The sequence below is a fragment of the Capnocytophaga sp. H2931 genome, assembly GCF_002302535.1.
Classification (GTDB): Bacteria; Bacteroidota; Bacteroidia; order Flavobacteriales; family Flavobacteriaceae; genus Capnocytophaga; species Capnocytophaga canis.
The window spans coordinates 1,274,215-1,331,885 of the sequence record NZ_CP022381.1 but is presented as its reverse complement, the minus strand read 5'-3'; the positions used below and the strand labels follow the sequence as shown (position 1 = coordinate 1,331,885).

Sequence of the window (57,671 nt, the reverse complement as noted above, 5' to 3'; positions counted from 1 at the left end):
TTATGAAACCCGATGTTCAAAATGTTTTTGGTCAAGGAGCTGACGGAAACTATGATCCACTTTCAGCTTCAAGCTGGGGGCCAAAAATTGAGGGACAAATGGTAGAAGATTGGAAAGGAGCTCGTATTCCGTTAAGAGTTCATGATAATGTAGAAGGATTTTTAAACACGGGTGTGGATGTTCAACATTCAGTGTCTTTCCAACAACAGGTTACCAATGGAACGTCTATCTATTCTTCATTAACGCACGTTGATAATCAAAGTAGTATTCCTGGGGCTACATTGGAGCGTTTAAATTTAATCAGTAGAGCGATTTCTCGTTTTGGAAAAGATGAAAAATGGACAACTGACTTCAAGGTGCAATATATCAACTCGAAAGTTAAAAACCGCCCAATCGGAGGACAACGAGATATAAATGTCTTCAATTCTATGTTAAATCTTCCTGTAACAGTTGATGTCACAGAATTTTCAAGGGCTATAGATGATTACGGCAACCACATTTGGTATAACACAAGTGGTTTGAATCCTTTTTGGTTGGCAAAATACAATACCAATGAGGATTCTCGAGATCGTTTTATGATGAACGGTTCGGTTAAATATCAGTTTACCGATTGGTTAAATGCTGAGGTAAAAGGAGGTACGGATTTATACACTACAAACGTAGAAAATAAAACCTATGGAAAAAGCTCATTAACGACAACAGGTCGTTACAGTTTAGGAAAAGATACTTTTAATGAGACAAACTTAAGTTTCTTGTTTAGTGCTCAAAAGAACGACTTGTTTGGGAAAGTAGGTATGGCTGCAACTTTTGGAGGTAATTTGATGAAACGTCATAGTTCAGGGTTATCCATTGATGCTGGAGAGCTTGAAGTGCCAAATTTGTTTGTAGTAACTAACTCTAAAGGAAATCCCGGAGTGAGCCAACATTACAGAATGCACAAAATCAATTCATTCTATGGAACATACCAAATCAATTACAATCAATATGCATTCTTAGATATCACAGGGCGTAACGATTGGTCTTCTACTTTGAGCAAAGCAAATCGTTCATTCTTCTATCCTTCGGTGAGTACTTCCTTAGTATTTTCTGAAATGCTTGAAAAAGAGTACGATATTAAACCAGAATGGTTTAACTATGGTAAGATAAGAGCATCTTACGCAGTGGTAGGGAATGATATGGGGCCTTACCAATTGTATAACTTTTACAAAATAGGTAAAGATCCTAATGGAAATACTACAGCAACTACCAACGATGTTCTATATAACTCAAACGTAAAAAATGAGTTGATCAAGTCATGGGAGATCGGTGTGGATGCTAAATTCTTTAACAATCGTTTAGGGATTGATCTTTCATTCTATAAATCAAACGCAACCAATCAGTTGTTGAATATTCCATTGAACTCCATGAGTGGTTACAAAGCCATGAAAGTAAATGCTGGAGACATTGAAAATAAAGGTTTTGAGTTAATGCTTACAGGTCAACCAATCCGTGGTGAAAAATTCTCTTGGGACATGGTTGTGAATGCTTCAAAAAATATCAATACTGTTAATTCTTTAGTAGAGGGTTCTGAACCTGTAACCCAGTATGGATTAGGTACTTTTGATAATATTCAAATTTTGGCAATGTCAGGTGAGCGTTATGGAGTAATTTACGGAACTAAATTTGTTAGAGTTGAAGACATAGCGAGCCCTCATTACGGACGTATCATTGTGGATGAACACGGTGCTCCTAAAGGAACTGGAGAAAAATATATCTTAGGAAATCAACAACCGGATTTCTTGTTAGGTTTTACAAATACTTTCACATACAAGAACCTATCATTAAGTATCCTTGTTGATGGTCGTTTTGGAGGAAAAATATTCTCAGGAACTAACCATGGTTTAAAAACAAGCGGACGTTCAGCGGCTACTGTAGTAAATGGAGAGCGTGCTGACATTGTCTATAATGGTGTTGTAGAAAGCGGAAATGGTTATCAAGAAAACACCAAAGCGATTTCGCCTCAAGATTTTTGGGTAAATCGTATGGCATCAAGAACAGGAAACTTAGGTATTACAGAAGAAAACTTGTTTGATGCAACAAATATTCGTATCCGTAATCTACAATTGAATTATCGTTTACCTGATGATTGGGTGAAAGGATTAGGAGCCCAAAGTGCAAAGGTTGGAATGTCTGTAAATAACGTAGTGATGCTAAAAAGTTACTTGAACGGTGTTGACCCAGAGTCTGTGTTTGCTACAGGAACTAATGCAGTTGGATATGAAAACTTCTCTTCTCCAACAATGCGTTCTTATTATTTCAATGTAACGGTAAGTTTTTAATATAAAAATAAGGGATAAAATGAAAAATAAATATATTTTAATTGGATTGTTGGGAGCGTTTTCCTTGTCTTCTTGTGATGATTTTGAAGAAATTAACGTGGATCCAACAGCTGTTGGGGTGGAGCAAGTACAGGTGGAGTATCTAATTAACAATTCCATCATAGGAGCTCAGCAAAATCCTCACGTATCGGAAAGGGCATTTGTTCTGTATTGGAAAGCAGCAGGTCGTATGGACAGAATTAGTGGATTGCCAACAGGTTCATACAATAATGATTGGTCAACTGATTATTATAATTCTTTGTCTGATTGGTTAAAAAATATCAATACAGCGATACAAGTAGCCGAAGAGAAGAAAGCATTAGGCAAAAATGAACCTTATTCTGAAAACTTGCTTCAAGTAGCTCGTATTTGGAGAGTTTATTTGATGAGTGAGGCTACCGATAATTTTGGTCCAATGCCCCTAAAAGGATTCCAAGGGGTAAATCCTGATTTCAATAGCGTTGAGGAAATTTATGGATTTATGCTCAAGGAATTAGAAGAGGCAACTGCGAAATTAGACATGGGTGTAACAGGGTTATCTCAAAACGTTAAAAAGCAAGATCCTGCGTACAAATATGACTTTGCAAAATGGAAAAAATACGGAAATTCAATGCGTATGCGTTTATCAATGAGATTGTCGGAAGTAGCACCATCGGTAGCAAAAGTTGAATTTGAAAAAGCTGTTAAAGAGGGTTATATCGCTGAGTTAAGCGAAGACTTTGAAGTACAAGAACAGCCTGGTTGGAATGATTTAACAGGAGTAATGACCCGTGAGTGGAATATGCAGTACATATCCACTACACTAAATAACTTGTATGTTGGTTTAGGAGGTGTAAAGTCATCTGTTCAGTTGGCTGAAAAACCAAAAGCACTTGCTAAAATCAAACCAGCAGAATGGTTGGGAGTTCGTTATCAGCACCACATCGCAACAAAAACTAATAACCCTGTGGCGGGCTATTGGTTTGATGGATTGCCTGATGCCATTGACCCACGAGCTTATGCTTTGTATCCAATTCCAGGAGATTTAGACAATCCTGAGTATAATTTATATCCCTCTTGGTCAGTGGATGCCGTAAAGACATTTGAACGTAAATTAATGCCTCAAAAAGATCATGTAACAGATACTATTACCATCAATGGGGCTTTTACATGGAATGCTCATTCATTGGGTAGTTGGGGAGATAAGGCAGGTTTAAATCAGGTGCAATCTTGGCCAGGAATGACACCTCGTTTGCGTAACAATTTGCGTAACAGCACAGCAAAACGTTTATTCTTCGGAGCTTGGGAGTCTTACTTCTTGATTGCTGAGGCTGCTGTAAGAGGATGGAACGTACCAATGTCGGCTCAAGAAGCCTATGAAAAGGGTATTAAAATGAGTTTTGATTATTGGGGAGTGTCTGGTCACTATAATGATTACATCTCTTCAGAAGAATACAATCGTGTGGGAACTTCTGTAAAATGGTCACACACAGCAGAACCCGTAGCTGTTACCATGAAGTATAAAGACGGATATACAGGAGCTGAATCAACTGTATCGTACAATTATCCTGTAAATAATTTATATCAAAACGGAACTGTGAAAAATGATGCTTTGACAAAAATTATCACCCAGAAATTTATCGCACAAGTGCCTTGGCTTCCGTTAGAAGGATGGAGTGACCATCGTCGTTTAGGGCTTCCGTTCTTCGAGAATCCAGCAATAGAAAAACCTTTAGAAAAAATGCCTGCATTAACCGATGCAAACTATATGGAAAGCAAAGTAGCATTTTTCCCACAACGTTTGCCTTATCCTGCTAACTTACAAGCAAATGTAAAAGAAGGATATAATCAGGCAATCAAGCATTTAGGGGGCGAAGATTCCGTATTTACACCGCTTTGGTGGGCTAAAAAACAATAATTTTTTGGTCGTGTTGTAAAAAGTATGATGGAAGTTCTGATTGTCAGGCTGAGCGAAGTCGAAGCCTTATCATTACAGGGCTTCGACTTCGCTCAGCCTGACAGAAATGTCCTCTTTTTTTAAGGTATCATACTTTTTACATCACTTCCAATTTTTTAAAACATAATTGCAAAAAACTGTCCGATTTTTTCGGACAGTTTTTTTGTTGGGCAATAATGACACAAACCAAATCAAAAACGTTAAAAATTGGCTTTGCAGAAAAAAATTTGGAAGAAAACGAAAAAATAACTACCTTTCGCCTGTCTATTAGTAAATTCAAAAATATGTATAAAAGAATCATTCCCTTAGGATGTGTGCTTTTGGCAGTATCTTGTTCTGAAAAGGTTAAAGAACAAGAAGTTAAGATTAACTATCCACAAACCAAAAAGGTAGATACCGTTGATGTTTATTTCGATACAAAAATTGAGGATCCTTACCGTTGGCTCGAAGATGATCGCAGTGAAGAGACTGCCAATTGGGTAAAGGCTCAGAATGAGGTTACCTTTGGTTATTTAGAGAAAATACCATATAGAAAAACGATTAAGCAACGTTTAGAAAAACTTTGGAACTATGAGAAAGTTGGAGCTCCGTTCCAAGAGGGAGATTATATCTATTACTACAAAAATGACGGACTTCAAAACCAAAGTGTTCTTTATCGCAAAGATAAAGACGGCAAAGAAGAAGTTTTCTTGAATCCTAATGAGTTTTCAAAAGATGGAACAACTTCTTTGGCAAATCTTAGTTTTACTGAAGATGGAACACTTCTAGCGTACCAAATTTCCGAAGGAGGTAGTGATTGGCGAAAACTTATCGTCATGAATGCTGTAACTCGGGAAATTATTGGTGACACCTTGGTGGATGTAAAATTCAGTGGCATTTCTTGGAATGGAAAAGAGGGATTCTATTATTCAAGTTATGACAAACCCAAGGGAAGTGAGCTCTCAGCGAAGACCGATACACATAAACTGTTTTACCATAAACTAAATACACCACAAAAGGAAGATAAACTTATTTTTGGTGGCACTGCAGACCAAAAATACCGTTATATTTCTGGCTATGTGTCTGATGATGGGAACTATTTGTTCGTGTCTGGAGCAAATTCAACTTCAGGAAACAAATTGTTTGTTAAAGATTTAAAAAATCCAAAATCGACTTTTGTAGCAATTACTGAAAATTTCGATAATGATACCCAAGTAATTAACAACAAGGGTTCAAAACTTTATTTGGTTACAAACTTAAATGCTCCTAACAAACGTTTGGTAAGTGTGGATATTTCTGATCCAAAACCTGAGAATTGGAAAGATATCATCCCAGAAATTGATAATGTACTATCAGTTTCATTAGCAGGAGATTATATCTTCGCTCGTTATATTGTAGATGCAGTTTCTAAAGTAAAACAATATGATTATGAAGGAAAACTTATCCGTGAGATAAAATTGCCAGGTGTGGGTTCAGCAGGAGGATTCAACGCTAAAAAAGATGAAAAAGAAACTTATTTTTCTTTCACAAACTACAACACACCAGGTAAAATTTATAAAATGAATTTAGATTCAGGAGATTATCAATTATACTGGGAGCCTAAAATAGACTTTAATTCTGATAATTTCGAGTCAAAGCAAGTGTTTTACACCTCAAAAGATGGCACAAAAGTTCCGATGATTATCACCTACAAGAAAGGAATCAAACTTGACGGGAAAAATCCTACCATACTGTACGGTTACGGAGGATTCAATGTAAGTTTAACACCTAATTTCAATATTTCCAATGCCGTATGGCTTGAAAATGGAGGAGTTTATGCTGTTGCCAATTTGCGTGGAGGTGGTGAATATGGAAAAAAATGGCATGATGCAGGAACCAAAATGCAGAAACAAAATGTGTTTGACGATTTTATAGCTGCAGCTAACTATTTAATTACCGAGCAGTATACATCAGCTAATCATTTAGCAATCAGTGGAGGTTCAAACGGAGGGTTGCTAGTAGGAGCAACCATGACTCAACGTCCAGATTTGTTTCGAGTAGCATTACCAGCGGTAGGTGTGTTAGATATGTTGCGTTACCATACCTTTACTGCAGGGGCAGGTTGGGCATATGATTATGGAACAGCAAATGACAGCAAAGAAATGTTTGATTATTTAAGAAGCTATTCACCAGTGCATAACGTTAAATCAGGAGTGGAATATCCAGCCACTATGGTCACTACCGGTGATCATGATGATCGCGTGGTACCAGCACACAGCTACAAGTTCGCAGCAGAGCTACAAGCTAAACAAAAAGGGACAAATCCAGTACTTATTCGCATTGAAACCAACGCAGGACATGGTGCAGGAACTCCTGTTAGTAAAATCATTGAACAAGCAGCTGATGTACAGTCCTTCATTCTGTGGAATGTTGGAGTGAAAGATATCAAATCAGTGGGGAATTAACTCTAAATATAATACTAGAGAACCATAAAACTTCCTTTTTAGGATCGTTTTTAGAAGATTTTTTTCTGAAAAGGGAGTTTTATCCTAATGGATAAATAGTTAAAAAACAATTTTTGAATCTGTAAAAATAACGTATTTTTTTCGTATAAATACAATATAAAAAAAATATATTTTTTTTGAAAATAGATATTATAATTGGTGATTTGACTAAAGAAAATATGATATTTCTTAAATGAATACTTTTTTTTGATGTAAAGTAGAAATTACTAAACATTTGTAAATATAGTGTTAAACTTCAAATTCGACATTCAATAAACTAGAAATAATGTTGTGAGTTTGAAAATTATTGTCTACGTTTGCAGTCCAAACTGTAAAGTTAATTTAAACAATGTTTATGGCAAGAAGATTATTAATAATGTTAACGATACTCACCTTAGTCTATTCCTGCAAACGTGGAGGAGGAGATCATAAAGGAGAGCTTGTTGGCGTTAAAGGAAAAAGTTGGAAACAACCGAGACCTTATGGAATGACCTTGGTTCCAAGTGGTTCTTTTATTATGGGTAGCTCTGACGATGATAAAACAGGTAGTCTAAATGCACCTGTTAAGACTGTGAGTGTTGGGTCTTTCTATATGGACGAAACTGAGATTACAAATAGTGAATATCGTCAGTTTGTCAATTGGGTTCGTGATTCTATCATTAGAACAAATCTCGCCGAATTAGCAGATCAAGTAGGTCAAACGCAAGGTAATGGGGGTGTTGGTGAGTACGCATATCTAAATACAAATACAGAAAACATGAATGCGTATCAGCAATATATGTATAACACATATGGAGACCAGCAGACAAAGAAACTTAATAGAAAAGTACAATTGATTTGGGATACAAACAAGTTTCCCGATGAGTACTATTCAGAAGTTATGGATAAAATGTACCTCCCGATAGAGGAGTCTTATAACGGAAAGCGTATCATGGATGTTGAGAAATTCGTATTCAAATATCAATGGTTGGATATGGAAAAATCAGCTCGTGCAAAAGGAAATCGTAAGGATTTTGTCAAGGAAGAGCTGGTAAAGGTATATCCTGACACAACAGTTTGGATTCGAGACTTTGCGTACTCTTATAATGAACCAATGCACAATCAATATTTTTGGCATGAAGCCTACGGAGAATATCCAGTTGTTGGGGTTACATGGATGCAAGCAAAGGCTTTCTGCGAATGGAGAACCCTTAATAAAAACTCATATTTAAAAGCTAAAGGAGATGATGAGATAAATTCATTTCGTTTACCCATTGAGTCAGAGTGGGAATACGCTGCTCGTGGAGGTCTGGAAGGAGCTACTTATCCTTGGGGAGGTCCTTATACAACGGACGATAGAGCATGTTTCTTAGCGAACTTTAAGCCATTACGAGGTGACTACGCATCGGATAACGCACTTTATACTGTCGAGGCAAGGTCATATGAGCCTAATGGATACAATCTATACAATATGGCAGGAAACGTTTCAGAGTGGACAAACACCACTTATGATCCCAATTCCTATGAGTATATGTCAACCATGAACCCCAACGTAATTGATGAGAAGAATAGACGTAAAGTTATCAGAGGAGGTTCTTGGAAAGATACTGCCTACATGTTGCAAGTAAATACACGCGATTTTGAATATCAAGATTCTGCTCGTAGTTACATAGGTTTCAGAACAGTGCAGGATTTTATGGGTGTTTCTGAAGGGCAACAAGCTAAAACAGCTCGTGGATTTAGATAGGAATCAATAAATTATCAATAAAACAAACTAATCAACATTTAAAAATTTTATCTTATGGCAAAAGGAAATTCAACTAGAAAAAAAATCTTTAATATGGTTTACAGCTTAGGTGCTGCTGTCGTGATCATCGGAGCGTTGTTTAAGTTGACACACTGGACGATAGGTCCACTTAATGGTACCATATTATTGGCACTTGGATTAGGTACAGAGGCTTTAATTTTCTTCATAGCGGCATTTGAGCCTGTTGAGGAGGAGGTAGATTGGTCTTTGGTTTATCCTGAATTGTCAGGGGGAGCTCCTCGTCAAAACTTAGCTACTGCTCAAGTAGTCACTAAAGAAGATAAGGCTTTGAAAGAATCTCTTTCTGAGAAACTAGATGGTATTTTGGCAGAGGCTAAAATTGATGCGAATTTGATGCAATCATTAGGTAAATCAATTGAAAATTTCGCGGGTGCAGCTAAAGAAATAGCTCCTGTAACTACTTCAATGACAGCTACTCATAAATATGGAGAAGAGCTTTCAATTGCTGCATCTCATTTAGAATCATTAAACAGTTTATACAAATTACAATTAGAAAGAACAGAGAATCAGGTAGCAGCTCAGGCTGGTGTTGTTGATAATCTCAATTCATTGAATCAACAAATGGTATCATTCCAAGATAATTTGAAATCCTTGAATAAAGTTTATGGAGGAATGTTATCTGCTATGGGTAAATAATTGTTAACTAACTAATTAAAAATTAATAACTTATGGCAGGAGGAAAATTAACCCCCAGACAAAGGATGATTAACCTTATGTATTTAGTTTTCATAGCTATGTTGGCATTGAACATGGGTAAGGAAGTTTTAAATGCATTTGGATTAGTTAACGAGAAATTTGAGGCATCGAATGTTAGAGCAAACGCAGCCAATATTGCAGCTATAGAGACGCTAGGAAATAGTGCAAGAGAAAATCCTGAGCAGTACGGAGAAGTGTACGAAAAAGCAAAACAAATGCGTGAATTGTCTGACGAATTGTACAGTTTTGTTCAAGAAATTAAAGACGGATTGAACAAAGAGATTGGACAAGAGGACAAGGGTGTTATGGAGAAAGATTATCAAGCAATGGATAAATCCGAGTACACGGACGATTTGTTTTTCAAAGGCGAGGGTTATAATGCTAAGGGACAGGAATTTGTTGATAAAATTGACAGTTACAGAGAAAAAGCCTTGGCTCTTTTAGGAGATGATCCTCGATACGCTGAACTTGTTGCAAAAATTAAAGCAAATTTTAATACCGAAAGCGTTAAAAAAGCAGATGGAACGATAGAAAAATGGTTGGATTACCATTATAAAGGGTTTCCTTATATCGCAACATTAGCAAAACTTTCGATGATGCAATCTGATATCAGATCTAATGGACAAGAGTTCTATGGTATGATGTTAGAAGGTAATTTGAAAGCTCAGATTTCGATGACTAACTATACCACTTTACTGGAACAAGGAAAAGGGGCGTACTATCAAGGAGAAACTTTTGATGGAGCTATTGTTTTGGGAAGAAAAGATGCTTCAACAAAGCCAAATGAAGTAGAGTTGTCATTGGATGGTAGAAAATTATCAGCAAATGAGTTTGATATTCAGGATGGAAAAGTGAAGTTGAAAGTGAATGCAGGAAATGCTGGAGAACATAGAATTACAGGTAATTTACACTTTGATCAAGATGGAAAACGTATTTCTGTTCCTGTAGATCAAACATTTTCAACAATTCCAAAACCTAATGCAGCTGTAATTTCTGCTGATAAGATGAACGTAGTGTATCGTCCGTTGGAGAATCCAATTACAATTTCAATGCCTGGGGTTGCTGATAACAAAGTTACGGCTTCGGCACCTGGATTATCTAGAAAGTCAGGTACAAGTTACGTTTTGAAACCAGGACAAGGACGGGAGGTAACAATTAATGTAGTAGGAGAAATAGATGGACAAAAATTCTCTTCATCACGTCAGTTCAGAATTAAAGACGTTCCTCGTGCGGTAACCGTACTTGCTGGACAATCAGGAACTGTTAAAATGCCTAAGGCGAACTTAGCAGCAATGCCTGTGGGAGCAACCATTGAGGATTTTGATTTTGAATTGAAGTATACGGTTACGTCATTTAAAGTTTCTGTTCCAGGACAACCTTCTGTTCAAGTGAATGGAGATAGAATGAATGAACAAGCTAGGGCTGCAATCGGTAGAGCAAGAAAAGGAGATATTATTCAAATTTTTGATGTTAAGGCAAATATTCAAGGTGCAGCTGGATATGTACCACGACCACCAGCTCCGATTTCAGTTGAAATAACAAACTAAAATAACAATTAATGAAATTTCAATCAAAAAACGTAGTTCTTTTTGTAGCGTTTGTTTTAATTGCTAATCTTTCTTCAGCTCAGGCGAATTTGCTTAATGCTAAAAAGGTGGAAGATATTGGTAAGAAAACAGAAGCTCAAATTGATGCAGACAATGATAAACCATTACCTTACGGGTATGTCGATGAGAGAGATATTCTTTGGTCTGTGGAAACTTGGGAAATTATAGACCTGAACGAACGAGTAAATTTTCCGTTACTTTTCCCAATAGATACCTTGGATGTAAGTACTTATCGCCGTCCGTTGTTTGATGTTATTATGAAAAACGTTAAGAATGGTAAGTTAGACATCTACAGAGATTCTCATTTTGCTGAGAGGATAACCTTAGAGAGTATCAAAGCCAGTTTAACTAAAGAGGATTTGATGGATGCGGGTTACGACCAATTGAACGCAGGTGAACAGGTTTCTGAGGAGTATAAAATTCGTCGTGATTTAACTGCGGGTGATATTGCTCAATACCGCGTGAGAGGTTGGTGGTACTTTGACAAACGTCAAGGAGAGCTCAAATATCGGATTTTAGCAATTGCACCAGTGGCTCCGGATGTCAACTTTATTGATTCAGAAGATGCTCAGGCTTCTTTGATTGAATTGTTTTGGATATTCTACCCACAAGCAAGAGAGATTCTGCATGAGGCTAAGACTTTCAACAGAAAGAATGATGCTAAACCAATTTCCTTTGATCATTTGCTAAATGCAAGAATGTTTAGCGGAGTTATCTATAAGGAAGCAAACGTTTATGGTGACAGACCAATCAACGAGTATTTACCGGGTAATTCGTTATTCCAGCTCTTAGAATCTGATAAAATAAAAGAGAAAATCAGAAGTAGAGAGCACGATATGTGGGCAAATTAATATTAAAAAATAAATTTTATAAAAAACTGTTTTGAGGCACTGAGTTGTTTCGGAACAGTTTTTTCTATTAAGGATAAATTCGATTATTGTATGTTTGATTTTATTATTGTTGGAGCTGGGTTGGCAGGTGTTTCTTTTGCCCATATATTAGAAAATGAGAACAAGACGTTTTGTATTATCAACAATCATTCACAATTGGCGAGTTTGGTGGCAGCAGGGGTGTATAATCCAGTTGTTTTAAAGCGTTTTACTCCTATATGGAAAGCTGATGAACAGGTAGATTTGTTACATAACTTTTATGACCAAATGGAACAAAAATTGAGCAAAAAAATACGTATTGAGCAATCTATACTTAGAAAATTTAATTCAATTGAAGAACAAAATAATTGGTTTCACGCTTCTGATAAACCAATTTTGTCAAGATATTTGAATCCAAGTATTTTACCAGAGAATAATACACATATTAAAGCTCCCTTTGGGTTTGGAAAGGTTCAATACACGGGAAGGCTTGATGTGAAAACATATTTGACTGAATCTATCAATCGATGGAGGGATGAAAATATATATCATCATAGAAATTTTTTCTATGAGGATTTACATATTGAGGACGATGTTGTTTACTATCAAACCATTTCGGCAAGGCATATTGTTTTTTGTGAGGGTTATGGAGTACTTAAAAATCCGTTTTTTCAATATTTACCTATGAAACCATGTAAAGGAGAAACTTTGACTTTTTACGCCCCTGATTTGGATTTGAATGAAATTCTAAAAGGAGATGGTGTAATTATACCAATAGGGGAGGGGGTTTACAAAATAGGAGCTACATACGAATGGGATGACCTGAGTGATACTATCACTGAAAAAGGTCGTAAGGAATTGGTTGATAAATTAGAAAAACTGATTTCGTGTAGTTATGAAATTATTGAACAGGAAGCCTCCGTACGTCCGACAGTTTCGGACAGAAGACCTTTAGTAGGAAAGCATCCAAAGCATGACAATATGTGGATCCTCAATGGACTTGGCACACGCGGGGTAATGAACGCTCCGTATGTAGCGAAAGCACTTTATCAAACTGTTTTTGAACAAACTGAATTGCTCAAAGAAATGGACGTAGTCCGTTATCAGAAGTTTTGGAAATAAATAATTAAAAATCAGATATTTATCTATATCAATACTTTTGATAAAATAAGAACTTCTTTTTTTGAGCAATTTTCTTGAGCCTATGACTTAAAAAATTGAGTAAAACATTTTGTATGTAATAAAAAAGCATTAACTTTGGAAAGTGATTTTTTAATCTTTTAAAAGAAATAGATTATGTTCAAAGAAAATAAGAAGGTTATGGCAGAGAATACAGCAGCAAGTAGTAACAGAATAGTTACGGATACAAAATTTAAAGGAGAGATAGTATCTAAAACCGATTTTAGAATTGACGGGGAGGTGGAAGGAAATTTCCAAACCAGTGGAAAATTGGTAGTAGGAAAAACGGGAATAATCAAAGGTACAGTGATTTGTGAAAATGCAGATGTTGAGGGAAGAATAGAAGGAACGCTTCGAGTGAATAGTGTTTTAACTTTAAAATCAACGGCTGTTATTGAAGGAGATGTAACCGTTGACAAACTTTCCATAGAGCCTGGAGCAGTGTTTAATGTATCATGCACCATGAAAGGAGGTAATAGACCAACTAGTTTAAATGAAAAACCGACTACCGACAAAGCAATTAAATAAGTGGATACGATTCTCCCAAACGGGGTTGCAAATGGCAGTAACTATTGTTGCTTGTTGTTTTTTAGGAGTTTGGTTGGATGAAAAGTACGTGAGTTTACAACCTCTTTTTACTGTGCTTTTCTCTCTTTTGGGAGTTTTTGTTGCTATTTATTCTGTGATTAGGCAAGTGAAGAATTTTTCTGAAGACTAACCTATGAAGAATTTTGTACGTTTTTTTCTGACAGTCTGTGTAGTAATCGCACTGACCCAGTTTCTTATGGATTTACTGATCAAGCAGTATGCTTTGAATCTTTTTTCTTCTGTTGAGAAAATTTGTTTGTTTCATTTGATATTATCATTAGGGGTATTAACCATTATTTATACTGTACACAGGCTACGTCCAAAATATACTTCTTTTGCTTTTTTGGGGACAGCTTTTCTGCGTATGGGAACCATGGTTGTTTTCGTATTACCTTTAGCTAAAGCTGTGGAGCAAACTCCAATCACAGATGTTATATTTCTTATGGTACCATATTTTATTCTAACCACCATTGAAGCTATTTTTACCGTAAAACTTATTCGAAACGCAACCTAGAATGGTTGTAATAAATTCATAAAGTAAAATAACGAAGTTGTCACTTGTTTTTATAAAACTGATAATCAGAGTATTGTATATGAAAAATATCTATATAATGAAGTTATTTGGTCTATTCTTTTTTGTATTTATGGCAGGAGCAAATGCTCAACAGATTTCAGTAATTCCCCAACCAAACGAGGTTTTTTTTCGAAAAGAGAAGTGTCGTTTGGATAGGACTGTCATTTTTGAAATCGACAAGGCTTTTGATTCATTACAAGAAGAACTATCTCTTCTTTTCCCAACAGATGATAATTCTTCTAAATCTACTCTAAAAATTTCTGTTAAGCAAGATCATTCTATCAACAATCAAGAAGGTTATATTCTTGATATTCAACCTAAAGTGATTATTATTAAGTCCAAAGAAAAGGCAGGTGCTTTCTATGCAATTCAGACTTTGAAGCAATTGGTAGCACAGTCAAAATACAATCGGTCAAATTTCATAACCTGTATGAAAATCAATGACGCACCTCGTTTTGCTTATCGAGCATTGATGGTTGATCCTGCACGACATTATTGGAAGATGGAAGATCTGAAAAAATACATTGATGCAATGGCTCAATACAAATTTAATTTTCTGCATTTACATCTTACGGATGATCAAGGGTGGCGTATTGAAATTAAAAAATATCCGAAATTGACAGAGATTGGGTCTAAAAGAACAGATTTCGAGGGAGATAAACGCAATAACGAAGGGTATTACACACAAGATCAAATGAGAGAATTAGTGCAATATGCATTGCGACGTAACGTTCAAATTATCCCAGAGTTTGACGTTCCAGGTCATAGCGACGCTGCTATTGCGGCCTATCCGGAGTTAAGCTGTAATGATACGATCATTAAAGTACGTAACGTTGCAGGGGTTTCTAAAAATCTGCTTTGTGTGTCCAAAGAAAACGTTTTTAGGTTTATTGATGATGTGATTACGGAACTTTCGGATGTATTTCCGTGTTTGTATTTCCATATTGGAGGTGATGAGGCGCCGCTTGATAAATGGATTGAAAATCCATCGGTACAAGATTTAAAGAAAAGATTACAAGTTACAGATAATCACCAATTAGTTAGCTATTTCTTTTCAAGAGTCAATGAATCATTAGTTAAAAATGGAAAACAACCTTTGGTGTGGTTAGAATTAGAAACGCCTGAATATCCAAAAAACAGCATTATGTATTTATGGCGTTATAATACAACGCCTGAAGTTTTAGAAAGAGCAAAAAAAGATGGCTTTAAAGTCATTTGCTCCCCTGGTGAATATGCATATTTTGATTATCCACAGTGGAAAAATGATTTGCCTAACGTTGGTTGGATGCCTACTTTGACTTTGCAACGCGTGTATGAGTTCAATCCGTCATTTTCTTTAAATAAAGAGGAAGAAAAGCAGTACATCTTTGGTGTGGAAGCCACCCTTTGGGGAGAAAGTGTAAAGGATTTGTTCAGAGCGTTTTATATGACATTCCCCCGAGCATTTGCTATGGCAGAAGCAGGTTGGACAGAAATGCCAAATCGTAGCTGGGAAAATTTTGTCAAAAAATTAGATTTTCAACTGGACTATCTGTTGAAGCAAGGAGTGAATTATCGTCCCCCTGTGGAATTGTATAAAGATAGGTAGTGATACAAAGAGAATAAAAACCATAATTTCATGACAGAATCTGCCCACGTATTTTTACAAGAATATTTTTGTAGTCAATGAATAAATAACTACCTTTGTAGTCTAAAGAACAATCAAACCATTTTTCAATTATGTACGGAGAAATAAAAAAGCATTTACAAGCTGAAATAGAATCAATTAAAGAAGCGGGTCTTTACAAGAAAGAACGCATTATTACATCAAAACAAGGTGCTGAAATCAAGATTTCAACGGGAGAGGAAGTGATTAACTTTTGTGCTAATAACTATTTAGGACTTTCCTCACATCCCGAAGTAATTCAAGCTGCCAAAGATGCTTTAGATTCACATGGCTTTGGTATGTCTTCCGTCCGTTTCATTTGTGGAACTCAGGATATCCACAAAGAATTAGAAAAAAAAATAGCAGACTTTTACGGAACTGAAGATACCATATTGTATGCTGCAGCTTTCGATGCTAACGGAGGGGTGTTTGAACCTTTATTCACCGAAGAAGATGCAATTATTTCCGATGCCTTAAATCACGCATCTATCATTGATGGTGTTCGCTTGTGCAAAGCAAAACGTTTCCGCTACGAAAATAGTAACATGCAAGATTTAGAAGCTAAACTTCAGGAAGCAAATGCAGCAGGAGCGAGATTTAAAATTATAGTTACCGATGGGGTTTTTTCGATGGATGGTGTGGTTGCACCTCTAAATGAGATTTGTGATTTGGCTGATAAATACGATGCTTTGGTAATGGTAGATGAATGTCATGCAGCAGGTTTTATCGGAGCTACAGGGAAAGGAACTATGGAAGCTAAAAACGCTTTAGGTAGAGTCGATATTATTACAGGTACGTTAGGAAAAGCCTTAGGCGGTGCGATGGGAGGTTACACCACAGGTAAAAAAGAAATTATTGAAATTTTACGTCAACGTTCGCGTCCGTATTTATTTTCCAACTCATTAGCACCAGCTATTGTGGGAGCTTCTATCAAGGTTTTTGATTTGATTTCTAAAGATACATCGCTTCGCGATAAGTTGGAATGGAATACTAACTATTTCAAAAAAGGGATGAAAGCAGCAGGATTCGACATTGTGGAAGGCGACAGTGCAATAGTACCAGTGATGCTTTACGATGCTCAAGTGTCTCAAATTATGGCAGATGAATTGCTAAAAAAAGGAATTTATGTGATTGGATTTTTCTATCCGGTAGTTCCAAAAGGAAAGGCTCGTATACGTGTACAACTCTCAGCAGCACACTCTAAATCACACTTAGACAAAGCAATAGAGGCCTTTACAGAGGTAGGGAAGTCTTTGGGAGTAATTTAAATATCGAAAAAAGCAAAAAAAATTCGTGAAAAGCATAAAAAATAAAAAAATATAGTTATATTTGCACCCAAAATAAAGTAGTAATCAAAATTCATTTTTAAGTATGAAGAAAATCAAAGTAACTTTAATTGCCTTAGCAGCTGTTTTTTCGGTAGGTGTTCAGGCACAAGATGAAAGCAATCCTTGGCAAATAGGATTTGGAGTTAACTCAGTAGATATCCGTACACCAAGTACTTTTGGAGAACTATTGAAAGATTGGGCAGGACCAAGCGACATCAACGTTCTTCCAGCTGTATCTCGCCTTTCAGTAGGTAGATATATCGGAAGTGGTGTTTCTGTTGAAGTTTCAGGATCTTTGAACAAAATCGAAAAAGGTTTCGGATATCACAAAGGAGGACAAAAAGTAGACAAGTCTTTCTGGGCTATCGACGCAAGAGGTAAATATCACATAAATACGTTGTGGGAAGGAGCAAGATGGTTTGATCCTTATGCACAAGTGGGGGTAGGTTACGCTAACATCGACAAAGAAGGAGAATTCAAATTTTTAGGAGGTGCTGGAGCTAACTTCTGGTTTACTCAAAATATCGGTTTGAATGCTCAGACTACTTACAACCACATGCCAAAAGGTGAAGTAGGTTTAGACTATGCTCAACACTCTTTAGGTGTTACTATCAAATTTGGTAGCAAAGACACTGACGGAGACGGAATCATTGATGAGAAAGATGAGTGTCCAGAAGTAGCTGGTCCAAAAGAATTAAACGGATGTCCTGATTCAGACGGAGACGGAATCGCTGATAAAGATGACGCTTGTCCAAACGATGCAGGTTCAAAAGATTTCAACGGATGTCCTGATTCAGACGGAGACGGAATCGCCGATAAAGATGACGCTTGTCCAAACCAAGCTGGTCCAAGATCATTGAACGGATGTCCTGATTCAGATGGAGACGGTGTAGCTGATAAAGATGACGCTTGTCCAAAAGTAGCTGGTCCAAAAGAAAACAAAGGTTGTCCTTGGCCAGACACTGATAAAGATGGTGTTTATGACAAAGATGATGAGTGTCCGCAAGTAGCTGGTCCTGCATCTAACAAAGGTTGCCCAGAGGTTACTGAAGAAGTACAAAAAACATTGAATGAGTATGCTAAAACTATCTTGTTCGAAACAGGTAAAGCTTCTATCAAACCTCAGTCAGCTGCAGTATTAGAGCAAATCGTTAGCGTATTGAACCAATATCCTAACTCTAAATTTACAATTGAAGGACATACTGACAGCACAGGTAACAAAGCTAAAAACCTTACACTTTCACAAGAAAGAGCTGATTCAGTAAAACTTTACTTGGTTCAAAGAGGTATTTCTGATACACGTTTATCTGCAAAAGGATACGGAGTTGAGAGACCAATCGCAAGCAACAAAAATGCTAAAGGAAGAGCTTTAAACCGTCGTGTTGAAATCAACTTAGTAAAATAATTTGATAAAATAGACTATAAAAAAGGTTGCCAAATGGCAGCCTTTTTTGTTTCTTTATGAGGAAGGTTGGTTATCAGGTAGAAACTTCGGAAATTAGTATTAAAACATATCTCCGTTTAATAATACGTTTGATAGAAATATTAAAAATACCATTTCCTAAGCTTTTTGGTTCAACATTTTCCGACGTTATAAAAATCGAATAAATAAACAATTGTTTTGAGCTATATTTTAATAAAACAACTCTTATTACACTGGGCAAATATTTTGATTAACTTTTGGTTTTAAAAACGATTCTGTAATTTACTTCTAAAAAGATCACCTATCACAAATTTTTAACAGAAGTATTTCTTTGTAATGTGAATTACGAATATTGGCACAAATTTTTCATTCTCCCTCGTTTCGCAATTCGTTTTTTTTGTCTAAATTTGTCACTTAAATCCATAAATCAATGATACATTTCTTTAAAAATCCGAAGCAGAATTTATATGCGGTGCAAACTACCGAAAACTTATCCGAACAAACGATTTCTAAACTAAATTGGCTTTTTGGTGGAGCTAAGAAAATTGAGCAGGAAGTTCTTAAAGGATTTTTTGTAGGTCCCCGTGCAGCAATGATTACCCCTTGGAGTACAAACGCTGTCGAAATTACCCAAAATATGGATATCCAAGGAATTATTCGTATAGAAGAATTTAACGAAGTATCCGAGGATTTTACTGATTTTGACCCAATGCTATTTCAGAAATACAATGGGCTGTGTCAAGATATTTTTACCATAAATATTACACCCGAACCTGTTTTAGAAATTGATGATATTGAGGAATATAATCAAAAAGAAGGATTATCATTAAGCATTGAGGAAGTAGAATATCTCAATAATTTATCAAAGAAGTTAGATAGAAAACTCACTGATTCTGAGGTTTTTGGATTTTCTCAAATCAACTCGGAGCATTGTCGCCATAAGATTTTTAACGGAACTTTTATCATTGATGGTGAAGAAAAACCAAGTTCTCTTTTCAAACTGATTAAGAAAACTTCTGAAATAAATCCTAACGAAATTGTTTCTGCTTACAAAGATAATGTCGCTTTTATTCAAGGTCCTGTTGTAGAGCAATTTGCTCCAAAAACGGCTGACAAACCTGACTTTTTTGAAACTAAAAATTTTGAGTCTGTTATTTCGCTTAAAGCAGAAACACATAATTTTCCAACGACTGTTGAACCCTTTAATGGAGCTGCGACAGGTTCTGGTGGGGAAATTCGCGACCGATTGGCAGGAGGGCAAGGCTCATTGCCACTTGCAGGGACGGCAGTGTATATGACTTCGTATTCTCGATTGGAAGAAAATCGCCCGTGGGAAAAGGCGATGGATGAACGCAAATGGTTGTATCAAACTCCGATGGATATTCTTATTAAAGCTTCGAACGGAGCTTCTGATTTTGGAAATAAATTTGGACAGCCACTCATTGCAGGTTCGCTCTTAACCTTTGAACACGAGGAAGATGCAAAGAAGTTGGGATTCGATAAGGTAATTATGTTAGCTGGTGGTGTAGGATATGGAAAGAAATCTCAAGCTATAAAACATCAGCCAAAAGAAGGAGATAAAATCGTAATTTTAGGTGGAGAAAACTATCGTATTGGTATGGGAGGAGCCGCTGTTTCAAGTGCTGATACAGGAGCGTTTGGTTCTGGAATTGAACTAAATGCAATTCAGCGTTCCAATCCTGAAATGCAAAAACGAGCTGCCAACGCCATCCGAGCAATGGTAGAGGCTGATGAAAATCCGATAGTCTCCATTCACGACCACGGGGCAGGTGGACATCTGAATTGCCTTTCTGAGCTTATTGAAGAAACAGGTGGAAAAATTAATTTGGACAAACTTCCTGTGGGCGACCCAACGCTTTCTGATAAGGAAATCATCGGGAATGAATCGCAGGAACGTATGGGATTGGTTATTGGAAACAAACATATTGAAAAATTAAAAACCATAGCTGAACGTGAACGAAGCCCAATGTATGAGGTAGGAGAGGTAACTTCTGATAAGCGTTTTTCAATAACTTCTAAAAAGAAAAACACGAAGCCTTTGGATTTTCATCTGTCGGATATGTTTGGAAGTTCTCCAAAAACCATAATGGAGGACACTTCTGTCAAAACAGAATATGAAGATTTAGTGTACTATCAAAGTAATATAAAATCATATTTAGAACAAGTTTTACAACTTGAAGCTGTTGCTTGTAAAGATTGGCTTACTAATAAAGTTGACCGATGCGTGGGCGGGCGTGTAGCGAAGCAGCAATGTGTAGGAGCTTTGCAGTTACCACTTAATAATGTGGGAGTTATGGCTCTTGATTATCAAGGCAAAGAGGGAATTGCGACAACCATAGGGCATTCGCCTCTTACAGCGTTGATTGACCCTGTGGCAGGAAGCCGAAATGCAGTTGCGGAGGCTTTGTCTAATATTGTGTGGGCACCGCTTAAAAACGGAATCAAAGGAGTTTCACTTTCAGCCAATTGGATGTGGGCTTGTAAAAATAAGGGAGAAGACGCTCGTCTGTACGAAGCTGTAAAGGGCTGTTCGGATTTTGCTATTGAATTGGGAATCAATATTCCAACAGGAAAAGATTCACTCTCAATGAAGCAAAAATATCCTGATGGAGACGTGATTGCCCCTGGTACGGTAATCATTTCATCTGTTGCGAATTGCACGGATATTACCAAAGTAGTAGAGCCTGTTTTAAAGCGAAACGGCGGAGCGATTTACTACATCAATCTGTCGCAAGATAAATTCAAATTGGGAGGTTCTTCATTTGCTCAAATTTTAAATAAAATTGGAAAAGAAGCTCCAACTATTAAAGATGCTGAATATTTCAAAAAGGCATTCAGTGCTATTCAATATCTTGTAAATCAAGGTAAAGTACAAGCAGGACACGATATAGGAAGCGGTGGTCTCATCACTACTCTGTTAGAAATGTGTTTTGCAGAAAATGATTTGGGAGCTGATTTTGATTTTTCAGTTTTTAAAGAAGAAGACACAGCGAAATTATTATTTAATGAAAATATTGGTCTTGTTTTTCAGGCAAATACAGAAGCAGAAAATTATCTGAAATCAGAAGGGATTGAAGTTTTCAAAATTGGAACAGTAACAAATTCTGATATCCTGAATATTAAGAATTTTGATACAGAATTGACATTTAATATTTCGGAATTACGTGATATTTGGTTTTTAACTTCTTATTTGTTAGACAAAAAACAAACTAAAAACGATAAAGCAACAGAAAGATATCAAAATTACTCGGAGCAACCGTTAAATTTTGTATTTCCGAAGCATTTTACAGGTCAAAAACCTAAACTTTCGAGTGGAAAACGACCAAAAGCGGCTGTAATTCGTGAAAAAGGAAGTAATTCCGAACGTGAAATGGCAAATGCGATGTATTTAGCAGGTTTTGATGTGAAAGATGTGCATATGACTGACCTTATTTCAGGAAGAGAAACGTTGGAAGATGTGCAATTCATCGGAGCTGTAGGTGGATTTTCAAATTCGGACGTGTTGGGAAGTGCCAAAGGTTGGGCAGGAGCTTTTCTCTATAACGAAAAAGCAAAAACGGCTTTGGAGAATTTCTTCAAGAGAGAAGATACGCTTTCGGTAGGAATTTGTAATGGTTGTCAGTTGTTTATGGAGTTAGAAGTGATTAATCCTGAGCACGAAATACACGGAAAAATGTTACACAATGATAGCGGAAAACACGAAAGTGGGTTTACTTCGGTAACTGTTCAGAAAAATAATTCGGTGATGCTTTCTTCATTGGAAGGAGCAACATTAGGCGTTTGGATTTCGCACGGGGAAGGAAAATTCCACCTGCCAATGGCTGAAAATGAATATAATATCGTTGCAAAATACGCTTATGAAGGTTATCCTGCCAATCCTAATGGCTCAGATTATAATACGGCAATGCTTTGTGATAAAACGGGTCGCCATTTGGTAATGATGCCACATATCGAACGTTCTATTTTTCAATGGAATTGGGCAAATTACCCCGAAAATCGACACGATGAAGTTTCACCTTGGTTAGAGGCTTTTGTAAATGCACGAAAGTGGATTGAGGAAAGGAGTAAATAATGTTTTAAGGTGCGTAAACACGCACCTTTTTTCATATTTTCAACTTAATAATTATTTTGTAACTTTGTGCTGATTTTCAGCAAAAACTAAAAATATTGTATTATGAAAAGTAATAATCTAATTTTTCTGGGACTTATCGGACTGGTGCTTTCCTTTGTAGGTTGTAAAGACAACTCGAAGCAACAAGCTACCCAACAGAATGTACAAAGCAATATTGCATCCGACTTTCATAAACCGGATGAAAATATCAAAAAAAATGCGGAAGGTTACAAGGAATATTTCTATGAACCCTCTATATCGGTAATTTCTGGTATTATAAAGATCAAAACATTTTTCGGACCTCCGGGGTATGGTGAAAGTCCAGAGGTAGATGCAAAGGAGGAGGTATTTATATTAGAACTCAGAAACCCTATAAATCTTGTTGCAGACGAAGAAGATGACGGGTTTAATCCTGCACAAACTAATATTTTAGAAGTTCAATTAACCTCAACTTCGGATATTAAATTTACAAATTATATTGACAAAAACGTCCGCTTGACGGGAAGTTTCTTCGGAGCACATACAGGACATCATTTCACTGATGTTTTGATGGATGTTGCACAAATTAAGAAAGAATAGATTGATTTATAAAAAATACTTCAAATAGAGTTGTTTGTCATTTTGTTTTTAGAAGTAAAAATGGAACGTCTAAATTTTATTTTTGTCAGCAAAATAAAATTGCTAATTATTAAATAAAATCTTAATATTCTCAAAAAATAGACAGCGAAAACGTTTATCAGGTAATAAACTTTTGTTAAAGTTGAAATTAACTATTGTGTATTGAAAATTATTTGTACCTTTGCAATGCAATGAGGGTGGTAGCTCATTGCAAAACTTCAAATAATAGTTTTCATAATTTAAAGTTTTGGTTGGTTAATGGAAAAGTCCGGTATTATTATCGGACTTTTTTCCTTTCCAAATAAAATAAGGGTAAATGACAAGAGGGTAAAATACAGTGAAAAGGACACCCCAATGTTCGTTTATAAAATAAAGAATCATTGTTCCACCAATGAACGATGAAATTCCCAAAAACAGATGAAATCTCTTAAAAAATGGAATATAAGTCCTTATATCCACTCTTTTGCGTTCTTCTTCTGACATTGTATTGTAGCCTGAAAGGGTTTGTTCAGCATTCTTTTCTGTAACTAAAAAAGCTACGACAATATAGCATAAACTTAAAATAACTATCGCGATCATTAGTATATAAATTTATTGTAAAAAAAACTGCCATAGCGTTCACAACCACAGCAGTTCATTATATTACTTTTCTTCCAAACGTACCTCAAAATCACTCAAAATGTTCATATAGTTGATAAACGCCTCGTACGGAGAATCATACGGAGTGAAATACTTATGATAATCCGAAGTAGAGAAGAGTTTAGTCCGCATATGATAAAAATGTTCACTCGCTTGTAATCGTCCGTAATCGTCGGACAATTCTGCATTCTTTTTCTTCTTTACAATAGACTGAATTCTAAATAATTGGTTGAACGCCTCTTTCTGTAATTCGTTTCCGAGCCACGAAGTAATGTCACGCTCTTCGTCTGTCCACGAAATTGGGAAAGGAACGGGCAAAACATCTTTCGCAGTGTGTTTTTTAACAACTTCTTTCGGAAGAAGAAACTGATACTCATCGTCTTCCATCATATTTTTTACAAAATACTCCAAAAAGTCGAAAATGCCACTTTCTTTGCGATTGTAATGACCGATAACATCGTAATTCATAAACAGATTAAGCACTTCGGTTTCTGCCAAACTATGTTTTACCCACGAAGCATATTTCTCGGAAGTAAGCGGATATTCGCCCCATTGTCTGTCAGAAAATCGAATGGCAATATCGTCACTTAACTTACTGTTTTTCAATAATAAATTTAGATTTTCATCTATCGGATTTTTATACACAAAGTTCGGACTTTTCCAACCCAAAACGTGTTTTGCTCCGTCGGTAAGCATTGTTTTGAAACCAAGTTTGGCTACTCGCTCTCCGATTTTGTCAGAATAAATCAAAGACGTATTTCGGAACGTTACAGGCTTCTTCCCAAAAAGACTTTTTACCACATTTACGTGGCGTTTTACTTGTTGTTCAAACTCGTCCGAATCCTCTGAAAGAGAAGCCAATGAATGCGAATAGGTTTCCGCCAGAAACTCCACATTACCAGTTTCAGCAAGTTCTTGAAACGAGCGGATTACCTCAGGAGTGTGCATATTTAATTGGTCGATTGCCGAACCCGAAATCGAAAAGGCAACCTTGAACTTTCCGTTGTATTTCTTAATCAAATCCAACAACAGTGCGTTGGCAGGGAGATAACAATTTTCGGCAAGGTCTTCTAATTCAGAACGATTGGCGTAATTATCAAAATAGTTATGTTTCTTTCCTATATCAAAGAAATGATATTTTCTAAGTCGTTCGGGGTGGTGTATTTGAAAATACATACAAACTGATTTCTTCATATCGTTATCTGTTTTTATGTTGATATTTCTTGATTCTTTTTTATTTTCTGCCATCTTATAGTTTTTATAATTTACTGATTGGTCATTCTTTACTTACTCACAAGCATCTCATAAATGGTTTTGAGCTTTAAGGAAGCATTTTCCCATTTGAGTTGATTTACCTCGTCGTAGCCTTCCCGCGACATAAATTCGGCGAGCGTAGGGTAGGAGAGAATGCCGTGAATAGCGTCAGCCAGTGCGTCAATGTCCCAATAATCAACTTTAATGGCGTGATTCAATACTTCGGCTACGCCCGACTGTTTTGAAATGATGGTAGGCACGCCCGAACGCATCGCTTCCAAAGGTGAAATCCCGAAAGGCTCTGAAACCGAAGGCATCACATAAACATCGCTATAGCGGAACATCCGTTGCACTTCGCCTCCTTTGAGAAAGCCCGTGAAATGGAATTTTGTTCCGATGCCCAGCTGTGCCACTCGTCGGACAAGCGGATTCATCTTTTCGCCGCTTCCTGCCATTACAAAACGCACATTGGGCGTTCGTTTTAACACCTTTGCGGCGGCTTCAACGAAGTATTCCGGACCTTTTTGCAGCGTGATTCTTCCTAAGAAAGTCACGATTTTCTCTTTAACGCCTCGTTCTTCCTTCTCGGTGGTCTCTGCCGAAAAGTCAACTGCATTGTGCACCGTGATAACCTTCTCCGGATTGATTCCGTACTTCTCAACCACGATGTTGCGCGTCCAGTTACTCACCGTAACCACAATGTCGGCGGCTTCCATTCCTCGTTTTTCGATGTCGTAAACTAATGTATTTCGATTGTGTTCCCCGCCTCTGTCATATTCCGTAGCGTGCACGTGAACGACAAGCGGTTTTCCCGATAGTTTCTTAGCAACAATCCCTGCGCTGTACGTGAGCCAATCGTGGGCGTGAATAACATCAAACTGATGATTCTTTGCCACGGTTCCGGCAACCAAAGCATACCGATAGACTTCCTCCATCAGGTTTGCGCCGTACTTTCCCGAGAATTGGAATTTATTTCTGAAAGAAATTTTCTCCTTACTTTCGCCCGTTTTCAGATAAGCTTCGCGTTCGCGGGCAAAGGTTTCAGGGTCTAAATAGGGGACAAGGTTCGAGCCGATTTCCAGAAAGTTGATGTTCTTCCAAAACTCCTCAATATTTTCCATATTTTGGAGCATTTCCACATCACTTGCGTTTATAATCTGTGCGACGGAACTATCCTCATCACCCCCTGCTTTTGGCATCACGAACAAAACATTTACGTTGTGCTTTGCTAATCCTTTGGCGATTCCATAACAGGCTGTGCCAAGCCCTCCACTGATGTGGGGCGGAAACTCCCAACCGAACATTAGTACTTTTACACTCATATCATTCTTACTTATTTGGCGTTTCTATTTAAAATTCTATTGATTTTGCTAATTTTTTCTATTTTCAAGCTGAATTAAGCTGTTTTTCTTGTTTATGATGAAAGATTTTTATTGTACTTCATCAGGTTTTTCATCTTCTTCATTTATTTCAAAATTTTCAATTTCTTTACGTATTTCATCTAAAAGTTGTTTTTCTGTTGGCAAATACAATTGGTATTTACTTGTTATAATATGCTTTTGATTCTCAGGAAGAGTATATTTTACCACAGCGTCATTTTTGTCGGCACAAAGTAAAATGCCAATAGTTGGGTTTTCGTGGCTGAGTTTCTGTGTGCGGTCATAATAATTGACGTACATCTGTAACTGCCCTATATCCTGATGGGTAAGTTTATCGGTTTTGATTTCGATAATCACAAAACTTTGTAACAAACGATTGTAAAACACTAAATCTACGAAAAACTCATCTCCCTCAATATGAATGTGTTTTTGCCGAGCTACAAACGAAAACCCATTGCCCAATTCCAACAAAAACTCCTGTAAATGAGAAAGCATTTTAGTTTCTAAATCCTTTTCATAATAGGTACTTTGTTGTTTCAGACCCAAAAATTCCAAAACCATAGGGTCTTTGATTATTTCTTTTGGGTCAGAAGGTTGCCTTTCATTTCGAGCAACGGCAAGCACGCTTTCTTTATCGTTCGAAAGCAAAAGTCTTTCGTACAAAGAAGCGTTTATTTGTCGTTCCAACTGCCGAGAAGTCCAATTATTTTTTGTTGTTTCGGCGATGTAAAACTCTCGTTTATGTTGGTCATCTATTCGCATAAGTATCTTATACTGAGTCCAATTCAATTGTGAATGCAGTGCGTTCACAATTGGGAAAGTTTTGTAAAATTGCCTATATAAGTTCAGTTGTCGAAATGAACAAAGACTCCCGAAGTCGGGTTCTAACTTGGCAGAAAGCTCCTTAATGAGGTAACTTCCGTAATCTGCTCGTTTTTTACCTTGCTGTTCTTCCTCAAAAATACGTTTACCAATATGCCAATACATTAGCGTACGTGCGTTATTGACTGAGCGTATCGCCTTTTCACGAGCCTGTAAAATAATATCTTTTATATCGGTAAATAGCTTCATTGTTTAATAACTTCATCTTATTGAATTTCAGTGCTATTACTGAAAATACCTATTACTTGTGATTCATTTCGAAAATATTACAATAACAACTTCACACACGCCCTCACATTGATACGTTTCGTAACTGCGGAAGGGATATATCCCCTCCCTACATTGTGCAATCTTACCGCCTATCGTTTATCCTCAAAACCAAATTCTCGCCAACGTTCTTGCGGTTCGCCCATTTTGATGTATTTTTTCAAAAAGGCATATACCTCTTCCGTTTCGGCAATATGTTTTTCTAACTCGGCGGTTTTTTCTTTGAGTTGGGCTTTGAGTTTTTCCTGTTCTACATTGACTTCTGCTGCTTTTTGGTAGGCAGTGTTTAGTTTGTCACGCATTTGAGCGGTAACACCCACAGGCAAATTTTCACCTCGTTCGGTGAGGGCTTTTACTAATAGTTGTGCCGATGTGATGATTTCGGCAAATGACCTTTTTCTCATCTTAATTTGTCTTTTATATTATAAAAATAGTTATTCTTATTGATTTTACAATAAAACAGATGTAGAATTAAAATCTTCTTTAGTAGAACTTTTATATTCTAATGAAGAATTAAATAATTCATCAGTAGCATTATATTATCCATAAGAAGAAACATTTTCTTCATCAGAAGATTTTGTTTCTTCACGTGTAGAAGTATTTTCTTCTTATGAAGATAAAGATTCTACGTTTTATCTGTTTTATTCTTTATTATTATCATTTATATTTACTTATAAAAAGGTTTTCTTTTGAACATTTACACGCTTTTTCGTAACGTACATATTCACCGATTTCGTTTTTATTTATTCAATAACCCCTTGTTTTCAAACTGCTCACGTGCTTCAATGAAGGCTTCGTGTAATTTTTTTTCCAATTGTTTTTTAGGAGGTAACTCTGTCCAATACTCGGCAACCATAATACCATCTTTATGAATTTCCAAAAGCTCTACTTGTTCCTTGCTATTTTCAGCACACAAAATCAGTCCGATAGGAGCTTCTTCGCCCTCCTGACGTTCGTATTTATTTAACCATTTGAGGTAAAGTTCCATTTGTCCTTTGTGTTTGGCTTGGAATTTACCGATTTTTAGCTCAATGGCAATCAATCGCTTTAATTTTCTATGGAAAAACAAAAGGTCTAAATAGAAATCTTCTCCATCAATAATCATTCGTTTTTGGCGTTCTACAAAGGCAAATCCTTTTCCAAGTTCTAAAATAAAGGACTCTAATTTATGTAAAATAGCTGTTTCAATATCTTTTTCCAAATAATCACTTCGAAGTCCTAAAAAATCCAATAGATAGGGGTCTTTGAAAGTATTTATAGGAATAATTTCCGATTGTTGAACTTGTAAATTAGCAATTTGCATTCTCTCAAAGGCTTTGGTAGTGATTTGCTTACGAAGTTCTCGAACACTCAACGATTCGTTCGCCGTAAGCTCGGCATAAAACATTCTCGCTTCGTGGTTTTTTAATGGGATTAACACCAAAAATTGCGACCAACTCAATTGTCGTGACAGTGTAACGACAATTTGAAAATCAGGAAATACCTCTGCAAACTGCATCATTCTTCGGATATTTTTTTCCGTAAAATTACGTCCGTATTTAGATTCCAACTCATTGGCAATCATTGGTACAATCCGTTTTCCGTAAGTAGCTCGTTCATTGTTTAATACATCTTCATTGATACGCTTTCCAACCTGCCAAAAGACAAGGGTAAGGGTGCTGTTGGCATAATAAACTATCTGTTGCTGACCGTTTTCTATTAAGACGGAAAGCTCCGAAAGTAAATTTTTGTTCAATGGTTTCGTATCTTTTTTCATTCCTTAATCGTCTATGGATTGTATTTTCCGTGAGGGCGAAAAATATTTCACCCTTACATTTTACAACTCATAATTCATTGTCAGCTGTTTGGCTCGAAGGATTTCGGCTACATTTCGGGCTTTGGAAATGCAACCTCGCGAACGGAATGGCGGATTTCCATCATAAATTGCCGAAATGGTACTTACGCCGTGTCCGCTTAATTCTTCCTCAAAATCAGCTAAAATTGCTTCTGCATCAGGGATATAGGTTTTTCCATAAATTTTTAAATGAGCTTCTATATAAAATCCTATAAACCAAGGATGTACCGACCCGTTAAATGTAGCTCGGTCACGGTCGTACACGTTGCCAATACTTACGCTTTCGTAACTTTTATTTTTAGGTGATAACGAACGCAATCCTCGTGGTGTGAGCAATTCTTGTCTGACAATGTCCAAAACGCGTTTCTTACTTCGCTCATCCAAAGGAGAATACGCCAACGCACAAGTTATCAACTGATTGGGGCGAACATCACGATTTTGATGAGCATAATTCACATAATCTGCCAAGTATTTTTTGTCAGCAATCCAAAAGGTTTGATTGAAATTTTCAGCAATCATCGTAGGTAAATCGCTCCATTCTTTCAGAAAATCTTTATCCTTTGAGGCTTCTGCCAAAGCAAGTGCATAACATACAGCATTGTACCACAACGCATTAACTTCCACCACATAACCATTTCGCGGAACAATGGCTCCGCCATCAAATTGAGCATCGACCCACGTTAACGGACGGCTAATATCTTCCGACCAAATCAATCCGTTGTTATCCATTCGTATGGATTTATGCTGTCCGTTTTTGTAAGTTTCCAAAATGGTTCGCATCATTTCACCAAATTCTTTCCAAAGCTGTTTTGGCGTCTTTTTGGTGTATTTTTCATACTGCTGAATCGTCCAGAAAAACCAAAGTGACGTGTCGGCATCGTATTGAGGTTCAGTAACGTGCGTGCTTATCGTTTTTTCAAAAAGCCCGTTGGAAAAATATTTCTTGGTTGATGTAAGTACGTCTTCAAACGTTTTTTGAGTATTTTCCGCCAAGGCAATTCCCGGCAAGGCGATGAACGTGTCACGCGTGTTGCTGTTATACCAATGATAGCCTTCTTTTACGCGAATTTCACCCGCTTTTTGAATCAAAAACTGCGAGGCAGAGTAGTGGAGGCATTCCTCAAAGGAATTTCGTTCACGTCGCTGATTGATAAGTCGGGTGAATTTTTGTTTGAGTTGCTTGCTGTTATTTTCCTCCGTACTTGCCGAAAATACAACACTTTCGCCTTTTTTGATGCTCAACTCGAAATAGCCGAGCGTAAGCAAATCTTCCGTATAATCGTATCCGCGTTCTTTTTCTTTCTTATAGAAAATATTGTAATTCCAATTCGGATTATATTCAAAATCAGATTCTTGGCTTAATTGTAAATGCAAATATGGGAAATCGGGATAAAGTTTGGCTTTGATTCCTCCATCAATTTTTTCAATGTTTTTATTTGCCAAATCGTTGGCTTTACTAAGCGAATGAATGTCCCGAAATGCTAATAACGGATTCAACCTCAACTTAGTAGGGGAGTGGGCTTCGAGCAAAGTGTAACGAACCAAAACCTGAGGTTCATTATGTACCATCAAGATTTCCTTTTTGAGCGTTACGCCTCCCACCTGATAAATGACCGTAAAGGCTTTTTCGTAGGAAACGTCCACGATATATTTGTGTCCGCGAGGTTCGTAAGTTTCGGGATATTGATGCACCGCAAAATTGAATTCGCGTCCGTGCTGAATGATGGTTTCATCAAGTGAAGACAACAACACGTGATTCTTCCCTCTGAAATTTTCGAGTGGAACTACCAAAAGTCCGTGATATTTTCGTGTATTGCAAAAAACAAGGGTAGAAGAGCTGTATCCGCCCCCGCGATTGGTGCCAAGAAACTCTCTGTCAAGAGAATATTCCAAATTGATTAATTCTTTCTTTTTGAATGTTAAATAACTCATTATCTTATTTTTTTATTCAGACGTTAATGAAATGTTCTGTTAAACGTATTATTAATTCTTTTTGTTCAGGTTTACTTTCAGCAACTAATAAAGCTAAAGCAACCAATGTATTGTCGTTGATTAAGTTTTCCACAGGTTTTTGCAAAAGATGTTGATTGATACGCAAATACCACAAAAACAAAAATGCTCCCGTACGTTTGTTTCCATCGGCAAACGGATGATTTTTTATGATGAAATAGAGTAAATGAGCCGCTCTACTTGCTACATTAGGGTAAAAATATTCCTCACCGAAACCTTGCTCAATGGTAGCCAATGCCGACTCAAGTCCGCTACTGCGTATTTGTCCGAAAAGTTCACTAGCCTCCCCCTTTTCAACGAGTGATTTTTTGAGTTGGTCAATGGCTTTTAAAACGTCTTCATACGGCAAAGCGTTCATTTCTTGGTTTTTTAAAGAACTTTTAGGTAGGCTCTGTTGGTCGTAAGCTTGTAATAAACTCCAACTTTTTGCATATTCTTGCACAACTTTCAGTACCGCAACACCTTCATCGTTTATCAAAGTTTGATTTTCCAAAGTGGAACTCAACAACGAAAGGACTTCATTAAATTCGATACCTCGCTCTTTTAAGCGTTGCTCATTAATAGTATAACCTTGAACCAAGTGTTGTTTTAGGGTTTGTGTCGCCCATTTGCGGAATTGTACTCCTCTTTGTGATTTCACACGATATCCAACAGATATGATTACATCAAGATTATAATAATCCACTTGATAAATTTTGCCATCGGAGGCAGTTGTTGCAAAATTTGCAACAACTGAAAGATAGTCTAATTCTTTTTCGTTAAATACATTTTTTATATGCCTTGAAATAACAGATTTATCCCTGTCAAACAACTTAGCCATTTGGTCAAGAGTAAGCCACACTGTTTCCTTTTCCAAGGAAACCTGTAATGAAACTTTCTCGTCATCGGTGGTAAATATTTTTATTTCATTTATCATTTAATTTTGATTATTCATTATCTTTTTAATTGTATAATAACTCTACAATTAAAAAACTACTCATTCATTTTCAAAACAATAGCTAACCTTGATGGAATATACAAACTGATTAAATTCTTCTCGTGCTTATACTGCGTAAAATGCTCGACATTTTCATCGACACGATTTTGACCTCCAAAGTTCGGATTATCTGAATTTAAAACATAGGTGTATTTTCCTGCTTCTACCTCAAATTCATAATTATTAAACGACTCTAACGGATTGAAATTAAAAACAAACAAAAATCCACCTCGCTCAAAAGCTAAAATCTGACGTTCATTATCACGAACCAAAATATTAGGCATCTCTTCGAGTAAATTATTCTTTTTCACAAAATGAATCATCGCCCTATCAAAATTATTCAAATATTTGAATTTCAGGTTTTCATCATCAAGCAAACTCCACAAACGACGCGCGTGGTTGTAGCTCCAACCATTTCCTTCACGCGGAAAATCAATCCATTCGGGGTGTCCCCATTCGTTGCCCATAAACGCCAAATAGCCGCCTCCTGCGGTGGAAATGGTCAGCAAACGAATCATTTTATGCAGGGCGATGGCTCTGTCAATGACCATATTCTGGTCGAAAACACTCATTCCCGTGTAAATCTCCTTATCCGCCAAACGGAAAAAAATCGTTTTGTCGCCCACTAAGGCTTGGTCGTGGCTTTCGGCGTAACTGATGGTGCGTTCTTCCAAACGTTTGTTAGTCAGTTCGTAATAAATATCGCCCACGTGCCAATCTTCATCCTTGTAATCTTCCAAAAGTTTAATCCAATAGTCGGGAACGCCCATATGCATCTTATAATCAAAGCCCATTCCGCCTCCTTCAATAGGAAACGCCAAACCCGGGATTCCGCTCATTTCTTCGGCAACTGTGATGGCCTGCGGATATACTTCGTGAATTACCCGATTTGCCAACGTAAGATAGGTTATCGCATCAACATCTTGATTTCCATCGTAATATAAAGAATATTCGGTAAAAGCCTTGCCCAATCCGTGGTCGAGGTAAATCATACTGGTAACGCCATCAAATCGGAAGCCGTCAAACTGAAATTCTTCCAACCAATATTTGCAGTTAGAAAGCAGAAAATTAAGCACTTGCGGTTTTCCATAGTCGAACAAACGCGAATCCCACTGCGGATGTTTTCCCCGCTCTCCCGAATGGAAATACAGATAATCCGTTCCGTCGAAAAAGCCCAATCCTTCCGACTCGTTGCTCACCGAATGCGAATGCACAATGTCCAAAATGACTTTTATTCCCAATCCGTGAGCCGTGTCTATCAACTCTTTAAGTTCTTCGGGCGTTCCGAAACGCGAACTCACCGCAAAGAAATTCGCCACCTGATAACCAAACGAGCCGTAGTAAGGATGCTCCTGAATTGCCATTAGCTGAATGGTATTGTAACCCAAATGGGCGATGCGTGGCAAGACAAACAATCGGAATTCGGTAAAGGTAGCCACTTTGCGAAGTTCAGACGACATACCGATATGAGCTTCATAAATCAAGGGCGGTTGGTTATGGCTCGGACGGGTATTTTTCCATTTATAAGGAGTTGGTTTCCATACTTGTGCCGAAAAAACTTTGGTGTATTCGTCCTGAACCACACGTCGCACGTGCGAAGGAAGCCTTTCCGCTCCGCCACCCTGCCACTGCACATATAATTTGTACAAATCGCCGTGCGAAAGTTCCGAAGCAGGCAAACGGATTTCCCAATTTTCATTGTCTATTTTTGTAAAAGCATATTTTTCAGTTGGTTGCCAATCGTTTTTGTCAAAAAGTAGATATATTTTTGTGGCATTCGGAGCCCATTCTCTTAAAATCCATTCATTTTCCGTAAAATGCAATCCGTAAAACAAGTGAGAATTTATATTATCAGACAAGCGGACGCAATTTCCTCGCATTTTTTGGCAAATTTTCAAAAAATATGAATGTCGAGCTTGAATTTTGTCGGCAAATCGTTGTAACAAAGAGTCTGTTTTTAGGATCGGAAGCATAGGCGGTTAATGGGTTAATATTTATTCTATGTTTGTTGGTTTTCAATGTTTTAAATAAAAAACACTTTCGCGGATAAAATTAATATTTTTTTAGGAAAAAAGCAATTATTTTATGAAAAAAATAACGATGAATTTCAAAACCTTCATTGAAAAGAGATAAAATTCTTCCAAAATTTACGTATTATAAAGGATTTCGTAAGCTAAATGGGACTAAAAGTTTTTTGCTTATCAGGGGGTACGTGGTGAGTTAATATATTTTTCTATCTTTGCAAATGAAGTAATTTATGGCATAATGATTGTTAAAGGTTCATGAGTCGAGAATAAATTTACATAAAACTAAAAAAAACATACAATATGAAAAGAATAATTTTATATATCCTTTTTTTATTTCCTGTTTTTGGAACACAGGTGATTGCACAAGATAATGATTTGCCTTTCAAAGGAGGTGAATGGCTAAAATTTAAGGTGAAATACGGAATTTTTAACGCCAGTGAGGCTACTCTGTTGCTTAAAGAAGCTGATTACAACGGAGAAAAGGTGTTTCATTCTGTAGGAAAAGGAGCTACAACGGGTTTGGCAAGAGTGTTTTTTAAGGTTGATGATACCTACGAAAGCTATTTTGGTATCAGTGATGGAAAACCTCGTCATTTCATTCGTAATATTTATGAAGGAGGGTACACTAAGCACCTAAAAATGGATTTTAATCACGATGTTAATAAAGTGAAAATCAAAAATATGGAGAATGGAGAATTGTCTGAAATTTCAGTTCCAATACATATTCAAGATGTTATTTCAGCTTTTTATCAGTTGCGAAGTAATCCAAAGATTAGTAATATCCAAAAGGGAGAGGAAATTGCGATGGATTTGATTTTTGATGATGATGAGGTGTTCAAATTCAAGTTACGTTACTTAGGTAAAGAAAAGATAAAAACTAAATTTGGAACTCAAAATACTATGATTTTTAGACCGTTAGTTCAAGATGGGCGTGTGTTTAAAGAAGAAGAGAGTATCACAATGTGGATTTCGGATGACAAAAATCGCGTTCCATTGCGCATCAAAGCTACTTTACGTGTAGGATCTTTAGTGGCTGATTTAGATTCTTTTAACGGGTTGAAACATCCACACCAATTGGAAAAATAGAGAATTAAAATTTCATTAAGCAAATGAAATTTTAAGAATATTTATTCTCTGAAGATTTATAAAAAAACAATCTCAAATTTGAAAATAATTTGTATTTTTGCCTAAAATATTAAAAAACTATGAAAAAAATCACGCTTCTATTGGTGTTTCTCGTCAACGGAATTGCTTTAGCGTTAGCACAACCTAAAGAAACTCATTGGCAGACTGCGAAACTTAAAGGTAAAGTGAAATCGGTTATTTCCATTGAACGTTCTATAGAAAACAGTCAGGCTTCTTCTTCGTTCAAAACATCATTCACAAACGAGGGTTTTGTGACGGAAATTAATGCATTTGACGCACAGAATAAACAGATGATGCGAGTAGAGTTTGATTATGATTCAAAAAAGAATCAGACTGAAATTCGCAGTTTTTCCGAAGAAGGAAAAATGTACATGAAGTTAGTTGCTGTGTTTGATGCCAAAGGAAACAAGATTGAAGATACTACTTTTGAAGGAGAACAGCCTGTACAATATGGCAAATATCTGTATGATGAAAAGAGAAATTTGGTAGAGAAAAATTTATGTCTAACAGATGAAATGTGTGTTGAAAAACAAACATATGTGTACGATTCTAAAGGAAACAAAACCGAAGAAATTATTTTAAATCCTGAAGGAGATATAGTGTACAAAACACTATTTTCTTACGATAAAAAAGGAAATGTTACTGAGGTACGTCAATTCGAAGGAGGAAGTAAATTTGTTGCTAAGATAAACTACACCTATGACAAACATGATAACTCAACGTCCTCTTTGTCTTATGATGCTGAAAATAAATTGGTTGAGCAGACAAACTCTTCCTATATTTATGACAAAAAAGGAAATTGGATAAAGAAAACTATCTCGAAAGAGGGACGTGAAATTTACGTATCAGAACAAAAAATTGAATATTACTAAAGGAAAATATATTACAGAAATTATGAATCAGAAAAGAAATATTTTAGGGTTTGTTTTTGCATTTTTTGTATCGTTTGCTTATTCGCAAGTGGTTGTAAATCAAAATGATAATATTACTGAAATAATGGAATTGAAAAAAGACGTCGCAAAAAACGAAGTTCTTTTCCAAATTCAAATCTATAACGGCACTATTTCAGGAGCTAACGAAACGATGAAGTCCGCTAAAGAGCAATACAAGATGCCACTTTTCTTAGTTTTTGAAACTCCAAACTACAAAGTACGTTTAGGAAGTTTCAGAACTCGTTTAGAAGCAGAAAAAAACTTAATTGAGATAAGGAAGGTATATCCCGCAGCCTTTGTTATGTCTCCTAAAAAATAGGTAACTCCTTTTTAGGCATGTTAAAAAAAGATTCGCTTCGATTTCGTATATTTTTGAGTATGACCTTTTTGGTTGTAATTGCTTTTGCTGCCATTGCGGTTGTAATGGTGTTCCAATACCGAAAACAGGCGGAAGAATATCATATTGAGCGGCTTATAGACAAAGAAAATCAAATTAAAACGCAAATCCAATATGTACTTTCACAAACCACTTATCCGGTGGAAACAGCTTATGTTCCGTTGATTTTTAGGGAATCTATATACAACATTGCCAATATTTTAAATGTTAATTTTGACTTATACGACCTTAATGGAAGTCTTTTGAAAAGTTCCCGTGCTGTAATTGATAGTAAGGATACGCTCAGTATCCCTACCCCTGTTTTGAAACAGTTAGCCTCCACTTTGAATAAACGACTTTCCGAACATCATTATCTTGAAGATGGGAGGGGATACCAAAATTCCTACACCTATGTAACGGATCTCCAATTCAAACCCATTGCAGTACTCAGCATTCCTCATTTTGAAGACGACACATTTAATGAAAAAGCTCTCCAAGGCTCACTTTATAATATATCTTTAGTCTATTTTTCTTTATTGGTTTTAGCTTTAGGATTCGCTTATTTCATTTCGAGTTATATTACCAAATCCCTAAAAACGATTGAGAATCGTTTGGAGAAGACTCGATTACTGGAGCGTAATGAAAAAATCATACTGAAATCACCGAGTACTGAAATTGGACAGTTGGTGGGGGCTTATAATAGTATGATTGACGAAATTGAACGTAGTAAGGTATTGTTGGCAAAATCCGAACGGGAACAAGCATGGCGTGAAATGGCGAAACAGGTTGCCCACGAAATCAAGAATCCGCTGACTCCCATGCGACTCTCCGTACAGAGTTTTCAACGTCGATTTGATCCTAATGACCCCGAAGTAAGGGATAAAACCAATGAGTTTTGCGAATCACTCGTTCAACAAGTTGATATTCTGAGTAATATTTCTTCGGCATTTTCAGCCTTAACTAATATGCCTGCGAAGCAAGAGGAGTTTTTCAATGCTGTTCCTGTGGTAAAACGAACCTTGGATATTTTTGATTCGAAACATATTTCTTTCATTACCACCGATGAGCATATTTCTTTATTATTTGATAAAGATCAATTGGTTCGTGTGGTAACTAATTTAGTCAAAAATGCTATTCAAGCTACTGAAAACAAAGAAAATCCAAGGATTGTTGTTTCTCTGAGTAAAAAAGAATTTCAAGTAGAACTTACGGTGAGTGACAATGGTGTAGGCATTCCAACCGCTGACCAAGAAAAAATTTTTGAACCTCAATTTACTACCAAAACAGGAGGTACAGGTTTAGGCTTAGCCATGGTCAAAAGTATCATCACAGCTGCAAATGGATCTATCAAAATTCAATCACAGGTAGGTAAGGGGAGTACGTTTATTGTTCATCTTTAAGTGTTTTCTTGTACCTTATGTTGTTTTTATAAATGGTTGTAACTCAACTTCAAATTGATGTAATTACTATTGAACCCTAAAATAGGATGGTTCTATTTTTAGCAGACATGTATCAGAATCTGGGTCTTTCCTCTGGAATTATATCTGTCACATCATAATCGGCAAAATTTCGTAAATAGTTTTGTAGCGTTGTACCGTTAGCATCGGCGAAGGAGTAATTACCTTTACGTTTAAAGTATTGTTTCACACTTTGCGCTCCTGCTAAATGGGCAGCCGCTAAAATCCCAGATTCTGTGATGTTTATCCCATTTATTTTCTTACCCACAAAAAGATCTATTTCTTCGCGTAAAACCCATTTGTTTCTTTTTATACTCAATGTGAACAATCGTTCTTGTTGCTCAGGAGAATTCAAAAACTCATAAGTGTCTGTAACTCCGTAGAATCGTAATGCAGATTTCCCGAATTGGTATTTACCCATATACCCAAACGGATTTACTACAAAATAATTGCCTCTTGACTCTCTGTAAGCTAAAGCCTCTTTGAATCCGACAAATGTTCTACCAATAAAAGGAGGGGTTACTTGCTCTTTGAGCTCCGACTCAGGGGGAATAACAACCAATAAAGGTTCTTTCACTATAAAATCTTTGTGGATACTAATTTTTTTAGTACTAACTTCTATGATGGTGAGGGTCATTAGTAAAACGCTCAACATCCCCAATAACATAAATAAATACTTCTTTTTACTTTGTATCATTCTGTCTATTTTATTTAAGACTTATCGTGAATTTGTAGTAAAATTACACTGCTTAAAATTTTCAGGCGGCAAAATTACATCTTTTGTATTGATACACAAGTTTATATGTTATCGAAAAGTTAAACTAAAAAGAAAACGATAACAAACTTTAACACGCTTATTCAGCTACCAAGCATAATTTTATACGTCTGTTAAGATTTCTGACACTGAATGTTAATTTATTTTCTGAGCAATCTCAGTAAATAGGGGCAGTTTCTTGTGTTTTTAGCATACTTAGTAGTCATTTGTATGTAAAAAATCGTATATTTGCGGGTGATTCTCAAGTTACTTAATGCGAGAGTTGGGAGAAGATAAAGAATAGCATTACATATCCATTGCTATTTCCTGAGAGTTATGGAATAAATTTGTGAGGAGTACTATGAAGATGAAATTTTTAAAAACCCTTTTGGTGTTTTTTGGTGCACTGTTTTTTGGGTTTTCGCAGACAAAAGAGTTAATAAAAGCTCATAAACTCTATAAAAACTATGATTACGTAGGAGCGATAAAGGCATATGAAAGCATTGCTAAAAAGGGGTTTGTCAACCAAGATTTATTACAAAATTTAGGCAATGCTTACTACTATAATGCTGATTATGAGAGTGCTAATATTTGGTATGAACAACTTTTCTCTAAGGAGGAATATAAGAAATCATCGGAATATTATTATCGATATGCCCAAACACTAAAGTCTGTTGGAAAGTTAGAAGATTCGGATAAGATAATGGATAAATTTGTAGCTATGGTTGGTAAAAGTGACGCTAGAGCTGTCATTTTTAACAAAAATAGGAGCTATCGAAAAGACATAGAGCTTAACTCTAATCGACTCGAATTACAACCATTGAAAATAAATTCCCCGAATTCAGAATATGGAACAGCTTTCTACGGTAAGAAGATTGTATTTTCAAAAAGTTCAGGCCTTTTCAAAGGAAAATCGACATGGACGGGTGATGCTTACTACGATTTATATGAGGCCAAGAGGGATTGTATGAATGTTTCCAAGGTTTCAAAAATGAACAAAATAAACACCCGATTCAATGAATCTACAGCCGTTTTTACCAAAGATGGAAATACAATCTATTTCACACGAAACAACTTCCTCAACAACAAGATAAAAACCAACGGCGATGATACGGTCTTACTCAAAATATTCAAATCCACAAAAGACAAAAACGGAAAATGGAGTAAGGAAAAGGAAATGCCATTCAACAGCAATATTCACAATGTAGCACATCCTGCATTGAGTCCTGATGAGAAATATCTCTATTTTGCTTCGGATATGCGAGGTTCGTTCGGCGCTTCGGATATCTACCGAGTAGAACGCCTTGAAAAAGGAGGCTATGGAAAACCTGAAAATTTAGGCAATGTAGTAAACACTGCTGGTCGGGAATCTTTCCCTTTTGTAAGTAAGGATAACATTCTTTATTATTCATCTGATGGATATCCTGGATTAGGAGGGTTAGACATCTTTGCTGTAAAAATAAACGAAGATGGGTCTTTTTCAAAACCCGTAAACATAGGTGCACCAGCAAATAGCTCTAAGGATGATTTCTGTTTTGTTATTGATAGTGATACAAAAGTGGGATTCTTGACATCCAATCGGGTAGGAGGGAAAGGAAAAGATGATATTTATGCTTTTCAAGAACATAGACCTGTGTCTTTCAGTTGCACAAAAAATATTTCAGGAATCGTAAGAAATGCTACTACACGTGAAATTATCAAAGATGCAGGGCTAGTTTTACGAAATGCTGATGGTAAACCGATTGAAACTAAGCTTTCTGATGTTGACGGGAAATTCTCTTTTGCATATGAGATTGATTGTACAAATGGAAGTACGTTTAATATAAACGCTGAAAAACAAGGTTTTATACCTAAGAAACAGGAAGTTATCATTAAGGAAAAAGACGAGCTATTCTACGAAATTGCATTAACACCTATTGAACGCCGAAAAATAGAAAAAGGAACAGACTTGGCAAAAGTTTTGAAGATTGACAATATTTACTTCAATTACGATAAAGCAGATATTCGCCCCGATGCTGCAGAACAATTGGCAAAAATCGTGGATGTAATGAAGGAGTATCCTACGATGAAAATTGATGTTCGTTTGCATACGGATAGTCGTGGTTCAGATAAGTATAATTTGGCACTCTCCGACCGACGAGCCAAATCAACCATCAAATGGTTGGTGAAGCACGGTATCAAAAAATCACGTATAACTGGTAAAGGCTATGGAGAAACTCAATTGACCAATCACTGTGGTAATGGTGTTAAGTGTTCAGAAGAAGAACATCAGGCAAACCGAAGAAGTGAATTTATTATCATTTCAATGTAATAATAGAGAAGAAAATAAAATATGTGATTATTAATTCATTGTGTTTGTAGTAATTTAAACACTTGTTACTTTTATACCGAGTTATCTATGCGTTTTGGAATATACAGAATTTTTAAAATTCCGTATCTTAGTTTCTTCGTTTAAGCATCCAAAATATACAAAAATGATCCTTGTCAGTCAGAAATAGTGAAAAAAATGCTTTTGAGCATTCAGTCTACCGATTGTAATTTTTATAAATATGGCAAAGCATCATATCTTAAAAATCATTACCTTTGCCTCCATAATTAATTTTTGTTTACACCCATGCTAGATCTACAAGATATTTTAAAACAACATACACAAAAGGCTGTTGAGCAACTTTTTAGTGTGCAACTCGAAAACATTGAACTTCAACAGACTAAGAAAGAGTTTGAGGGCGACATTACTATTGTAATTTTCCCGATGTTGCGTCAGATTAAAGGAAATCCTGAACAAATTGGGCAACAAATTGGAACTTTTCTGCAAGAAAATGTAAAAGAGGTAGAGAGCTTCAATGTAATCAAAGGATTTTTGAATTTAGTAATTTCCGATTCTTATTACATTGATTTTCTGAAAAGTATAGAAAACGAAAATCATTTTGGTTTGGCTAAGCCCAATTCCAAAAAGACCATAATGGTTGAATATTCATCACCTAACACCAACAAACCCTTGCACTTAGGGCATATTCGCAACAACTTATTAGGATATTCGGTTGCCGAAATTCTAAAAGCAGCGGGACATAAAGTATATAAAACTCAGATAATCAACGACAGAGGGATACACATCTGTAAGTCGATGATTGCTTGGCAACGTTTTGGCAATGGCGAAACGCCTGAAAATTCAGGACTTAAAGGCGATAAACTTGTCGGGAATTACTATGTAGCTTTCGACAAAGCGTATAAATCTGAAATTGAGCAACTTATTTCAGAAGGAAAAACCAAAGAAGAAGCTGAAAAACAAGCACCCATATTTTTGGAAGCACAAGAAATGCTTCGAAAATGGGAAGCCGGAGACGAGCAAGTTATTTCCCTTTGGAAAGAAATGAATCAGTGGGTTTACAACGGATTTTCAACTACTTACAAAAATTTAGGCGTCGATTTCGATTCGTACTACTACGAAAGTGACACATATTTGTTAGGAAAAGACATCATTGAAGAAGGCTTACGAAAAGGCGTTTTCTTCAAGAAAGAAGACGGCTCGGTTTGGTGCGATTTAACCGCCGATGGTTTGGACGAGAAATTAGTCCTCCGCTCCGACGGAACTTCCGTATACATCACCCAAGATATTGGCACAGCAACTCAGCGTGTAAAAGATTTTCCTGATGTAAAAGGAATGGTTTATACTGTTGGAAATGAGCAAGATTACCATTTTAAAGTTCTGTTTTTAATTCTAAAAAAATTAGGCTTTGATTGGGCTGAAAATCTGTATCATTTGAGTTACGGAATGGTGGATTTGCCGAGCGGAAAAATGAAAAGCCGTGAAGGAACAGTGGTAGATGCCGACGATTTAATTGCTGAAATGGAGCAAACTGCTGAGGAAATTTCGCAAGAATTAGGGAAATTGGACGGATACGATGAAAATCAGAAAAAGGAACTGTACCACACCATCGGTTTGGGGGCTTTGAAATACTACATTCTGAAGGTTGATCCGAAAAAACGCATTCTTTTTGACCCGAAAGAATCCATTGATTTTCAAGGAAACACAGGTCCTTTTGTTCAGTACACTTATGCCCGAATAAAGTCTATCTTGCGGAAATACAACGAAATAGGAGTTTCAAAATCAAATAATGAATCGATTTTAGAGTTACATCCGAAGGAGAAAACTTTGCTCAAAAATATGGAGCTTTTCCCCGAAGTGGTGCAAAACGCAGCAGATTTGTACAGCCCTGCGGTCATTGCCAACTACGTATATGATTTGGTGAAAGACTTTAATTCATTTTACCAGAATGTATCCATTTTAGGAGAAGAAAATGTGGCAAAAAGAGAATTTCGGGTATCGCTTTGTAAAAAAATAAGCGAAATTATTGCATCGGCTTTCGCTATGTTAGGAATACAAGTTCCTGAAAGAATGTAAAATACTCTTCGGAAAGAAAAATATTTTTCAAAAAGAAAGAAAAATATTTGCCAAGTAAAAAAATGTTCTTATCTTTGCACTCGCAATCGGATAAGGGTTGCTTTTGAGAGAAACATTTTACGCGAAAATAGCTCAGTTGGTAGAGCGCAACCTTGCCAAGGTTGAGGTCGCGGGTTCGAACCCCGTTTTTCGCTCTTTTATTGCCTTAATAAAGGGCTCGGATGGTGGAATCGGTAGACACGCTGGACTTAAAATCCAGTGGGCAGCAATGCCTGTGCGGGTTCAAGTCCCGCTCCGAGTACATCAAAAAATCGTAATGCTTTTATAGTGAAAGTGTTGCGATTTTTTATTTTGTGATTTAGCCGACATTTAGCCGACATTTTGAAAAATGCTATTTTGTCAGGTGTTTTTTTTAGGTGTTGGAGCATATAAAAAAAGCCCCCTGTTTTGGGGCTTCCTGCTGGTCAAAAAATTATCTTTCGATATAGTCAGGTTGTACCTGTTCTCTTTTGTCGATTACTTCTATTCGCAACGACGGTAAATGTATCTTTTGCTCTAATTCTTTCAAATTTTCGGGGCTTATGTATCCTTGTTTTAAAATTTTCAAAAGTAATATTTTGGCTTCCTTGTCTAATGGCTTCGCTTCGTTATTCATTCCTTTAAAATATTTTCAGTTAGATTTTCAATAATCAAATTTAAACTATCATCTGAAAGGGCTTCTAATTCAATATTAGCCCCAAAGGTTTGCATTTTTGGCAAGGTATATTGTAAAAGCCTTTCAAATGCTTGTATGCGTTCTTTTGGTTCAAGTGCCTTAAAATCTTTTTCAATCTGCTCCTGATTTTGGTCTAAAAATGACCTCAACCATTTACGCATATCGTTTGTGGCTTTGTTAGGTGTGCCTTTTTGCCGTCCTCCTGTTTTTGTTGTTCCTTTGGGTCGTGCCATTATATTTTTTTGCAAACATACAAAATATTTCTATTTCAATCTATTATAGATATAAATTTAAAGTAATAGTTTAATTTTATGTATGATTATTTTTACCGAAGTTTACCCACCCTTTACCGAAGTTTACAAAACAAAATAGAGTGTGTGTTTTAGGGCCTTTTTTTGTCGGGATTTTATGCAATTTGTGCATTTTCAGAAATAAAAAAGGGACTGAATTAGCCCCCTTTGATTTACTGGTACATTAGCCCGAACTTCAACCCCAACGCCTCTGCAATACTTATGAAAGTGGATAACTGCATATCGGTTTCCCCACGTTCAAGGCTTGCGATGTATTCCCGTTTTTTGCCTATCTTTTCGGCTAATTCTTTTTGTGTTATCTTGCGTTGTTTGCGTTCCTCTTTCAGAAGTTCAGCAAAATACCACGCCTTTGCTTTGGCGGTAAACTCCTTGCGGGTGGGTGTACCGACTGCTCCGTACATTTCGGCTAACAATTCCCGCCCCGTTGTGAGTTTTGCGATTTTTTCGGGGTCTATTTTTGTGCGGTCTATCTTATTCATTGTCGTGCGTGTGTTTTTGTTTTTTATCACGAATGTAAAAATAAAAATAACCTACCACCGCAACAAGTGAAATATAAATCATCATATAAATTGCTCCACTCATATTTATTTTCGTTTTTTAGGTTTATTTTTTTGCGTTTTCTCTTCTTTTGGGTCTCTTACAAGTAACAGACCGAAAATAAGCAAAATTGTTGTTGTAATACTTGCTGTTATATATAGTTCCGAACCTTTAATGTCTGTAAAAATATCCGAAACGATAACCGCTGTAACGACATACTTCACTATGTCAAGTAATAATTTTCCTAATTCTTTTCTCATTGATTAAAACTAAAAAATTATCATTTCGCAAAGGTAAGGAATTTATATCAAACTATAACAAAAAATGTAATTTTTTTCATACTTTCAAAGGTCGGTAATTTTTCGACAATTTTAGGTTATCGGTCGGTTTTTACTTGGTTTTTGTCTCTTGGAGGTCGGTAAGGTAGTGGGATTTTTTTACTTCCTGATGAGGTTTTTAATAAATTTATCAAATACCAAAAACAACAAACGTGCGTTTTAAGGCGGTTTTTTTACCTGTTTTACGTGGGTTTTATGGTGTTTGCGTGTATTTGTGTGATTGAGGTCTTTTTAATTAGTTTTTGCCTGTTTAAAATCGTTTTTGAGGGTTCAAGGTTTAAAGTTCAACGTTTGAAGGCGTTTTTTCGGGGTTTCCTTGCTTCGGGTGGGTGTTTATAACCTCAACGGCAAAAACACAAAAAAACGCCCTTTGTTTGCGTTTGGGCGTTCGTAGGTTTGAAACTTGGTTTTTTGATTTCTTGGAACTTTAAAACAATTCAAGTTGATTTTTGAAATGCTTTTGCAAAGGCGGTTTGTTCGGTTGATTGTTTAACTTGCGATACAAATTCCGTACTTGTTTGCATAAGTGCATTATGATATTTTTTTCTCTTACGGGTTTGTAACCTGTTTGAGGCAAAAGGTAAGAGCAAAGCAAAATATATCTTTCGGGGTCGTGTTCTCGCAAGTGCAAAAAAGTTGCCGTCCGAATGTACCTCGCACCCTCCTTTTCGTGGGTCAATTCTACCCCCGTAATCGGACACGATTTTTTGACTTTTTCGACCCCATTTTTTAACGATTTTTCGACCTCATTTTTTTCTACTTTTTTAACCTCAAAATTTGATGTTTTTTTGTCCCTTTTTTCTTCATATTCCAAACTCATATTTTCAGAACTTAAAACAACCTTTTTTTCAAGGTCGGTTTTTTCAATGTTACAATCTTCCCGTTTACTTAAAGGGTAATTTTGTAACATAACCCCGTTTTTGCTTGTGTTTTCAGGGTCGGTAATTTTGTAACATTTTTCATTTTTTGAGGGCGAAAAACTGATGTTATTTTGGTCATTTTCAGGGTCGGTAATTTTGTAACATTTTGGGGTAATTTCATTGTTAAAAATCGCCTCTTTTTCGTGGTGCATTTTTCGCATAATTTGCCCCTTTTGATTGTCCGAAAAAGTGGTGTTTAATTCCTCTAAAAACTCCTTTGCTCGTTGCTTCTGTTTGTCATTCATTTTTTGCCAAAAGGCGGGGTTTCGCAGTTCGTTTAATCGTATCAAATCTTTTTCTGTAAGTTCATTTGCTCGTAGTGAATTATCAATATTAACTACTTTTTCAAATTCCGATGTAAGTACTTCAAAGGCTTTTTGTAGGTTGTCGGTGCTGAGGTCTGCAAGTGTGTGTATCGGAACACCCGCATTATGCAGTTTTCGCATTTTTATTACTTTAACCTCAACCCGTACCACTTCATCATATAATCCGTATTGTCTGCCTTTGTTGTATAGTTTCAAATAATATTCATTATATCCAAACTCAAAGTAATTACGTCCGTGTTTGATAGTCGGGGCAAAGTTATTGCGGTGTGCCTGAATACCTTGCAAAAAATCAAAGGCACTAAACGGAATAACATTGTTCAACCCTATTTCAATATTTTGAAGTACGCACCCACCCGCCTGAACGTCCAACAACTTACAAAGATGTTTTATAACATTTTCTACTTCTGAAAGTGTAAATCGGTCGCCATTAAATCCGTTGTATTTTGCCGTCCATTCGGGGCGTGTATTTCCGATAAGTTCGTTATGTAGTTTATGAATGCTACCTTTTAGGATAAAACCCCCATTATAGGGCTTTAATCGCATATTGTGGTACTTGTACACTTCTTTCACTACTTCGCCCGTATAAGGGTCGGTTTCCTGTTCTACGTATAGAAATGCCCCACTTGTCAAAATCCGATGTAGTTTGTCGTTATCGGGGTATGATACGGATATTTTTATAAAATCTACCATATTTTCAAGGTTTTATGCAGTATACTTTATGCTTATGGATTACACTACTGCAGTCCGAAGTATCTTTTAATTTCAATAGCAATCATATTTATTGCTAATGTTGTATCCATTGGGTAATAATTCGGATACTCCAAAATTGCCAATTTGGTGCGGTCGGTATTGAATACGAAAAATAACAAGGTATGTTTTTTGTAACGCCCGTAATGGTCTTTGCTCGATATATCGCCGTAATAGATTTGCGGGTGTGCGGTTCTGAAAAGCCCCGTGAGTACTTCGCCCCACTTGGCACGTGTGCCGTCTGCTTTACGTGGTGCGGGTTTGTACCAAAAGGCTACGTTTTCCGAACGATTGAAGTTGCGTTGTACAGATATATTGGCAAAGTCCAAAATATGCCGACTATTTGCGGTTTGGTGGATTTTCTCAAAGTGCGTTACTTCTTTGTATTTGTCTGATGTTTCGATTTTGGCAAACTGATGTATGTTTGCTCCGTTTAGGTTATTCATATTTATTTAATGATTAAAAGATTAAATGATTAAAAAAATTACTTGGATTTTGTTACTTGTTACTTGGTTCTTTGAACTTTATACTTTATCCTTGTTCCTTTTTTTAAGGCAAAAGACCCCCACGCCCCTAAACTTGGGGGCTTTGCCTATTTGATATTTTTTTGAATGATTATTTAATGATTAGGGGCGGTAATTTTCTGACATTTTGCCCCTTGTGGTTACTCGGTGGGGTGCTGTTCTTTGAACTTTTGGATAAATTCGGTATAGGTTATTTCATCGTTCATAAATGAATAGTTGAGGTTTGCGTATTCGTCTGTAGGGTCTTTAAACCAACCTAATAAATAGCAATCTAACTCATAATCAGGCGTGAAGTACAAATCGTGGTGTACGTAATAAAACGGCTCAGAAAGTTTGTACAATTGCTTAACGACCTCAAAATATTGCTTTTGGTCGTCCTCTGTAAAGTCTTTACCACTTTCTAATATCGAAGCCAAAAGGCGGTAAAAAATGCCTGTATCGATTGGCTTTTTATCAAACTCTTTCAGGAAAAGGTTAAGGCGGTTCGTGACTTCGATAGCATCTAATGCCAATAACGAATATTTGAGGGCGTCTTTTTGGGTGTGCATTCCAAAATCATTCATAGGTATAAACGTACCGAATTCCTCATTTGTTTTGCCGTTGCGGTCTTTGATTGTCAAGGTTTGTTTTTCTAAAACTCTCATATTATTATTTTTAAATAGTTACTTAATTACTTTGGTTCTGAAACTTTGCGTAACATTTACTTTTTATGTTAATAATTACGATGCAAATTTACATATAAATATAATCAAATACAAGTGTAATGTAAATTATTTTTATTTATTTTTACATATTATGTAGATTAACTATATTTGCACTTTAATTTTTAAGTTATGGAATTAGTCAATGTACTTCGATTAAGGGAAGTTTTAAAAGAAAAAAACGTAACAGGCAAAGAATTAGCCCAAATGTTAAACCTTACAGAAACAAGTATTTCAAGAATGCTGAACGGAACGCAATATCCTAAACTTGAAACTCTTTTAGGAATAGCCAATGCGTTACAAGTGGATATAAAAGACCTTTTTAACTCGACCTCAACGGCAACCACGCCCCTATATATCAAAGACGATAACGGCAACTTAGTTGAGGTGGGAAGTCTTAACAAGGATAAAGAGTAAAGGATAAAGTAACAAGTAATCAAAATCCAAGTAACAAGTAATCAAAAACCAAGTACCAAGTAATCAAAAATCAAGTAACAAGAACTTGAAACCTTGAACCTTGTAACTTTGAACTTTATACTTTTTTCCGTACCTTTGTCACGTTCGTACGCACAAAACTTTTCTAAAACACTTGGGGGCTTTTGCCCTCTTTTTTATGCTTTCAGTTCAATAACGGCACTTTCTACCTCGTGGCGTTTGTAGTACACACGTCCACCAATTCCGTATGATTTTAGTATGCCTTTGCGTGTCCAATTGTTCAGGGTCGTAAGGTTCACGCCTAACAAGTTAGCCACTTCACGGCGGGTTAAATACTCGGTTGGGGCTTTGGGTTGAAAATGTTTTTTGAGTTCGTTAATTTGGGATTGTACCACCTGCGAAAATTGCTCTTTGAGTTGCTCGGGGGTAATCTGAATAAATTGTACTGCTTCCATCGTTGAATAAATTTTTATGTTTTTCGATGGGGCAAAGGAATAGAAAAGAAACAGCACCATTCGAGCCAGTGGCTGTGATGGTGCTGTATAATTTAAGAGACTTTAATATTTTTAGTCCTTTCCTGTTATAAAATTCTCTACGGAAATCATTAGTTTTTCAAGGAATGGGGTGAGAGTAGTTGTTCGGTTTTTTATTTTCTTTTTCTTATCCTCGTGGTCAAAATCTATTTCAAAAAAGGCTTTAAAACGGCTATATATTTCTTTTTGTGTTAATTCAGGGTTAAGTAACTTACTTTCAATTAACGCCTGTACTAATTCGGCTAATTCTATTACTTCGCCTTTCCATTGTAGGGGTTTGATATTTTGATTTTGAGGTTCTTCCGAAACAACGGGGGCGGGTTGGGCTTCCCAAAAATTGGGGACGGGTTGGTTCTTTAATTGTTCTCTTCGGGCTTCGATGAACTCTAAAACACGACGTGCCGATATTTCAAAGTTTTTGTATTTTTTATCATCAAAAAATATAGTATATCTATCTTCATAAATATCGCTAATTTCTAAGAAAGGAATGTAATATTTAAATGTTTCGTAAGGTATTCCATATAATCCTTTATCCAAAATTTTCTGTACTACATAATTCCCTAATATATATTTTCCACCGTCTAACGTGTCTTTTATTTCCTCAATATTCTTAAAAGGTTTTACCTCTTCTGAATAAACATCTATACATCTTTCTATTTCAAAGATAAAATCAGAGTAGTGTATTTCTGTACTATTGATTTTGATATATTCAGAAAAAGGGAATATATTATCTCTATTAGAATACATATGATAGCACAAACTATCTTCTAAAAAATCCAAATAATCAACTTCCACGCCGTCGGGATAGTGCTTTTGCCACTCCTTAAAATCGTTGCCGTAGTTATTTATAAAGTCCTTATAAGACAAATACGTGACGCCTATTTTTTCGGGTTTTTCCATACCTCAACTTTTCTAAAACATTCTTATTTTCAAAAGGTTTGCCCTTAATTTATTGGTTTTTACGCCCTAAAATTACCTTAGGGCTGGTTTTAAGGGGTTTCCGTAACAGAACCCCCCGTTAATGTTGCGTTTATGTAGTCATTTACTCTTTCATTTATACGAAATGCCGTTTTTGTATAAACGTGGTTACGAACGTGGTAAATTTTAGCCTTTTTTTTCCACGTGGTTACGAACGTGGTAAAAATTCAGTATTTTTTTCCACGTTGTTTTTTTCCCTCATCAGCACACTTATTAACGTTTCATTGATGTAATAGTTTGATTTTCCTATTTTTATTTTAGTCATAAATCCTGCCTGTGAAATCGTATCTAAATAGTTCAACGCTGTACGTTTGGAAACCCCTAAATCATTTTGCAAAAACTCTATTTTGGTATATGGGTTTTTGAATAGGTTATTTAATAAATCTTGGCTGTATAGTTTTGGAAATTCGGTGCGTAGCCGTTGTTTGGTGCTTTGCATTACTTGTTTTATTTCCTGTACTAACTCAATGGTTTGTATGGCTGTAACCTCAACGCCTTTAAGCAAATACATTACGAGGCTTTCCCAATCATTACGGGTGCGTACCCCTTGCAATACTTGGTAATATTGTGTTTTGTTCTGAATGATGTAACGACTTAAGTACAATACGGGCAAATCCAAAAGCCCTTGTAATACCAAATACAAAATATTGATAATTCGCCCCGTACGCCCGTTGCCGTCATAAAAAGGGTGTATACTTTCAAACTGATAATGTATAACCGCCATTTTAGTAAGGGAGTCAAGTTCCGAAAATTCATCATCATTGACAAACCTTTCAAGGTTCGCCATTAGGTTTAAAATTTCGTCCTTGTCTTGCGGTGGGGTGTAGATAGTTTCGCCGAGTGAGTTCATTAATTTTGTACCCGCCTGTGTTCTGAACCCTGCCTTGTTTTGCTCTAATGTTTCCTGAATTTGTAAAATATGTTTGTTAAGTAGTAGTTTTTCAGTTCGTACGATTTGAAACCCCAATTTTAACCCTTGTGCGTAATTAACAACTTCTTTGCTTGCGGGGTTCTTGGTTTCAATCAAAATATTTTCCTTATACAGGTCATCGTGAGTTGTTACGATGTTCTCTATTTCGCTACTGCTCTTTGCCTCTTGCAAAGCAAGTGTATTGATTAATATTTGCTCGTTCGGAATGGTTTTTACCACGCCTTTAAGTTCTGCCAAATGTCGGTGTGATTTTACTAATTGGCGTAACACGGTTGCGGTTTCTATTTCCGAAGTAGGGGGCAGTAACGGTATTTTAAAATCATTCATAATTAACTCATATTTAGTTTGTTCAATTCGTTAAGTTCCTGCAATAGTTCGGGTTTGGAAGTCAAAAAGTCTATCATTTGTAAGGCGGTTTCGGCTTCGTTCTTTCCGATGTATTTTAGTAACATTGCTTCGGTGGAATGTCCCGTAATATTCTTAATTATCGTAGTGGGCAACTTTCCGTATAGGTTGGTTGCAAACGACCTCCTACATACGTGCGATGTTATAAATTCGTATTTCGGTAGAGTTGTTTTAATGGTTCGTTTGTTGCCTTTGCCCTCGTAGTTGCCTTTGTCGTTTCTTTCTATGGCGTTGCCGTTGCGGTCAATCAGTACGGAACGGGTGTGCGTGGTGGGTATGTCAATACCTGCCAATTTGCATACTTCTTTGATATATTCGTTAAGCCGTTGGATACTGATAGGATAAGGAAGCCCCGCATTTTTTATTTCTAATATTTCAGAATTAAGCCCCTCGATGATAGGAACGATAACTATTTTCCCCGTCTTTTGTTGTCTGATAGTAACGGCAGGCGTGCCATTGTCCAAATAAGCAAAGTTGGAAGGGTCTATTTTTAAAAGGTCATTTCCTCGTTGTCCCAAGTGGCAACCCAATAACAACCATTTACGGGCGTTATGAAGTTGCAGGTTTGTTATTTTACAATCTCTTATTTGTTGGAGTTCCTGAGGATTGAGGTATATAGGTAACTCTTTTTCGGGTGTCCCTTTGGCTAATTTAGGCAGTTGGGGGCTTGTCTCAATGCCTAATGTATTTGCTTCGTTGCATACGGCTTTGAGGTTGTCCATCAGTTTGAGGGCGTAACTATCTTTATGCTGTCTTGTATTTATTAGCCAATCCAAAAAAAAGCGTTCAAACTTTAAATCTATATCCTTTGCCTTGTAATGCTTTCGGGTTTTTGATTGATAGGCGTTGAAAATAGTTTTTAATGTTTGATAAGATTTTACCCTACTTTGAGAAAGTCCCAATGTACCCCGTCCGTTTTTGCGTGTGTGTGCGGTTTGTATGATGTAATCGATAAGGTCAAGGATAAACGCACTTTGCCCCGTGTTGGGGTCGTCTATTCGTTTGAAAAAAATATCAATTTGCGTTTGTAGCCAATCGGCATTGATAGGGTTGCCGTCCCTTTCAGCAATATTTACACTTTCACGAATGAATGCCCGTAGTTGTTCAAGGGTTACAATGGTGTTTTTGTTTTCGGGGTTGTTGGCTTTGGGTAGCCCCTTTGTTTTGTTCCAATATTCGGAATTGACAAAAAGCCCTGTTTTGCGTTTTATATCTTTGCCTTTACCTCGACCTAAAACCATTCGTAGGTAAATAGGGATATTTTCCCCTTGACTTTGGAGTATAAAATTTAACGTTGCCATTATGTTACTTTTCTAAAACAAAGCAAAGGTAAATAAAAAAAATATGCCTCAAAAATTTAGCCGACATTTAGCCGACATTTTCTGTTTTGCTTTCAACTTTATTGTATTGTTTTGTATTATTTGCAACAAATTTTTTAAGGCTAATTAGTTGAATTACAAAACAATAACACTGATTTTAAAGAGAATACGAAAAGAGTTAAAATACAGGTGTCTTGTACCGCTCCGAGTACAACAAAAAATCGTAATGCTTTCATAATGAAAGTGTTGCGATTTTTTTATTTTCATTTTTGCTGATATCATCAAAAAATCAATCATTAAATTTGTAGAACAAGTGAAACAGGGGATGTTTACCAATCCTTGTAAGACGTGATTTATCATTAGTAAAGATGAATCAGAACTCCAAGATATAACTATAATGATTCATAATTTGTTTTTCAAAATCACCAACATAAAAAGTAAAAAATGCTTTAATCTTGAATATTATAAAAAGATTTTTATTGCAGTAAATTAAAAAACAAATGGGTATTACTTACAATTTCTGTATGAAAAGAAAAAATTAAGATTTTTTTAGAATAAAATAAAGATACATTTCTTACATTTGCCCAAATTTTAAAATATGACGATTCAGCAAGTTCAGAATGAGATTATAGAAGAATTTTCATTTTTCGATGATTGGATGCAACGTTATGAATATATGATTGAGCTTGGAAAGTCGCTCCCTTTAATCAATGAGAAATATAAAACGGATGATTATCTGATTAAAGGATGTCAAAGCAAAGTGTGGCTGTTTGCTGATTTTGAGGATGGTAAAGTAAAATTCACTGCCGACAGCGATGCAATCATTACTAAAGGAATCATAGCATTGTTAATACGTGTTCTTTCAAATCAGAAACCGAAAGATATTGTTGAGGCTCCGTTGGATTTTATTGAAAAAATTGGATTAAAAGAGCATCTTTCGCCAACACGAGCTAATGGATTGGTTAGTATGCTTGAGCAAATGAAACGATATGCTTTTGTATATCAACTAAAAGAATCATAATTATGTCAAATACTATAAATACCGAAGACTTAGGCGAAAAAATCGTTGATATGCTCAAAACGATTTATGATCCAGAGATTCCTGTTGATATCTATGAATTGGGACTCATATATGACGTTTTTGTCAATGAGAATTACGATGTAAAAATATTGATGACCCTCACGACTCCTAATTGTCCTGTGGCAGAAGTATTGCCTCAGGAGGTACAAGAAAAAGTTAAGAGTATAGATGAAATCAATGAGGTGGAGGTGGAAATTACTTTTGATCCACCTTGGCATCAGGATATGATGAGTGAGGTTGCAAAATTAGAACTAGGATTTTTGTAAGATTTGACAGAAGAAATCGTAAATAGAGTAACTAAAAGTGCGTTGGAAATCTTCGACTTGGAAGATTATTACCCAAATGAAAGACGTTTACTGCTTGACATTAAGGAATTCCTTCATGAGGGATTTATTCTCAGAGAAAAGGAATTTAGAGAGGCTTTGGACAACTACTCGTGGGAAACGTATGAAAACGCTTATGTAGCGATATATTGCTCCACCGAAGCTATTTTACCGGCGTGGACGTTTATCCTTATCGCATCAAAGTTACAGCCTTATGCAAAGAAAATTGTACAAGGTGATTTGCAGAGTTTGGAGGTAGCTATTTTTCAGGATATTATAGCAGGGGTGGATATCTCCTATTTAATCGACAAGCCTGTGATAGTGAAGGGTTGTTCAAAAAAACCTATCCCCGAAGAGGCATATGTCATGGCGGTGCAACGTATTCAGCCCATAGCTCGAAGCGTCATGTTCGGGGAAGCGTGTTCAGCAGTGCCTATTTACAAGAGAAAAAATATGTAACATTTTTAAAATTAATTATAACAAACAATGAAAAAACTTTTATTATCGGTTTTATGCTTATCTTCATTAAGCATTTTTGCACAAAACGAAGAGTCAAATTGGAAAAGGGGAGGTAATGCTTCTTTGATGTTTAACCAAGCTGCATTCAATAACGAATGGACAGGAGGAGGAACAAGCAACGTTGCGGCAAATTTGGCTATCAGCTATGCTGTTAACTACAAAAAAGATGCATGGACATGGGATAACAACTTCTTCATTGACTACGGTATCACAAAGTTGAAAAATGATGAATTTGCAAGAAAAATCAATGACCGTTTTGAAATTAATTCATTATTAGGTAGACAAGCATCAGAGTTTTGGTATTATTCACTTTTTATGAATTTTAAAACACAGTTGAGTAATGGATATAAGTATTCTGCTTCTGACAAAACACTTATAAACAGATTTTTATCTCCTGGTTACTTCCAGTTAGGGCCTGGTATGTTGTGGAAAAAAAGCGATAATTTAAAAGTGAATCTTGCTCCTGCAACATTAAAAGTGACTTCTGCAAGAAAGCAATTTACAAATTATGTTGATAGTTTTTACGGGGTGAAAAGAGGTAAAAATTTCAATTACGAGCTGGGTCTTGCTGTTGGAGGATATGCTAAATTCAATTTAATGGATAACGTTTCTATGGAGAATATCTTGAATTTGTATAGCAACTATTTAGACAAACCACAAAATATAGACATAGACTACACTGCTAATTTGGTGATGACTATTAACAAATATTTATCGGCGAACTTTACTTTCCAAGCGATTTATGATGATAACGCTGTAAAAGGATTCCAAGTTCGTGAAGTATTAGGTTTAGGAGTTAACTACAAGTTATAATATTCTATTAAAAGATTTGCAAAATGAGGCACTCGAATTCGATTTGCCTCATTTTCATTTTACTAGGAACCCTAACACAATTCATTTAAGTATAAGATGTTGTTTACGAGATTCAGAATTTGTTCCTCTGTGTTAAAACTATGTAGGCAAATTCGTAGGCGTTCCTCTCCTTTTGGAATGGTAGGGGAGAGTATAGGCATCACGCCAAAACCTTTATTTTGAAGTTGTTCAGCTACCGATTTCACAAAATCATTCCCTGATACAATCATCGCTTGAATTGAAGAATCAGAATGAATAAATGAATAATTTTTTTTATGTTTTTCTAAGGTATTTTTGAAAAGAGAAATGTTTTCCTGTAATTTTTTAATATGTGTTGTTTTTTTTAATTGCCTATATCCTGCTACAATATGAGCAACACTCTGTGGAGGCATTGCTGTAGTATAAATCAGTGAACGGGCGAAATTTATTAAATAATCTTTTACCACCCCAGAGGAAAGTATAGCAGCTCCGTGACATCCTAAGGCTTTTCCATAGGTTACAATACGAGCGAATACTCGATTCTCCAACCCCAGATGTTGTACCAAGCCACAACCAAATTGACCGAAAACTCCTAAAGCATGAGCCTCATCCACAATTAGGAAGGCTCCATACTGCTCACATAGTTCTGTCATTTTTAATAAATCAGGAGAATCTCCATCCATTGAAAAAACAGATTCGGTGGCTACAAAAGTAGTTTGTTTGGAAGAACAAAATTTCTTGAGGAGTTTTTCCAAATCGGATAAATCATTATGTTTAAATTTGTATGATTTTGTCAATCCCAACGAAATTCCATCACGAATGGAAGCGTGTATATAACTGTCATACAACATAATATCATTCCGTTGAGGAATACATGAGAAAAAACCAACATTAGCATCATAACCCGAATTAAATAACAAAGCACTTTCCGAATTGTGAAATTTAGTAATCTCATTTTCAGCAACTTCATACAATGAATGATTCCCTGACAGTAAGCGAGACCCTGTCGCCCCGTGTTGCCATTTTTGTTCAGCTAATATTTTTTCTACTTCGGCATGAATTGCTTTTGACGAGGCAAAGCCAATGTAGTCATTGGAGAAAAAATCTATTGTGAACAAATTGTTTTTAAGTGTCCGAAAGGCATTATCTGCTTTTCTATCCGCTATTTTTTTATGTATATGCTCAGGAATACGCATCTAATTAAGTTGAATATGAATGTAACACCATTAATTTTTGAATGGACAACAAAAGTAAGCGAAAAGTTTAATTTCTACAATTGCTTGTAAATTTTTATGGTATTTCAATTTTTTCTCCTAAAAATTTTGGTGTAACACCAAACAAAAGATCTATGAAGAGTTTTGTTCTGGCTAAATATTCACGAATTTGGGTTTTAAAGCCTAAATGTGTAGGCAAATCTTTGGCATTAAATCCAATGGCATCTATATTATTTTTCAGAGCGATATAAATAGCCCGTTCATTATGAAATTTTTGTGAAATAATGGTAATTTTTTCTTGTCCAAAGATAATCTTGGCTCTTACTACTGAATCCAAGGTTCTGAAACCAGCATAATCTAAAAAAATACATTCTTCGGGAATTCCTCTTTCAATCAAAGCTTCTTTAAAGGCTTGTGGTTCATTGTA

General features: G+C 36.2%; 50 protein-coding genes and 2 tRNA genes (2 of these 52 only partly in view). 29 read left to right on the top strand and 23 right to left on the bottom strand.

Annotated elements, in window-relative coordinates; translation table 11 throughout:
• From CGC52_RS05660 to CGC52_RS05585, 16 genes are all read left to right on the top strand, one after another.
• On the top strand, positions 1–2,318 hold the 3' portion of the coding sequence (locus CGC52_RS05660; protein WP_095893693.1) for a SusC/RagA family TonB-linked outer membrane protein. Its footprint begins 808 nt before the window's first position; only the last 2,318 of its 3,126 coding nucleotides appear in the window; its start codon lies off the left edge, out of view; the stop codon is at positions 2,316–2,318.
• Positions 2,319–2,337: 19 nt separating this feature from the next.
• The gene (locus tag CGC52_RS05655; RefSeq protein WP_095893692.1) at positions 2,338–4,254 is read left to right on the top strand and encodes a SusD/RagB family nutrient-binding outer membrane lipoprotein; all 1,917 of its coding nucleotides are present in this window, start codon (positions 2,338–2,340) and stop codon (positions 4,252–4,254) included.
• A gap of 323 nt (positions 4,255–4,577) precedes the next feature.
• Positions 4,578–6,716 carry a prolyl oligopeptidase family protein gene (locus tag CGC52_RS05650; RefSeq protein ID WP_095894470.1) on the top strand — a complete coding sequence of 713 codons (2,139 nt, stop codon included), beginning with the start codon at positions 4,578–4,580 and terminating at the stop codon, positions 6,714–6,716.
• 388 nt (positions 6,717–7,104) lie between these two features.
• Positions 7,105–8,481, top strand: coding sequence for a gliding motility lipoprotein GldK (gene gldK / locus CGC52_RS05645; protein WP_042344029.1), 1,377 nt, complete (start codon positions 7,105–7,107; stop codon positions 8,479–8,481).
• A gap of 54 nt (positions 8,482–8,535) precedes the next feature.
• Positions 8,536–9,198, top strand: a complete 663-nt coding sequence (gene gldL, locus CGC52_RS05640; protein ID WP_042007222.1) for a gliding motility protein GldL — start codon at positions 8,536–8,538, stop codon at positions 9,196–9,198.
• Positions 9,199–9,230: 32 nt separating this feature from the next.
• Positions 9,231–10,805, top strand: coding sequence for a gliding motility protein GldM (gene gldM / locus CGC52_RS05635; RefSeq protein WP_042007223.1), 1,575 nt, complete (start codon positions 9,231–9,233; stop codon positions 10,803–10,805).
• Positions 10,806–10,816: 11 nt separating this feature from the next.
• Entirely contained in the window at positions 10,817–11,716 is a 900-nt protein-coding gene (gene gldN / locus CGC52_RS05630) for a gliding motility protein GldN (protein WP_042007225.1), read from the top strand.
• Positions 11,717–11,806: 90 nt separating this feature from the next.
• Entirely contained in the window at positions 11,807–12,856 is a 1,050-nt protein-coding gene (locus CGC52_RS05625) for an FAD-binding oxidoreductase (RefSeq protein WP_095893691.1), read from the top strand.
• A 174-nt stretch (positions 12,857–13,030) separates the two neighbouring features.
• Positions 13,031–13,441 carry a polymer-forming cytoskeletal protein gene (locus CGC52_RS05620; RefSeq protein WP_095893690.1) on the top strand — a complete coding sequence of 137 codons (411 nt, stop codon included), beginning with the start codon at positions 13,031–13,033 and terminating at the stop codon, positions 13,439–13,441.
• On the top strand, positions 13,407–13,631 hold the full coding sequence (locus tag CGC52_RS05615) for an AtpZ/AtpI family protein (protein WP_082021442.1): 225 nt from the start codon (positions 13,407–13,409) through the stop codon (positions 13,629–13,631). The genes CGC52_RS05620 and CGC52_RS05615 overlap by 35 nt, the downstream gene beginning before the upstream one ends.
• 3 nt (positions 13,632–13,634) lie before the next feature.
• The gene (locus CGC52_RS05610) at positions 13,635–14,015 is read left to right on the top strand and encodes a hypothetical protein (RefSeq protein WP_147362941.1); all 381 of its coding nucleotides are present in this window, start codon (positions 13,635–13,637) and stop codon (positions 14,013–14,015) included.
• A 97-nt stretch (positions 14,016–14,112) separates the two neighbouring features.
• A complete protein-coding gene (locus tag CGC52_RS05605; protein ID WP_232751850.1) occupies positions 14,113–15,663 on the top strand; it encodes a beta-N-acetylhexosaminidase in 1,551 nt (516 codons plus the stop codon).
• A 131-nt stretch (positions 15,664–15,794) separates the two neighbouring features.
• Entirely contained in the window at positions 15,795–16,988 is a 1,194-nt protein-coding gene (kbl, locus tag CGC52_RS05600; RefSeq protein ID WP_042007234.1) for a glycine C-acetyltransferase, read from the top strand.
• Between the two features lie 103 nt (positions 16,989–17,091).
• Complete coding sequence (locus CGC52_RS05595) at positions 17,092–18,453, top strand: OmpA family protein (protein WP_042007235.1); 1,362 nt, start codon at positions 17,092–17,094, stop codon at positions 18,451–18,453.
• Between the two features lie 448 nt (positions 18,454–18,901).
• Positions 18,902–22,564: a phosphoribosylformylglycinamidine synthase gene (purL, locus tag CGC52_RS05590; RefSeq protein WP_095893688.1), complete on the top strand. Its 3,663-nt coding sequence runs from the start codon at positions 18,902–18,904 to the stop codon at positions 22,562–22,564.
• Between the two features lie 102 nt (positions 22,565–22,666).
• A complete protein-coding gene (locus tag CGC52_RS05585; RefSeq protein WP_042007237.1) occupies positions 22,667–23,182 on the top strand; it encodes a DUF4431 domain-containing protein in 516 nt (171 codons plus the stop codon).
• Between the two features lie 294 nt (positions 23,183–23,476).
• Here CGC52_RS05585 and CGC52_RS05580 read toward each other — a convergent pair whose 3' ends face one another.
• The 9 genes from CGC52_RS05580 to CGC52_RS05540 form a co-directional block, all read right to left on the bottom strand.
• Positions 23,477–23,800, bottom strand: coding sequence for a DUF3784 domain-containing protein (locus tag CGC52_RS05580; protein WP_095893687.1), 324 nt, complete (start codon positions 23,798–23,800; stop codon positions 23,477–23,479).
• A gap of 63 nt (positions 23,801–23,863) precedes the next feature.
• Positions 23,864–25,054, bottom strand: coding sequence for a glycoside hydrolase family 57 protein (locus CGC52_RS05575; RefSeq protein ID WP_095894469.1), 1,191 nt, complete (start codon positions 25,052–25,054; stop codon positions 23,864–23,866).
• An 89-nt stretch (positions 25,055–25,143) separates the two neighbouring features.
• Positions 25,144–26,436 (bottom strand): glycosyltransferase family 4 protein, encoded by a 1,293-nt coding sequence (locus CGC52_RS05570; RefSeq protein ID WP_095893686.1) that lies wholly within the window; start codon positions 26,434–26,436, stop codon positions 25,144–25,146.
• A gap of 108 nt (positions 26,437–26,544) precedes the next feature.
• Positions 26,545–27,564: a YhcG family protein gene (locus CGC52_RS05565; protein ID WP_095893685.1), complete on the bottom strand. Its 1,020-nt coding sequence runs from the start codon at positions 27,562–27,564 to the stop codon at positions 26,545–26,547.
• A 170-nt stretch (positions 27,565–27,734) separates the two neighbouring features.
• The gene (locus CGC52_RS05560; protein WP_013996524.1) at positions 27,735–28,046 is read right to left on the bottom strand and encodes a hypothetical protein; all 312 of its coding nucleotides are present in this window, start codon (positions 28,044–28,046) and stop codon (positions 27,735–27,737) included.
• Between the two features lie 335 nt (positions 28,047–28,381).
• Entirely contained in the window at positions 28,382–29,398 is a 1,017-nt protein-coding gene (locus tag CGC52_RS05555; protein WP_198540578.1) for a YhcG family protein, read from the bottom strand.
• A gap of 60 nt (positions 29,399–29,458) precedes the next feature.
• A complete protein-coding gene (locus CGC52_RS05550) occupies positions 29,459–31,408 on the bottom strand; it encodes a glycogen debranching enzyme N-terminal domain-containing protein (RefSeq protein WP_095893684.1) in 1,950 nt (649 codons plus the stop codon).
• Between the two features lie 16 nt (positions 31,409–31,424).
• Positions 31,425–32,402, bottom strand: a complete 978-nt coding sequence (gene rhuM / locus CGC52_RS05545) for a RhuM family protein (RefSeq protein WP_095893683.1) — start codon at positions 32,400–32,402, stop codon at positions 31,425–31,427.
• 56 nt (positions 32,403–32,458) lie between these two features.
• Entirely contained in the window at positions 32,459–34,435 is a 1,977-nt protein-coding gene (locus tag CGC52_RS05540; protein WP_095893682.1) for an alpha amylase C-terminal domain-containing protein, read from the bottom strand.
• Positions 34,436–34,789: 354 nt separating this feature from the next.
• On the opposite strand from CGC52_RS05540, the gene CGC52_RS05535 reads away from it, so the two are divergent.
• From CGC52_RS05535 to CGC52_RS05520, 4 genes are all read left to right on the top strand, one after another.
• Positions 34,790–35,575: a DUF3108 domain-containing protein gene (locus CGC52_RS05535; protein ID WP_042008293.1), complete on the top strand. Its 786-nt coding sequence runs from the start codon at positions 34,790–34,792 to the stop codon at positions 35,573–35,575.
• 119 nt (positions 35,576–35,694) lie between these two features.
• Complete coding sequence (locus CGC52_RS05530) at positions 35,695–36,507, top strand: RHS repeat domain-containing protein (protein ID WP_095893681.1); 813 nt, start codon at positions 35,695–35,697, stop codon at positions 36,505–36,507.
• A 22-nt stretch (positions 36,508–36,529) separates the two neighbouring features.
• Positions 36,530–36,886, top strand: coding sequence for an SPOR domain-containing protein (locus tag CGC52_RS05525; RefSeq protein WP_042008335.1), 357 nt, complete (start codon positions 36,530–36,532; stop codon positions 36,884–36,886).
• 17 nt (positions 36,887–36,903) lie between these two features.
• Positions 36,904–38,343: a PAS domain-containing sensor histidine kinase gene (locus CGC52_RS05520; RefSeq protein ID WP_042344015.1), complete on the top strand. Its 1,440-nt coding sequence runs from the start codon at positions 36,904–36,906 to the stop codon at positions 38,341–38,343.
• Positions 38,344–38,455: 112 nt separating this feature from the next.
• Here the strand turns inward: CGC52_RS05520 and CGC52_RS05515 are convergent, their stop codons facing one another.
• A complete protein-coding gene (locus CGC52_RS05515; RefSeq protein WP_369800751.1) occupies positions 38,456–39,094 on the bottom strand; it encodes a peptidoglycan-binding protein LysM in 639 nt (212 codons plus the stop codon).
• A gap of 421 nt (positions 39,095–39,515) precedes the next feature.
• Between CGC52_RS05515 and CGC52_RS05510 the strand changes: the two genes are divergently transcribed.
• The 4 genes from CGC52_RS05510 to CGC52_RS05495 all read left to right on the top strand — a co-directional run bounded on the left by CGC52_RS05510 (position 39,516) and on the right by CGC52_RS05495 (position 43,857).
• Positions 39,516–41,465 carry an OmpA family protein gene (locus tag CGC52_RS05510; protein ID WP_095893680.1) on the top strand — a complete coding sequence of 650 codons (1,950 nt, stop codon included), beginning with the start codon at positions 39,516–39,518 and terminating at the stop codon, positions 41,463–41,465.
• Between the two features lie 303 nt (positions 41,466–41,768).
• Positions 41,769–43,556 (top strand): arginine--tRNA ligase, encoded by a 1,788-nt coding sequence (argS, locus tag CGC52_RS05505; RefSeq protein ID WP_095893679.1) that lies wholly within the window; start codon positions 41,769–41,771, stop codon positions 43,554–43,556.
• Between the two features lie 121 nt (positions 43,557–43,677).
• A tRNA-Gly gene (locus CGC52_RS05500) sits at positions 43,678–43,750 on the top strand.
• A gap of 21 nt (positions 43,751–43,771) precedes the next feature.
• Positions 43,772–43,857, top strand: a tRNA-Leu gene (locus tag CGC52_RS05495).
• Between the two features lie 171 nt (positions 43,858–44,028).
• On the opposite strand, the gene CGC52_RS05490 is transcribed toward CGC52_RS05495, so the two are convergent.
• The 7 genes from CGC52_RS05490 to CGC52_RS05460 all read right to left on the bottom strand — a co-directional run bounded on the left by CGC52_RS05490 (position 44,029) and on the right by CGC52_RS05460 (position 48,618).
• Positions 44,029–44,211: a hypothetical protein gene (locus CGC52_RS05490; protein WP_095893678.1), complete on the bottom strand. Its 183-nt coding sequence runs from the start codon at positions 44,209–44,211 to the stop codon at positions 44,029–44,031.
• A complete protein-coding gene (locus CGC52_RS05485) occupies positions 44,208–44,504 on the bottom strand; it encodes a hypothetical protein (RefSeq protein WP_095893677.1) in 297 nt (98 codons plus the stop codon). The genes CGC52_RS05490 and CGC52_RS05485 overlap by 4 nt, the downstream gene beginning before the upstream one ends.
• 230 nt (positions 44,505–44,734) lie before the next feature.
• Complete coding sequence (locus CGC52_RS05480; protein WP_095893676.1) at positions 44,735–45,061, bottom strand: helix-turn-helix domain-containing protein; 327 nt, start codon at positions 45,059–45,061, stop codon at positions 44,735–44,737.
• A gap of 105 nt (positions 45,062–45,166) precedes the next feature.
• Complete coding sequence (locus tag CGC52_RS05475) at positions 45,167–45,379, bottom strand: DUF6722 family protein (protein WP_095893675.1); 213 nt, start codon at positions 45,377–45,379, stop codon at positions 45,167–45,169.
• Positions 45,380–45,884: 505 nt separating this feature from the next.
• A complete protein-coding gene (locus CGC52_RS05470) occupies positions 45,885–47,393 on the bottom strand; it encodes a hypothetical protein (protein WP_095893674.1) in 1,509 nt (502 codons plus the stop codon).
• 44 nt (positions 47,394–47,437) lie between these two features.
• Positions 47,438–47,896: a hypothetical protein gene (locus CGC52_RS05465; RefSeq protein ID WP_095893673.1), complete on the bottom strand. Its 459-nt coding sequence runs from the start codon at positions 47,894–47,896 to the stop codon at positions 47,438–47,440.
• A 218-nt stretch (positions 47,897–48,114) separates the two neighbouring features.
• Complete coding sequence (locus CGC52_RS05460; RefSeq protein ID WP_095893672.1) at positions 48,115–48,618, bottom strand: hypothetical protein; 504 nt, start codon at positions 48,616–48,618, stop codon at positions 48,115–48,117.
• 189 nt (positions 48,619–48,807) lie between these two features.
• On the opposite strand from CGC52_RS05460, the gene CGC52_RS05455 reads away from it, so the two are divergent.
• Positions 48,808–49,092, top strand: coding sequence for a helix-turn-helix domain-containing protein (locus CGC52_RS05455; RefSeq protein WP_095893671.1), 285 nt, complete (start codon positions 48,808–48,810; stop codon positions 49,090–49,092).
• Positions 49,093–49,286: 194 nt separating this feature from the next.
• Here the strand turns inward: CGC52_RS05455 and CGC52_RS05450 are convergent, their stop codons facing one another.
• The 4 genes from CGC52_RS05450 to CGC52_RS05435 form a co-directional block, all read right to left on the bottom strand.
• Positions 49,287–49,565: a helix-turn-helix domain-containing protein gene (locus CGC52_RS05450; protein ID WP_095893670.1), complete on the bottom strand. Its 279-nt coding sequence runs from the start codon at positions 49,563–49,565 to the stop codon at positions 49,287–49,289.
• A 111-nt stretch (positions 49,566–49,676) separates the two neighbouring features.
• The gene (locus CGC52_RS05445) at positions 49,677–50,543 is read right to left on the bottom strand and encodes an RteC domain-containing protein (protein ID WP_095893669.1); all 867 of its coding nucleotides are present in this window, start codon (positions 50,541–50,543) and stop codon (positions 49,677–49,679) included.
• Positions 50,544–50,769: 226 nt separating this feature from the next.
• A complete protein-coding gene (locus tag CGC52_RS05440) occupies positions 50,770–51,879 on the bottom strand; it encodes a Fic family protein (RefSeq protein WP_198540577.1) in 1,110 nt (369 codons plus the stop codon).
• 2 nt (positions 51,880–51,881) lie between these two features.
• Positions 51,882–53,258 carry a phage integrase SAM-like domain-containing protein gene (locus tag CGC52_RS05435; RefSeq protein WP_095893667.1) on the bottom strand — a complete coding sequence of 459 codons (1,377 nt, stop codon included), beginning with the start codon at positions 53,256–53,258 and terminating at the stop codon, positions 51,882–51,884.
• A 616-nt stretch (positions 53,259–53,874) separates the two neighbouring features.
• Here CGC52_RS05435 and CGC52_RS05430 point away from each other — a divergent pair.
• The 4 genes from CGC52_RS05430 to CGC52_RS05415 are packed head-to-tail and all read left to right on the top strand — an operon-like array spanning position 53,875 to position 56,012.
• A complete protein-coding gene (locus tag CGC52_RS05430; protein WP_095893666.1) occupies positions 53,875–54,297 on the top strand; it encodes a SufE family protein in 423 nt (140 codons plus the stop codon).
• 2 nt (positions 54,298–54,299) lie between these two features.
• Positions 54,300–54,623, top strand: coding sequence for a DUF59 domain-containing protein (locus tag CGC52_RS05425; protein ID WP_042008329.1), 324 nt, complete (start codon positions 54,300–54,302; stop codon positions 54,621–54,623).
• A gap of 3 nt (positions 54,624–54,626) precedes the next feature.
• Complete coding sequence (locus tag CGC52_RS05420) at positions 54,627–55,139, top strand: DUF2480 family protein (protein WP_095893665.1); 513 nt, start codon at positions 54,627–54,629, stop codon at positions 55,137–55,139.
• 27 nt (positions 55,140–55,166) lie between these two features.
• Complete coding sequence (locus tag CGC52_RS05415; RefSeq protein WP_042005384.1) at positions 55,167–56,012, top strand: DUF3078 domain-containing protein; 846 nt, start codon at positions 55,167–55,169, stop codon at positions 56,010–56,012.
• Positions 56,013–56,083: 71 nt separating this feature from the next.
• Here the strand turns inward: CGC52_RS05415 and CGC52_RS05410 are convergent, their stop codons facing one another.
• Entirely contained in the window at positions 56,084–57,226 is a 1,143-nt protein-coding gene (locus tag CGC52_RS05410) for a pyridoxal phosphate-dependent aminotransferase family protein (RefSeq protein ID WP_095893664.1), read from the bottom strand.
• A gap of 94 nt (positions 57,227–57,320) precedes the next feature.
• On the bottom strand, positions 57,321–57,671 hold the 3' portion of the coding sequence (locus tag CGC52_RS05405) for a vancomycin high temperature exclusion protein (protein ID WP_255395918.1). It continues 186 nt past the right edge of the window; 351 of the gene's 537 nt are visible here — the last part of the coding sequence; its start codon lies beyond the right edge, outside the window; the stop codon is at positions 57,321–57,323.

What these genes read in the sequence shown, in the direction of transcription:
- CGC52_RS05655 (WP_095893692.1), top strand. Translation starts at nt 2,338, where the DNA reads ATGAAAAATAAATATATTTTAATTGGATTGTTGGGAGCGTTTTCCTTG.
- CGC52_RS05650 (WP_095894470.1), top strand. Translation starts at nt 4,578, where the DNA reads ATGTATAAAAGAATCATTCCCTTAGGATGTGTGCTTTTGGCAGTATCT.
- gldK (WP_042344029.1), top strand. Translation starts at nt 7,105, where the DNA reads ATGTTTATGGCAAGAAGATTATTAATAATGTTAACGATACTCACCTTA.
- gldL (WP_042007222.1), top strand. Translation starts at nt 8,536, where the DNA reads ATGGCAAAAGGAAATTCAACTAGAAAAAAAATCTTTAATATGGTTTAC.
- gldM (WP_042007223.1), top strand. Translation starts at nt 9,231, where the DNA reads ATGGCAGGAGGAAAATTAACCCCCAGACAAAGGATGATTAACCTTATG.
- gldN (WP_042007225.1), top strand. Translation starts at nt 10,817, where the DNA reads ATGAAATTTCAATCAAAAAACGTAGTTCTTTTTGTAGCGTTTGTTTTA.
- CGC52_RS05625 (WP_095893691.1), top strand. Translation starts at nt 11,807, where the DNA reads ATGTTTGATTTTATTATTGTTGGAGCTGGGTTGGCAGGTGTTTCTTTT.
- CGC52_RS05620 (WP_095893690.1), top strand. Translation starts at nt 13,031, where the DNA reads ATGTTCAAAGAAAATAAGAAGGTTATGGCAGAGAATACAGCAGCAAGT.
- CGC52_RS05615 (WP_082021442.1), top strand. Translation starts at nt 13,407, where the DNA reads ATGAAAAACCGACTACCGACAAAGCAATTAAATAAGTGGATACGATTC.
- CGC52_RS05610 (WP_147362941.1), top strand. Translation starts at nt 13,635, where the DNA reads ATGAAGAATTTTGTACGTTTTTTTCTGACAGTCTGTGTAGTAATCGCA.
- CGC52_RS05605 (WP_232751850.1), top strand. Translation starts at nt 14,113, where the DNA reads ATGAAGTTATTTGGTCTATTCTTTTTTGTATTTATGGCAGGAGCAAAT.
- kbl (WP_042007234.1), top strand. Translation starts at nt 15,795, where the DNA reads ATGTACGGAGAAATAAAAAAGCATTTACAAGCTGAAATAGAATCAATT.
- CGC52_RS05595 (WP_042007235.1), top strand. Translation starts at nt 17,092, where the DNA reads ATGAAGAAAATCAAAGTAACTTTAATTGCCTTAGCAGCTGTTTTTTCG.
- purL (WP_095893688.1), top strand. Translation starts at nt 18,902, where the DNA reads ATGATACATTTCTTTAAAAATCCGAAGCAGAATTTATATGCGGTGCAA.
- CGC52_RS05585 (WP_042007237.1), top strand. Translation starts at nt 22,667, where the DNA reads ATGAAAAGTAATAATCTAATTTTTCTGGGACTTATCGGACTGGTGCTT.
- CGC52_RS05580 (WP_095893687.1), bottom strand. Translation starts at nt 23,800, where the DNA reads ATGATCGCGATAGTTATTTTAAGTTTATGCTATATTGTCGTAGCTTTT.
- CGC52_RS05575 (WP_095894469.1), bottom strand. Translation starts at nt 25,054, where the DNA reads ATGAAGAAATCAGTTTGTATGTATTTTCAAATACACCACCCCGAACGA.
- CGC52_RS05570 (WP_095893686.1), bottom strand. Translation starts at nt 26,436, where the DNA reads ATGAGTGTAAAAGTACTAATGTTCGGTTGGGAGTTTCCGCCCCACATC.
- CGC52_RS05565 (WP_095893685.1), bottom strand. Translation starts at nt 27,564, where the DNA reads ATGAAGCTATTTACCGATATAAAAGATATTATTTTACAGGCTCGTGAA.
- CGC52_RS05560 (WP_013996524.1), bottom strand. Translation starts at nt 28,046, where the DNA reads ATGAGAAAAAGGTCATTTGCCGAAATCATCACATCGGCACAACTATTA.
- CGC52_RS05555 (WP_198540578.1), bottom strand. Translation starts at nt 29,398, where the DNA reads ATGAAAAAAGATACGAAACCATTGAACAAAAATTTACTTTCGGAGCTT.
- CGC52_RS05550 (WP_095893684.1), bottom strand. Translation starts at nt 31,408, where the DNA reads ATGAGTTATTTAACATTCAAAAAGAAAGAATTAATCAATTTGGAATAT.
- rhuM (WP_095893683.1), bottom strand. Translation starts at nt 32,402, where the DNA reads ATGATAAATGAAATAAAAATATTTACCACCGATGACGAGAAAGTTTCA.
- CGC52_RS05540 (WP_095893682.1), bottom strand. Translation starts at nt 34,435, where the DNA reads ATGCTTCCGATCCTAAAAACAGACTCTTTGTTACAACGATTTGCCGAC.
- CGC52_RS05535 (WP_042008293.1), top strand. Translation starts at nt 34,790, where the DNA reads ATGAAAAGAATAATTTTATATATCCTTTTTTTATTTCCTGTTTTTGGA.
- CGC52_RS05530 (WP_095893681.1), top strand. Translation starts at nt 35,695, where the DNA reads ATGAAAAAAATCACGCTTCTATTGGTGTTTCTCGTCAACGGAATTGCT.
- CGC52_RS05525 (WP_042008335.1), top strand. Translation starts at nt 36,530, where the DNA reads ATGAATCAGAAAAGAAATATTTTAGGGTTTGTTTTTGCATTTTTTGTA.
- CGC52_RS05520 (WP_042344015.1), top strand. Translation starts at nt 36,904, where the DNA reads ATGTTAAAAAAAGATTCGCTTCGATTTCGTATATTTTTGAGTATGACC.
- CGC52_RS05510 (WP_095893680.1), top strand. Translation starts at nt 39,516, where the DNA reads ATGAAGATGAAATTTTTAAAAACCCTTTTGGTGTTTTTTGGTGCACTG.
- argS (WP_095893679.1), top strand. Translation starts at nt 41,769, where the DNA reads ATGCTAGATCTACAAGATATTTTAAAACAACATACACAAAAGGCTGTT.
- CGC52_RS05490 (WP_095893678.1), bottom strand. Translation starts at nt 44,211, where the DNA reads ATGAATAACGAAGCGAAGCCATTAGACAAGGAAGCCAAAATATTACTT.
- CGC52_RS05485 (WP_095893677.1), bottom strand. Translation starts at nt 44,504, where the DNA reads ATGGCACGACCCAAAGGAACAACAAAAACAGGAGGACGGCAAAAAGGC.
- CGC52_RS05480 (WP_095893676.1), bottom strand. Translation starts at nt 45,061, where the DNA reads ATGAATAAGATAGACCGCACAAAAATAGACCCCGAAAAAATCGCAAAA.
- CGC52_RS05475 (WP_095893675.1), bottom strand. Translation starts at nt 45,379, where the DNA reads ATGAGAAAAGAATTAGGAAAATTATTACTTGACATAGTGAAGTATGTC.
- CGC52_RS05470 (WP_095893674.1), bottom strand. Translation starts at nt 47,393, where the DNA reads ATGGTAGATTTTATAAAAATATCCGTATCATACCCCGATAACGACAAA.
- CGC52_RS05465 (WP_095893673.1), bottom strand. Translation starts at nt 47,896, where the DNA reads ATGAATAACCTAAACGGAGCAAACATACATCAGTTTGCCAAAATCGAA.
- CGC52_RS05460 (WP_095893672.1), bottom strand. Translation starts at nt 48,618, where the DNA reads ATGAGAGTTTTAGAAAAACAAACCTTGACAATCAAAGACCGCAACGGC.
- CGC52_RS05455 (WP_095893671.1), top strand. Translation starts at nt 48,808, where the DNA reads ATGGAATTAGTCAATGTACTTCGATTAAGGGAAGTTTTAAAAGAAAAA.
- CGC52_RS05450 (WP_095893670.1), bottom strand. Translation starts at nt 49,565, where the DNA reads ATGGAAGCAGTACAATTTATTCAGATTACCCCCGAGCAACTCAAAGAG.
- CGC52_RS05445 (WP_095893669.1), bottom strand. Translation starts at nt 50,543, where the DNA reads ATGGAAAAACCCGAAAAAATAGGCGTCACGTATTTGTCTTATAAGGAC.
- CGC52_RS05440 (WP_198540577.1), bottom strand. Translation starts at nt 51,879, where the DNA reads ATGAATGATTTTAAAATACCGTTACTGCCCCCTACTTCGGAAATAGAA.
- CGC52_RS05435 (WP_095893667.1), bottom strand. Translation starts at nt 53,258, where the DNA reads ATGGCAACGTTAAATTTTATACTCCAAAGTCAAGGGGAAAATATCCCT.
- CGC52_RS05430 (WP_095893666.1), top strand. Translation starts at nt 53,875, where the DNA reads ATGACGATTCAGCAAGTTCAGAATGAGATTATAGAAGAATTTTCATTT.
- CGC52_RS05425 (WP_042008329.1), top strand. Translation starts at nt 54,300, where the DNA reads ATGTCAAATACTATAAATACCGAAGACTTAGGCGAAAAAATCGTTGAT.
- CGC52_RS05415 (WP_042005384.1), top strand. Translation starts at nt 55,167, where the DNA reads ATGAAAAAACTTTTATTATCGGTTTTATGCTTATCTTCATTAAGCATT.
- CGC52_RS05410 (WP_095893664.1), bottom strand. Translation starts at nt 57,226, where the DNA reads ATGCGTATTCCTGAGCATATACATAAAAAAATAGCGGATAGAAAAGCA.